Origin of the sequence: Streptomyces sp. LHD-70 (genome assembly GCF_031157275.1) — a bacterium.
Taxonomy (GTDB): Bacteria; Actinomycetota; Actinomycetes; order Streptomycetales; family Streptomycetaceae; genus Streptomyces.
In genome coordinates this window covers 1-57671 of the sequence record NZ_JAVIFW010000034.1, presented here as the reverse complement: position 1 = coordinate 57671, position 57671 = coordinate 1, and the positions used below count along the sequence as shown (strand labels likewise).

The 57671-nt window shown below is 71.2% G+C and carries 42 protein-coding genes, 1 tRNA gene and 3 pseudogenes (1 of these 46 running past the window's edge); 17 read left to right on the top strand and 29 right to left on the bottom strand.

Going from position 1 to position 57671, the window contains the following annotated elements:
* From RCO28_RS37215 to RCO28_RS37165, 11 genes and pseudogenes are all read right to left on the bottom strand, one after another.
* Positions 1-531: the 5' portion of a DUF4232 domain-containing protein gene (locus tag RCO28_RS37215; RefSeq protein ID WP_308945811.1), read on the bottom strand. The gene continues 120 nt to the left of window position 1, outside the view; only the first 531 of its 651 coding nucleotides appear in the window; its start codon is at positions 529-531; the stop codon falls past the left edge of the window.
* A gap of 68 nt (positions 532-599) precedes the next feature.
* Positions 600-2228 carry a hypothetical protein gene (locus tag RCO28_RS37210; protein ID WP_308945810.1) on the bottom strand — a complete coding sequence of 543 codons (1629 nt, stop codon included), beginning with the start codon at positions 2226-2228 and terminating at the stop codon, positions 600-602.
* A 207-nt stretch (positions 2229-2435) separates the two neighbouring features.
* A complete protein-coding gene (rph, locus tag RCO28_RS37205) occupies positions 2436-5081 on the bottom strand; it encodes a rifamycin-inactivating phosphotransferase (RefSeq protein ID WP_308945809.1) in 2646 nt (881 codons plus the stop codon).
* Between the two features lie 142 nt (positions 5082-5223).
* Positions 5224-5628: pseudogene (locus RCO28_RS37200) on the bottom strand (class I adenylate-forming enzyme family protein); the annotation flags it as partial.
* A 335-nt stretch (positions 5629-5963) separates the two neighbouring features.
* Positions 5964-7877, bottom strand: coding sequence for a right-handed parallel beta-helix repeat-containing protein (locus RCO28_RS37195; RefSeq protein ID WP_308945808.1), 1914 nt, complete (start codon positions 7875-7877; stop codon positions 5964-5966).
* 16 nt (positions 7878-7893) lie between these two features.
* A pseudogene (locus RCO28_RS37190) lies at positions 7894-9555 on the bottom strand (glycosyl hydrolase); the annotation flags it as partial.
* A gap of 823 nt (positions 9556-10378) precedes the next feature.
* A complete protein-coding gene (locus RCO28_RS37185; RefSeq protein WP_308945807.1) occupies positions 10379-11941 on the bottom strand; it encodes an alpha-amylase family glycosyl hydrolase in 1563 nt (520 codons plus the stop codon).
* A gap of 49 nt (positions 11942-11990) precedes the next feature.
* A complete protein-coding gene (locus RCO28_RS37180; RefSeq protein WP_308945806.1) occupies positions 11991-12872 on the bottom strand; it encodes a carbohydrate ABC transporter permease in 882 nt (293 codons plus the stop codon).
* A 4-nt stretch (positions 12873-12876) separates the two neighbouring features.
* Entirely contained in the window at positions 12877-13833 is a 957-nt protein-coding gene (locus RCO28_RS37175; RefSeq protein WP_308945805.1) for a sugar ABC transporter permease, read from the bottom strand.
* Entirely contained in the window at positions 13833-15245 is a 1413-nt protein-coding gene (locus tag RCO28_RS37170) for an extracellular solute-binding protein (RefSeq protein WP_308945804.1), read from the bottom strand. The genes RCO28_RS37175 and RCO28_RS37170 overlap by 1 nt, the downstream gene beginning before the upstream one ends.
* Positions 15246-15508: 263 nt before the next feature.
* A complete protein-coding gene (locus tag RCO28_RS37165) occupies positions 15509-15793 on the bottom strand; it encodes an FCD domain-containing protein (protein WP_308945803.1) in 285 nt (94 codons plus the stop codon).
* A 15-nt stretch (positions 15794-15808) separates the two neighbouring features.
* On the opposite strand from RCO28_RS37165, the gene RCO28_RS37160 reads away from it, so the two are divergent.
* Positions 15809-16282 carry a diadenosine tetraphosphate hydrolase gene (locus RCO28_RS37160; protein ID WP_308945820.1) on the top strand — a complete coding sequence of 158 codons (474 nt, stop codon included), beginning with the start codon at positions 15809-15811 and terminating at the stop codon, positions 16280-16282.
* Positions 16283-16378: 96 nt separating this feature from the next.
* Here RCO28_RS37160 and RCO28_RS37155 read toward each other — a convergent pair whose 3' ends face one another.
* From RCO28_RS37155 to RCO28_RS37130, 4 genes are all read right to left on the bottom strand, one after another.
* Positions 16379-17737 carry an MFS transporter gene (locus RCO28_RS37155; protein ID WP_308945802.1) on the bottom strand — a complete coding sequence of 453 codons (1359 nt, stop codon included), beginning with the start codon at positions 17735-17737 and terminating at the stop codon, positions 16379-16381.
* A gap of 91 nt (positions 17738-17828) precedes the next feature.
* A complete protein-coding gene (locus RCO28_RS37150) occupies positions 17829-19157 on the bottom strand; it encodes an enolase C-terminal domain-like protein (protein ID WP_308945801.1) in 1329 nt (442 codons plus the stop codon).
* A gap of 939 nt (positions 19158-20096) precedes the next feature.
* Positions 20097-20672, bottom strand: a complete 576-nt coding sequence (locus tag RCO28_RS37135) for a dihydrofolate reductase family protein (protein WP_308945800.1) — start codon at positions 20670-20672, stop codon at positions 20097-20099.
* 241 nt (positions 20673-20913) lie between these two features.
* Positions 20914-22191 carry an extracellular solute-binding protein gene (locus RCO28_RS37130; RefSeq protein WP_308945799.1) on the bottom strand — a complete coding sequence of 426 codons (1278 nt, stop codon included), beginning with the start codon at positions 22189-22191 and terminating at the stop codon, positions 20914-20916.
* A gap of 160 nt (positions 22192-22351) precedes the next feature.
* Between RCO28_RS37130 and RCO28_RS37125 the strand changes: the two genes are divergently transcribed.
* Together RCO28_RS37125 and RCO28_RS37120 are read left to right on the top strand one after the other, a co-directional pair.
* Positions 22352-23008: a TetR family transcriptional regulator gene (locus RCO28_RS37125; RefSeq protein WP_308945798.1), complete on the top strand. Its 657-nt coding sequence runs from the start codon at positions 22352-22354 to the stop codon at positions 23006-23008.
* A complete protein-coding gene (locus RCO28_RS37120; protein ID WP_308945797.1) occupies positions 23005-23769 on the top strand; it encodes a glucose 1-dehydrogenase in 765 nt (254 codons plus the stop codon). Before RCO28_RS37125 ends, RCO28_RS37120 begins: the two co-directional genes overlap by 4 nt.
* Before the next feature lie 105 nt (positions 23770-23874).
* Here RCO28_RS37120 and RCO28_RS37115 read toward each other — a convergent pair whose 3' ends face one another.
* From RCO28_RS37115 to RCO28_RS37105, 3 genes are all read right to left on the bottom strand, one after another.
* Positions 23875-24459 carry an SUKH-4 family immunity protein gene (locus RCO28_RS37115; RefSeq protein ID WP_308945796.1) on the bottom strand — a complete coding sequence of 195 codons (585 nt, stop codon included), beginning with the start codon at positions 24457-24459 and terminating at the stop codon, positions 23875-23877.
* Between the two features lie 118 nt (positions 24460-24577).
* Positions 24578-25057: a hypothetical protein gene (locus tag RCO28_RS37110; RefSeq protein ID WP_308945819.1), complete on the bottom strand. Its 480-nt coding sequence runs from the start codon at positions 25055-25057 to the stop codon at positions 24578-24580.
* Positions 25058-25367: 310 nt separating this feature from the next.
* Entirely contained in the window at positions 25368-26045 is a 678-nt protein-coding gene (locus RCO28_RS37105) for a GntR family transcriptional regulator (RefSeq protein ID WP_308945795.1), read from the bottom strand.
* A 171-nt stretch (positions 26046-26216) separates the two neighbouring features.
* Here RCO28_RS37105 and RCO28_RS37100 point away from each other — a divergent pair, with 171 nt between their 5' ends.
* The 4 genes from RCO28_RS37100 (at position 26217) to RCO28_RS37085 (ending at position 33167) form a co-directional block, all read left to right on the top strand.
* A complete protein-coding gene (locus RCO28_RS37100; protein ID WP_308945794.1) occupies positions 26217-29294 on the top strand; it encodes an AMP-binding protein in 3078 nt (1025 codons plus the stop codon).
* Positions 29295-29542: 248 nt separating this feature from the next.
* On the top strand, positions 29543-31039 hold the full coding sequence (locus RCO28_RS37095; protein ID WP_308945793.1) for a uracil-xanthine permease family protein: 1497 nt from the start codon (positions 29543-29545) through the stop codon (positions 31037-31039).
* A complete protein-coding gene (locus RCO28_RS37090) occupies positions 31036-32460 on the top strand; it encodes an amidohydrolase family protein (protein WP_308945792.1) in 1425 nt (474 codons plus the stop codon). Before RCO28_RS37095 ends, RCO28_RS37090 begins: the two co-directional genes overlap by 4 nt.
* Positions 32457-33167, top strand: coding sequence for a sulfite exporter TauE/SafE family protein (locus tag RCO28_RS37085; RefSeq protein WP_308945791.1), 711 nt, complete (start codon positions 32457-32459; stop codon positions 33165-33167). The genes RCO28_RS37090 and RCO28_RS37085 overlap by 4 nt, the downstream gene beginning before the upstream one ends.
* Positions 33168-33245: 78 nt before the next feature.
* On the opposite strand, the gene RCO28_RS37080 is transcribed toward RCO28_RS37085, so the two are convergent.
* Positions 33246-34292: a substrate-binding domain-containing protein gene (locus tag RCO28_RS37080; RefSeq protein ID WP_308945790.1), complete on the bottom strand. Its 1047-nt coding sequence runs from the start codon at positions 34290-34292 to the stop codon at positions 33246-33248.
* 100 nt (positions 34293-34392) lie between these two features.
* A tRNA-Ala gene (locus tag RCO28_RS37075) sits at positions 34393-34466 on the bottom strand.
* A 239-nt stretch (positions 34467-34705) separates the two neighbouring features.
* On the opposite strand from RCO28_RS37075, the gene RCO28_RS37070 reads away from it, so the two are divergent.
* From RCO28_RS37070 to dapE, 3 genes are all read left to right on the top strand, one after another.
* Entirely contained in the window at positions 34706-36220 is a 1515-nt protein-coding gene (locus RCO28_RS37070) for an FG-GAP repeat protein (protein ID WP_374991322.1), read from the top strand.
* Between the two features lie 179 nt (positions 36221-36399).
* Complete coding sequence (locus tag RCO28_RS37065; protein WP_308945789.1) at positions 36400-37866, top strand: APC family permease; 1467 nt, start codon at positions 36400-36402, stop codon at positions 37864-37866.
* Positions 37863-38936 (top strand): succinyl-diaminopimelate desuccinylase, encoded by a 1074-nt coding sequence (dapE, locus tag RCO28_RS37060; RefSeq protein WP_308945788.1) that lies wholly within the window; start codon positions 37863-37865, stop codon positions 38934-38936. Before RCO28_RS37065 ends, dapE begins: the two co-directional genes overlap by 4 nt.
* Positions 38937-38978: 42 nt before the next feature.
* On the opposite strand, the gene RCO28_RS37055 is transcribed toward dapE, so the two are convergent.
* Positions 38979-40574 carry a helix-turn-helix domain-containing protein gene (locus RCO28_RS37055; protein ID WP_308945787.1) on the bottom strand — a complete coding sequence of 532 codons (1596 nt, stop codon included), beginning with the start codon at positions 40572-40574 and terminating at the stop codon, positions 38979-38981.
* Positions 40575-40717: 143 nt separating this feature from the next.
* Between RCO28_RS37055 and RCO28_RS37050 the strand changes: the two genes are divergently transcribed.
* Together RCO28_RS37050 and menC are read left to right on the top strand one after the other, a co-directional pair.
* Positions 40718-41668: a chorismate synthase gene (locus tag RCO28_RS37050; protein ID WP_308945786.1), complete on the top strand. Its 951-nt coding sequence runs from the start codon at positions 40718-40720 to the stop codon at positions 41666-41668.
* Position 41669: 1 nt separating this feature from the next.
* Positions 41670-42773, top strand: a complete 1104-nt coding sequence (menC, locus tag RCO28_RS37045; RefSeq protein WP_308945785.1) for an o-succinylbenzoate synthase — start codon at positions 41670-41672, stop codon at positions 42771-42773.
* 37 nt (positions 42774-42810) lie between these two features.
* Here menC and RCO28_RS37040 read toward each other — a convergent pair whose 3' ends face one another.
* The 4 genes from RCO28_RS37040 to RCO28_RS37025 all read right to left on the bottom strand — a co-directional run bounded on the left by RCO28_RS37040 (position 42811) and on the right by RCO28_RS37025 (position 48188).
* Complete coding sequence (locus RCO28_RS37040; protein WP_308945784.1) at positions 42811-44196, bottom strand: NAD-binding protein; 1386 nt, start codon at positions 44194-44196, stop codon at positions 42811-42813.
* A 353-nt stretch (positions 44197-44549) separates the two neighbouring features.
* Complete coding sequence (locus tag RCO28_RS37035; RefSeq protein WP_308945783.1) at positions 44550-45986, bottom strand: MFS transporter; 1437 nt, start codon at positions 45984-45986, stop codon at positions 44550-44552.
* 56 nt (positions 45987-46042) lie between these two features.
* Entirely contained in the window at positions 46043-47047 is a 1005-nt protein-coding gene (locus RCO28_RS37030; RefSeq protein ID WP_308945782.1) for a 2-hydroxyacid dehydrogenase, read from the bottom strand.
* Between the two features lie 154 nt (positions 47048-47201).
* Positions 47202-48188, bottom strand: coding sequence for a LacI family DNA-binding transcriptional regulator (locus RCO28_RS37025; RefSeq protein WP_308945780.1), 987 nt, complete (start codon positions 48186-48188; stop codon positions 47202-47204).
* A gap of 246 nt (positions 48189-48434) precedes the next feature.
* Between RCO28_RS37025 and RCO28_RS37020 the strand changes: the two genes are divergently transcribed.
* Positions 48435-49277 carry a transporter substrate-binding domain-containing protein gene (locus RCO28_RS37020; RefSeq protein ID WP_308945779.1) on the top strand — a complete coding sequence of 281 codons (843 nt, stop codon included), beginning with the start codon at positions 48435-48437 and terminating at the stop codon, positions 49275-49277.
* Positions 49278-49324: 47 nt separating this feature from the next.
* Here the strand turns inward: RCO28_RS37020 and RCO28_RS37015 are convergent, their stop codons facing one another.
* Together RCO28_RS37015 and RCO28_RS37010 are read right to left on the bottom strand one after the other, a co-directional pair.
* Entirely contained in the window at positions 49325-50224 is a 900-nt protein-coding gene (locus tag RCO28_RS37015; RefSeq protein ID WP_308945778.1) for an MBL fold metallo-hydrolase, read from the bottom strand.
* 56 nt (positions 50225-50280) lie between these two features.
* Entirely contained in the window at positions 50281-50964 is a 684-nt protein-coding gene (locus RCO28_RS37010; protein ID WP_308945777.1) for a GntR family transcriptional regulator, read from the bottom strand.
* Positions 50965-51209: 245 nt separating this feature from the next.
* Between RCO28_RS37010 and RCO28_RS37005 the strand changes: the two genes are divergently transcribed.
* Genes RCO28_RS37005 through RCO28_RS36995 form a run of 3 tightly spaced genes read left to right on the top strand, consistent with a single transcriptional unit; the run spans position 51210 to position 54544 of the window.
* Positions 51210-52454, top strand: a complete 1245-nt coding sequence (locus RCO28_RS37005) for an MFS transporter (protein WP_308945776.1) — start codon at positions 51210-51212, stop codon at positions 52452-52454.
* Entirely contained in the window at positions 52451-53605 is a 1155-nt protein-coding gene (locus RCO28_RS37000; RefSeq protein WP_308945775.1) for a GAF domain-containing protein, read from the top strand. Before RCO28_RS37005 ends, RCO28_RS37000 begins: the two co-directional genes overlap by 4 nt.
* Before the next feature lie 33 nt (positions 53606-53638).
* Entirely contained in the window at positions 53639-54544 is a 906-nt protein-coding gene (locus RCO28_RS36995) for a polysaccharide deacetylase (protein ID WP_308945774.1), read from the top strand.
* A gap of 98 nt (positions 54545-54642) precedes the next feature.
* Here the strand turns inward: RCO28_RS36995 and RCO28_RS36990 are convergent, their stop codons facing one another.
* A complete protein-coding gene (locus tag RCO28_RS36990; RefSeq protein WP_308945773.1) occupies positions 54643-55377 on the bottom strand; it encodes a dienelactone hydrolase family protein in 735 nt (244 codons plus the stop codon).
* A 471-nt stretch (positions 55378-55848) separates the two neighbouring features.
* Positions 55849-56178 (bottom strand): annotated as a pseudogene (locus tag RCO28_RS36985) (zinc ribbon domain-containing protein); the annotation flags it as partial.
* A 154-nt stretch (positions 56179-56332) separates the two neighbouring features.
* Between RCO28_RS36985 and RCO28_RS36980 the strand changes: the two are divergent.
* Entirely contained in the window at positions 56333-57508 is a 1176-nt protein-coding gene (locus RCO28_RS36980) for a PQQ-dependent sugar dehydrogenase (protein WP_308945772.1), read from the top strand.
* Positions 57509-57671 lie beyond the last annotated feature (163 nt).

Sequence of the window (57671 nt, the reverse complement as noted above, 5' to 3'; positions counted from 1 at the left end):
GATGCTGGTGATGTGCACGCCCGAGCCGCCGGAGTCGTTGCGCGGGACGTGCAGGGTGAAGCGGCTCTCCTCGCCGGTCTCCACGACGACGGCCGGTACGGCGAGGCCGCTGCGCTCGGCGCTGATGGTGTCGGCGTCGTCGGTCTTGAGGTCGACGCCGGGGAAGCCCTTGAACCTGCAGGTGTCTCCGGTGTTCTTGAGGATCACCATGAGGTTTCCCTCGGCCATGCCGGGTGAGGTACGGAAGTCGAGGTTCGCGGTCTTGCAGGCGCCGGTGGTGGCGGGGCCGTCGCCGCTGCCGCTGCCGTCATCCGGGTTCTGGTCAGGGGTCTGCTCCGGGTTCTCGCCGGGTGAGTTGTCGTCGGAAGCGCCGTCGTCGCCCCTGGGGTCTTCCGCGGACGAGGAGTTGGCTCGGTCGTCGGCGCCGGTGGTGCCCTGGTTCTCCTGGCAGGCGGTGAGCGTCAGGCCTGCGGCGAGGGCAAGGGCTGCCAGCGTGAGCTTCTGGGTGCGCATCGCATCTTCCTCCGTCATCGGCGGGACGTACCGGGTTCCTCCCCGCTGGGGTGCTTGGACAGACCTGCACCGTCCAGGCCGGTCGTTCAGTCCGCGCGCCGGGCGGCGCTCGGGGTTGCCGTGGGTGAGAGGTGGGCGCGGTAGTCGGGCATGTGGGGGAAGTCGGGGAGCGGGACGGTGCGCCAGTCGCGGGCGTACGCCTGGGGGTGCTGGTCGCCGGACAGGAGGAGGACGACCGGCTGGTGGCGGGCCGCGGCGGCGAGTCCTGCGGGGGTGATGCTCTTGTCGTGGCCGCCGGGTTGGCGGGAGGAGCAGCCGACGCGGAACGCGACGCGGATGGACTCCATGCCGGTGATCACGCACGGCGGGCGTACGCCCTGGGCGCGTAGTTCGGCGGCGACGCGGGCGTACCGGGTGCTGTCGGCGCGGACGCGGTCGATCACTCCGTCGAGGACCCTGTACTGGATCGCCAGGTGTCCGGCGACCGCCACGCCCAACCCGGCGAACGCCACCCGGCACCAAGGCTTTCCGGCCCGTGCGGCCGCCCGTACGACGCGGACGAGGCACTGTGCGACCGGCAGGCTGAGCAGGGCGTACGCGGGGAGCAGGAAGCGTGGTGCCGCGTAGCCGATGGTGAACCAGTACGGGAAGGCGAGGGCGAGTCCGGTCGCGGTGGCGAGGACGATCGGCGCCCGGTACTGCGTGCGGGCCGCAGCCCATACGCCGCCCGCGACGAGGAGCGGCAGGGCGATCAGCCAGAGGCCGGTGGCCGGGTGGTTCCACGCCACGTCGCAGGGGCGGCACAGGGTGCGGCCGGACAGGGCGCGCACGTGGTCGTCGAATGCGAAGTAGGCGCCGAGGTGGCCCTGGATCTCGCTGGCCCGGTCGAGGCGTGCGGTCAGGCCGCCGTACCGCACGTACGCCTCGATGATCCACTCGGCCCAGCCCGCGACGAGGCCGGTGGCGAGCGTGAGGAGCAGCAGGAGGCGGCGGCGTGCCCGCATCAGGAGGGCCGCCGCGGCGAGGGGCAGGGCCAGCCAGGCCGCGTCGACGGGGCGCAGGACTGCGGCGAACGCCACCGCGGCGGTCACGCTCAGCAGCATGCGGGCATCGGGGCGGCGGACGGCGCGCAGGAAGCAGCCGGCAGCGATCAGAGCCGCGTACGCGACCCAGAGGTTGGGCATCACCTGCGCGCCGTAGAACGCCGTGACCCAGATGCCGGCGAACAGGGCTCCGGCGACGGCGAGTACGGGGGTGGGCAGGAGCCGGCGCCACACCCAGAGGGCGAGGAAAAGGCCGAGGCCGGAGAGCAGCGCCAGGTAGACGCGCAGGGCCATGACGGACGTGGTCAGTTCGGTGACGGGTGCCACGAGGAAGGTGATGCCGCGGGCGCGCGGTGCGCTGAAGAACGCGGCCGGGGCCTGGGGGCTGACCTGGCTGACGTAGACGGTCTCGTCCCAGCCGAGGCCGGTGCCGGGTACGACGAGGACGAGCTGGAAGAGGGTGCAGGCGGCGGCGAGGCCGGCCAGCCACGGCAGTGGGCGGGCCTGGGCCGCCGCGCCGGGTGGGGCGTTGTCCGGTGCGCGTCGGTCGGGGCCGGGGTCCGGGCCGTCCGGGCCGTACGCGCCTGCGCTCGCGCGCGGTTGTTGTGGCGCGTCGTCCGGCACGCCGCCGTGGAGCGGGCTGTGCCCTGGGACCAACTCCGGTTCTTGCACGGTCCCGGCCTCCTTCGGCTCCACGGCTCGTGTCCGCGGTTTCGCGTCCGTTGACTGAACGCTGCCGCCGGTCGCCGTGGCCCACCAGGCCGGTGAGGCACCCGGGCGAGCGGCTGTTCCCGAAGGGGTGAGAGGGAGGGGCGACCACGAAGGCGCCCCTCCCCTGAGGCCGGTTGCTCAGGTCAAGTCAGCTCAAGTCAAGTCAGGTCAGGTCAGGAACTCGACGTACCCGTCCGTTCCGTGTACGCGGATGCGCTGGCCGTCGCGGATGAGGCGGGTGGCCTGTTCCACGCCCACGACGGCCGGCAGGCCGTACTCGCGGGCGATGACGGCACCGTGTGTCATCAGTCCGCCGACCTCGGTCACCAGTCCGGCGATGCCGACGAACAGGGGCGACCAGCTGGGGTCGGTGAAGGGGGTGATCAGGATGTCGCCCGCTTCGAGGTCCGCGTCCGCCATGTCGAGGATGACGCGGGCTCGTCCCTCGACGGTCCCGGCGGAGACGGGGAGGCCGATGAGGGCGCCGTCCGGGACGTCGTCGCGCCGGTACGCCCCGGTGACGGCTTCGCCGTCCGAGGTGAGGACGCGGGGCGGGGTGAGGGCGTGGTACGAGCGGAAGGCGTCCTTGCGCTCCCGGATCAGCCGGGGGTCCGCCTCGTGCGAGCGCGCGGCTTCGTGGAGTTCCTGGAACGTGAGGTAGAAGGCGTCCTCCGGCTCGGGGAGCACGCCGGCCTGCACGAGGCGTCCGGCCTCCGCCAACAGGGCCTGCTTGTACAGGAAGTAGCGGCTGATGATCCCGTACTTGGGGTACTCCCGGTAGCCGATGAAGGTGCGGACGCGGTCGATCATCCGCTTGGTCTCGTCGGCCTTGCGGTGCCCGTCCGGCAGCGCCCGCAGGCGGGACAGCACGTCGTGTTCCTTCGCCTCGGCCCGCAGGCGCCCTTCCTCGAAGCGTCGTTCGGCGGCGCGCGGTGCGAAGTTCCTGACGTTGTCGAGGATCACGGGTACGAGCGTGCCGGGGCGTTCGCGCCAGCGTGGCCTGGTGATGTCGATCTCGCCGACGCAGCGCATGCCGTACCGGTCGAGGTAGGCGTCGATGGCGTCGCGCGCTTCGGTGCCGCCGGGGAGTTTCGACAGTTCGTCGAGGAAGTCGTCGCCCTCGACGCCCTGCAGGAACGCCACGAGCTCCGGGTGGGGGCGGACGACGTCGGCGACGTCGAGGAGCGCGAGGCCCATCTCCGAGGTGATGTTGTCGGGGGCGGACAGGGTGAGCGTGTCGGCGGCGTTCTTCTCGCCCAGCCACTCCCCCAGCTTGTCGTTGAGCCACCAGGTGGCCTCCATGCCCGCCATGATGGCCTGCATGCTCAGCGGGTCGCTGAGGACCTTCTTGTGCTCCGTGAACGCGTCGAGCAGGAACGCGAACAGTTCCGGTCCCGTCTTCGTCCGGATGTCGCGCTCCAGGGCGGCGACGGATGCCTCGCTGCGTTCGATCAGCTCGGTGACGAGGGCGGGATCGGTGTCGATCGGGGCGGGCGGACCACCCACGGGCGGACCCTCGGCGGCCGGACCGTCCGGGCTCGGGTTCGGGTTCGGGTTCGGGTTCGGGTTCGGAAGCGACGGTACGAGGAAGTCCTCGCGCCCTAGGACCGTCTCCAGCGCGTCCCTGGTCAGCGGATCGCCCCTGCCTACCAGGTCCAGGAAGGCGGCGCGGCTCGCGGGTTCGGCCAGGCGCCGGGTCGCGTCGACGAACAGCCTTCCGCCGGCCTCGAGCATCGGCGCCATCGCCGTCAGCCGCCAGAGGGAGAGGCCGAGGGGCTTCATGGGGTCGGTCATCATCTGCTGGTGGCCGACGGAGAGGTAGACGTGGTTCTCCTCGTCGCCGACCTCGGGGACGGGGAACAGCGTCGTGATGGGTCGGCTCTGCACGATCTCGAAGTCGTCGTCGGCCAGGCACCATTCGATGTCCTGAGGGCGGCCGAAGTGGGCTTCGATCCGCCGCCCGAGCCGGACGAGGCGTACGACTTGCTCATCGGTGAGAGCGGGCTGCCGCTGCCGCTGCGCGTCGACCGCGACTTCTCGCGTACCGCCGGTCGGCAAGGCGTCAACTGCCCGTTGTTTGGCGGCGATTGTGCGGGAGACGATCTCGCCGTCGCGCACCTTGAACACGTCCGGGTCGACCAGTCCGGACACCAGGGCCTCGCCGAGGCCGAAGCCCGCGTCCACGGTGGCGACCTTCCGGTGGCCCGTGACGGGGTCGGCGGTGAACAGGATGCCGGACGCCTGCGGGAGGACCATCCGCTGGACGACGACGGCCATGCGGACCGTGCGGTGGTCGATGCCGTTGCGCCGTCGGTAGGTCACGGCCCGCTCGGTGAACAGCGAGGCCCAGCAGCGGCGGACGTGCTGGAGGACCGCCGTCGGTCCCATGACGTTCAGGTACGTGTCCTGCTGGCCCGCGAACGACGCCGTCGGCAGGTCCTCCGCGGTCGCGCTGGACCGGACGGCGCAGGCGGTCTGTGCGCCGAGCCGGTCGAGGGCACGGGTGATCGCCGACGCGAGGTCCTCCGGGACGGCGGTGCCTTCGATGGTGCGGCGGATCTCCGCGCTGAGCGTGCGGATCGCGTCCCGGTCGTCCGCGTTCAGGTGGGACAGCTCGTCGAGCAGCGCGTCGATCGACGGGGCTTCCGCCATGATCCGGTGGAAGGCGTGCGTCGTCACACAGAAGCCGTCCGGCACGCGGATGCCGTCGATGCGGGAGAGCCCGCCGAGGTGTGCGGCCTTGCCGCCGACGACCGGAACCTGATCCCCGGCCCCGTCCAGGTCCCGGAGATCCAACACGTACCGCTCGCTCATGGTGGCGCCCTCATTTCCGCAGGTTGTGGCCTCGGCGGATGATTCTGCGCCGTGCCCTGGGCCTTGTGGCAAGCCCCCAGGTGAGCTATACGTTGAGAACGGCAAGGAAGAGTGTTCTTCCTTGCCGTTCTGTTTCAGCGCACTAGTTCTGCGGTTCCGTACGCTGCCGCAGCAGCTTCTTGTCGGGCTTGCCCGCGTCCGTCAGCGGCAGCGCGTCCAGGAACGTGATGTGGGCCGGTTCGTACATCGCGCCGCGCTGTTCGCGCACCGCCGCACGGAGCTCCTCGGCCTCCACCGGGGCGCCGGGTGCGGGCACGACCGCGGCGTGGACCTGTTCCATGCGGTCGACGTCCCGCACTCCGTAGACGGCGCTCTGCCGCACCTTCGGGTGGGAGTTGAGCAGATCCTCCAGCTCGGTGGTGTACACGTGCCCGCCGACGACCACGATCATGTCCTTGAGCCGGTCGACGACGGTGAGGTAGCCGTCGACGTCGAGGAAGCCGATGTCGCCGGTGTGCAGCCAGCCGTCGCGGAGGACATCGGCGGCGGTCCGGGGCCGTGGGCATGACGCCGCGCCCGGTGCGAGCTGGACCCGCCCCGGGTGGATTGATTGCCCCAGACAACCAATAGTCAGGCTAACGCGCCGCGGCTCCCACCCACGCCTCGGATTGAGCCACAGCGGCACACTTGACTCCCTCTTTTCCTTTGCCCTCCCTGCAGTTGACTCCCCGTTTCCACGGTGCGCGGCGACCGACGGGGAGGCGGCCGGACGCCGGATCCTGGACGCCGGCTGCGGCTCGGGCTGCTTCGCGGGCGAGCCGCCCGGCCCCTTGAGGCGGGGCCGGGCGGCCTGTCCGTGCGCATGGCGCGCGCCGTGTCGCGCTACTTCGTACAGCCCTCCCCGAGGACGAACTGCGAGCCCGGTTCGATCACCGTGTCGCCGTCCGCCGAGTCGGAGATCGTGACATTGCACAGGGCCGCGCTCCCCCGTGCCCCGCCGTGGGCGCGGATGCCCGCTCCGTTGTTGGACTTGGAGATCTTGACGTTGGTGAGCTTCACGTCGGGCGTGGCGCCGCCGCCGGACTTGAACTGGATACCGTCGTACGTCGAATCGTGGATCTCGGTGTCGCTGATGGTGACGCCGGGAATGTCCTGGCCCGCCGCGAAGAGCGTGATGGCGCCGAACTCCTGGGATTCGCCCCAGAATTTGCCGCCCGTGCGGTCCAGGCGGTTGTTGGTGATCCGGGTCGTTCCGGAGAACGGCAGCGGGTCGTGGTCCGTGGCGAGCATGATGCCGGGGTAGTTCATGGTGTCGGCGATCGTGTTGTTCTCGATGGTGTTGCCGTAGCCGCCGTAGACCGCAACTCCGTTGGCGCGCCAGGGCAGTTGGATCGTGTTGCCGGTGAAGGCGTTGTCGTGGCCGATGTCCGTCGCCGGGTCCTTGACGTACTTGTTGGCCCAGACGGCGAGGGCGTCGTCACCGGTGTTGCGGAGTGCGGAGTCGGTGACCGTCGAATTGCGGGTGCCGTTGGAGAAGTTGACGCCGTCGGCGTAGGTGTTGCGGATGCGCATGCCGCTGAACTCCAGGCCGTCGGCCGGGCCCCACAGTTCGGGGATGTTGCTGTAGTCGCGGCCGACCCAGGCACCCACGTTGGCGTGCTCGATCCAGACGTTCTTGATCTTGGTGTTCTTGCCGAAGCGGCCGTTGAGGCCGACGCCGCCCTCCTGTCCGCCGTCGCCGCCGCGGATCGTGCCCGAGCCGAAGATGGCAAGGTCGGAGATCTGGGTGTTGTCGTCGATGTCGAAGCCGAAGTTGCCCTCGTGCGGATGGTTGATGCCGCCCGCTTCGTGGGGCGGGGTGAGGCTGTAGAGCTGGGAGTGCCACATGCCCGCGCCGCGGACGGTGACGTCGCGGATGCCGACCTGGTTGTGCGGGTTGCCGGGGTACTTCGGGTCGACAGTCAGGATCTTCTGCTCCTGGCGCCACTGCCCGGCCGGGACCCACACGCAGTCGATCTCGCCCTTCTGGTCGGCGGTGACGGCCGCCTGGATCGCCTTGGTGTCGTCCTCACCGTCGTCCGGCTTCGCGCCGTACTCGGTGATCGACGTGCACTCGGCCGGCTTCTCCGCGGGCGGGGCGACCTGCTCCAGGTCGATGAGGTCGACGACGTAGAACTCGGCGTCGTCGTCCGCGTCGCGCTGCAGCCGGAACTCGGTGCCCTGCGGGTACGAGTCCTTGAGGAGGGCGTGGGACTCGTCGAAGAGGCGGCGTGCGTCGGCGCCCGGCCGGTTGGTCAGGCCCTCCGGGTCGTCGGTGTTCCCGTACAGCCAGCTGTGCTTGGAGGACAGCTTCAGCTTCTGCACGAACTGTCCGTCCGCGTACAGGCTGAGGGTCTTCTCCTGTCCCCCGCCGCCCGGCGCGTCGGGTATCGCGTTGCGTACGACGATGGAGTTCGTGGCGCTCTTCGACGTGAACTCCACATACTGGCCGGTGGAGTTGAGGCGTACCGACTTGCGGCCCGAGGACTCCGTGCCGAAGTTGGTGTGGCCGAAGGGGCGGTCGGGCTCTGCCTCCAGGAGGGTGCCCTCGTAGCTGCCGTCCTCCGCTTCGTACTCGACGTACGGGAGGTTCGCTCCGCGTTCGGCGGACGTGTGCCGAGGCTCCGGGGTGGCGTCGGGGGTGGTGGCGTTGGCCGCGAGGGGCAGGAGGCCCACCGTGGCGAGGCCGAAGGCGAGTGCGGTGGCGATGCGGCGCCTTCTGCGGGGTGTGCGTGGAGCGTCTGGGGTGTGGTCCATCGTGGGGTCCTCCGCCTCACTCGACGTTGATCTTGAAGGTGGACGTGGTGTTGTGGATGTCCTCGGCGTTGTCCTGCAGCGTGAGCCCCTTGAACGTGGCCTCGCCGACGGCCGGGCCCTGGCCCGCTTCGGGCAGCTCGTTGGCCCAGATGCCGAATCCGGACTTGTGGTCGTACTCGTCGCCGGATTTCTGCGCGCCGGAGATCGTGACGTTCGACAACACCGTGTCCTGGACCGGGTTCTGGGGCTGTCCGCCCACGTAGTTGGTCTGGAACATCACGCCGTGGTACGTCGGGTCGGTGATGGTCACGTCGTCGACGCGGATCGCGCGGAACGGCTTCGAGGCGGAGAACATCCAGATGCCGGGGAAGGTCTGCCCGTTCCAGAAGTGGCCGCCGGCGCGCTCGATGGTGAGGCCGGAGAACTGCGTCGGGTCGGGGCCGAAGCCGTTCATCGGGTAGCCGAAGTCGAGGGACGAGACGGTGACGCCGGAGTAGACCAGGGTGTCGGCGATGTGGATGTCGCGGAACGTGTTGCGCTGGCCGCCGTAGACCGCCAGGCCCGCCGCACGCCAGGTCAGCCTGCTGGTGAGCTTCTCGTAGACGTTGCCCGTCTGGTCGCCGCCGCCCCCGTCGGTCGCGGAGAACAGCGCGAACGAGTCGTCGCCGGTCGCGCGGGTCTCGGTGTTGGTCACCAGGTTGTCGCTGGAGCCGTTGGTCATGTTGAGGCCGTCGGCGAAGGTGTTGCGGATGCGGTTGTCCCGCAGGGTCATCTTGTCGGTGTTGGCGCCCCAGTAGAGGCACACCATGTGCTCGGCCCAGATGTTCTCGATGGTCATGCCGGAGACGTGTCGGAAGTCGAAGACCTTGCCGGGACCGTCGATACGGGACGTGTAGTTGCCGAAGTACGCGAAGCCGGAGAAGACCGAGCCGTTGGCGCCCTGGTCGGCGCGGAAGCCGATGTCGGTGTTCTCCTGGCCCCGTGGCGCGTGGAAGCGCGTGAACCAGGGGCCCGCGCCGATCACCTTGACCGGCTTGCCGTAGACCTGGAACTTGCTCGACGTCTCGTAGTCACCGGCCGGCAGGTAGACGCCCTTGATCGTGCCGGTGGTGTCCATGCGCGCCTTGTCGAGGGCGTCCTGCACGGCCTGGTGCCCGGTGCCGGACGGCTCCACGTACGCGGCCGGGTCCGGGTTGGGGGCGGCCTCGACCTGCTCGAAGTCGGCGAAGTCGATCTCGTACGTGGAGGAGTTGTCGGCGTCCTTCTGCAGCCTGATCTTTGCGCCCGCCGGAACGGTGCGGCCCAGGTTCACCTGCGCCTCGTCGTAGATGTGCCGGGGCGGGCCCGCGCCGGGGTCGTTGCCGGGTGAGGCCTCGGGGCCGTACAGCCAGGCGTACTTGGAGGTCAGGTCGAGCGGCTTGGTTTTCTCGCCGTCCACGTAGACGTTGAGGGTGGTGTTCGTGCCGTCGGGGACGGAGAACCGGGTGACGAGGGTGTTGGTCGCGACCGGGGTGGTGAACTCCACGTACTGGCCAGTGTCTTCGAGGGTCACCGCCTTGCGTCCGGACGCCTCTCCGGCCAGGTCGCCGATCTTCCGGTTGGGTCCGACGACCTGCGCCCCGCCGCCCGGTTCTGCGGCCTCGGCCTCGACGGTGGCGTACGGCAGGTTGGCACCACCCGCGGCCTTGGCGGGGTTCCGCTTCGCGAGGGACGCGCCGCTGCGGGGCGGGGTGAACGCGGCCTCCCCACGGGCCGGTTGGCCCGCACGGACGGTACGGGTGGCGGTGTCGCTGTCCGGGGACTGGTTGCCGGCGGCGTCCCGGGCCCGTACCGCATAGGTGACCTTCCGCGCGTCGGCCGCCGGTGCGGTCGTGTCCCGCCAGTGCCGGGTCTTCGCGGGGAGGCTGGCGCGCAACTCGCCGTCGGCGTACACGTCGTACGCGGTGGCGCCCTCGGCCCGGTCCCAGCTGAGCCTGTCGCCGTCGAGGGATGCGCCGGTCGGTGCCTTCGGGGGTGCGGTGTCGCCGGAGCGTGCCGCGTACGCCGCGATCTCGCCGACCTTCTTGGCGCCGGTGACGCGCAAGTGCCGGACGGCGGCGCCGTTCAGGTCGAAGGTGACCTTGCCCTTGCGGGCCTTGAGGTCGGACAGTTCGCTGAAGTCCCGGCCGTTGGCGGAACCTTCGAGGCGGACGTTCCGTGCCGTGTCGGGCACGTGCACCTCGACCCGGTCCAGGCGGCGGGTCGCACCCAGGTCGGCGGTGGTCCAGCCGTTGCTCTTGCCCTGCTGCATCGCGAGCGGGCCTTCGTCCGGGGCCTGTGGTGCGGGGGGTGCCGCGCTCGCCTGCCATCCGGCCAGCAGCAGGCCGGTGGCGAGGGTGGCGGCCAGGGCCGGGCGCACAGCCCGGCCTCGACCGCGGTGCCGTTCGGTGGTGCCCATGACATTCCCTTCGGTGTGGGGGACGTACGGGGATGTGGAGCGGGTGCGGTCCGGCCGCGGGCGTTCAGGCCCGCAGCCAGACCGCGGTGTCCTGCGGCAGCCGCCCCCGCGGGGACAAGGGGCCGCTGGCCAGCAGGAGTTCGGTGTCGGCGGGCAGCACCACGTCGTCCGGGCCGAAGTTGACCAGACAGATCCAGGTGGCGCCGTCCCGCGCGGAAGTGCGGGCGAACGAGAGCACCCGCGGTTCCTCGGGACGCAGGCGTCGCAGCGGGCCGGCGTCACCGAGGGTGCGCCGCAGGTGCAGTGCCGTGCGGTAGAGGGAGAGCATCGAGTCCGGGTCGTCGGCCTGGCGCTCGGCGGCGTACGCGACCCAGTCCGGGGGTGCCGGGAGCCAGCCGTCCCGTGGGGTGTCGTCCCAGGGGAGCGGCACCCGGCAGCCGTCCCGGCCCGGGTCCGCTCCCCCGGAGCGCGCGTGCATCGGGTCCTGGATCAGGTGCCGGGGTATCTCCACCTCGGGCAGGCCCAACTCCTCGCCCTGGTACAGGTATACGGAGCCGGGCAGGGCCAGGGTGAGGAGGGCGGCGGCGCGGGCGCGGCGGGTGCCGAGGTCCAGGTCGGTGGGGACGCCGAAGCGCTTGCGGTCGAAGGCGAAGCCGGTGTCGTCGGCCCGTCCGTAGCGGGTGACGGTGCGGGTCACGTCGTGGTTGGCGAGGACCCAGGTGGCGGGCGCGCCGACCGGGGCGTGACCGGACAGGGTCAGCTCGATGGACTCCCACAGCTCCGCAGGGTCCCAGGGGCGGGTCAGGAAGTCGAAGTTGAAGGCGGTGTGCAGCTCGTCCGGGCGCAGGTAGCGGGTGAAGCGTTCCTCGTCCGGCAGCCACACCTCGCCGATGAGGATCGCGTCGTACTCCTCGGCCGTCTTGCGCCAGGAGCGGTAGATGTCGTGCACTTCCGGCTGGTCGTGGAAGGGGTGCGGGCGGGCCGGGTCCATGGCGGGCAGGCCGTCGGCCTTGGCGAGCAGGGCGGCGGAGTCGATGCGCACTCCGGCCGCGCCGCGCTCGAACCAGAACCACAGGACGTCCTCGTGCTCCTGACGGACCGTCGGGTGGGCCCAGTTGAGGTCGGGCTGTTCGGGCGCGAAGAGGTGGAGGTACCACTCGCCGTCGTCGGTACGGGACCAGGGCACTCCGCCGAACTCGCCCACCCAGTCGTTGGGGGGCTGAGGGGAGTGCGGGCGGAAGTGGAACAGTTCCCGCTCGGGTGCGCCGGGTCCGGCCGCGAGGGCCGCCTTGAACCAGGGATGCTGGTCCGATACGTGGTTGGGGACGATGTCGACGATGCAGCGCAGGCCGAGTGCGCGGGCCTCGGCGATGAGCTGTTCGGCCTCGGCGAGGGTGCCGAACGCCGGGTCGATGGTGCGGTAGTCGGCGACGTCGTAGCCGCCGTCCGCGAGGGGCGAGAGATACCAGGGCGTGAACCACAGGGCGTCCACGCCCAGCTCCGCGAGGTAGGGCAGCCGGGCACGGACTCCGGCCAGATCGCCGGTGCCGTCGCCGTTGCCGTCCGCGAAGGAGCGTACGTACACCTGGTAGATGGCAGCACTGCGCCACCACTCCGTGCTGGTCAAGGGAGTTCCTTTCAGAACTGGCTGCGGGAGAAAGGGAGTTGAAGGCGTGTCAGCCCTTGAGGCTGCCCGCGGCGAGGCCCGAGATGATCTGGCGCTGGAAGACCAGGAAGAGCGCGATCAGGGGCAGCGAGGCCATGACGAGTCCGGCGACGAGGCTGTTCAGCGGGGTGTCCTGGGCGACGCGTTGGAGGAACACGCTCAGGGGTTGCGCCGCCGGGTCGGGCAGGACGAGCAGCGGCCAGAGGAAGTCCTTCCAGGCCGTGACGACGGAGAGGATGGAGACCACGGCGAGGATCGGCCGGGCCAGCGGGAGCACCACGCGCCACATCGTGGTGAGCGGGCCTGCGCCGTCCATCTTGGCGGCGTCGAGGAGTTCGTCGGGGATCCGGTCGAAGAAGTTCTTCAGGATGTAGATGTTGAAGGCGTTGGCGGCGGCGGGCAGCCAGACCGCACTGGGGCTGTTGATGAGGTTGCGGTTGAAGACCGGCACGTCGACGACGGTGAGGTAGACGGGCACCAGCAGTGCGGTGGCGGGCATCATCAGGGTGACGAGCATCAGGCCGAGCACCAGGTTCCCGAACCGTGGCCGGAGTTTGGACAGGGCGTAAGCGGCCGGTACTTGTACGGCGAGTTGCACCAGCCAGGCGCCACCGGCGAGGACGACGGTGTTGAGGAAGTAGCGGGCCAGGTCCATCTCCTGCCACGCCTTGGCGTAGTTCTCGGGGTGCCAGGTCTGAGGGATGTACGTGGGCGGGTTCTGCGCCAGTTCGGTCGGCGACTTCATGGCGCCGGTCGCGGCCCAGTAGAGCGGCACGATGAAGGCGAGGGTGAAGAGGAGCAGGGCGGCGGTGAGCGTCGACCAGTAGATCAGCCGGCCTTTGCGGGTCTTCAGGACGGCGGGGCGTACGAGGGTGCGCGTCGAGGCGGACACCGGCTCACTCCTTTCCGGCGCGGGTGACCCGCAGATAGAGCGCGGAGAACACGCCGAGGACGAGCAGGAGCAGCAGGCTCAGGGCACTGGCGGTGCCGAAGTCGTTGTAGACGAAGGCGTACCGGTAGACGAGGAACATCACGGTCACCGTGGAGTCCTCGGGGCCGCCGCCGGTCATCACGTACGGCTCGGTGAAGACCTGCATCGTCGCGACGATCTGCAGGAGCAGCAGGACGAGGAGGACGAAGCGGGTCTGCGGGACGGTGACGTGGCGGAGCCGCTGCCAGAGGCCCGCGCCGTCCAGTTCGGCGGCTTCGTAGAGCTCGCCGGGGATGGTCTGGAGGGCGGCCAGGTAGATCAGGGTGGTGGTGCCCATGTTGGCCCAAGTGGACACGATGACAAGGGAGATGAGGGAGGTGGCCGAGGAGTCCAGCCAGTTGGAGGTGGGCAGGCCGAGGCTGCGGAGGATCTCGTTGAAGAGGCCGGGGCCCGGGTCGTAGAACCACTTCCACATCAGGGCGACGACGACCGGGGGAAGCATCACGGGCAGGTAGACGAGGACGCGGAAGTAGGCGCGTGCGTACCGGAACTCGTTGAGGAGCACGGCGGTCAGGAACGGCACGGCGAAGCCGAGGACCAGGGCGTACAGGGTGAACAGACCGGTGTTCCTCCAGGCGGTGAGGAAGAGCGGGTCGTCGAGGAGTCTCTGGAAGTTGGCGAGTCCGACCCAGGTGTTGCCGGTGGCGAAGTTGACCTGCTGGAAGCCGAGGAGGGTGTTGCGGACGATCGGCCACCAGGAGAACAGGGCGAAGACGACGAGTGCGGCGCAGAGGAATCCGTACGCGGTGAGGTGCTCGCGGAGGTTGCGGCGGCGACGGGTCGTGGTCCGCGGGCGTGGGGTGCGGGCCTCGGGGGGTGAACCCGCGTGCCGGGGCGGGGTCTTGATACCGGTCGCGGCCATCAGGCGGCGTCATAGATCGCGTCGACCTTCTTCTCCGCGTCGGCCAGAAGGGCGTCGATGTCGGCGTTCTTCTTGGTGAGCACGGCCTGCATCACGGAGTCGAGGACGGCGTAGACCTGTTGGGCCTTGGGCGGTTCGATGACGCCGGGGATGTTCGGCGCGGAGTCCATGAAGGCCTGGTAGTTGGCGACGGGCATGTTGGCGTTGTCCTTCTTGACCTTCTCGATGCGGTCGCGGACCTCGCCCTTGAAGATGTCGGGGACGGTGGGCATCGGGATGCCGACGGGGAGCTCTGCCTCCGCGTAGTCGGCGACGTTCTTCTCGATGAGGTCGGGGTTCTGGTAGCGCCACCCGATCCACTCGACGCCGGCCTTGATCTTCTCCGGGGAGGCCTTGGGGTTGAGCATGTAGCCCTCGCCGCCGAGCAGGGTGGCCTTCGCGTCGGGTACGGGGGCGAGGGCGTAGTCGGCGTACGTGCCGCCGAACTGCTTGGCGACGACGGTGATGTTGTCGGCGGCGGCGACGTACATGCCGAGTTTGCCGGAGCCCATCATGCGCTGGACGTCCTCGACCTGGAGCAGTTGCTTGCTGCCCATCGAGTTGTCCTTCCAGCGCATGTCGTAGAGGTCCTGGAGGGTGGCCTTGCCCTCGGGGGTGTTGAACGCGGCTCTCCACTCGCCGTCGCGTTCCTCTGCGACCCTGCCGCCGCGGGAGTACAGCTCGGCGGTGAAGTGCCAGCCGCCCTGGTTGTTCTTGGAGAAGTCGGCGTAGCCCACGGTGTTGTCGCCGAGCCCGGCGATCTTCTTGGCGGCCTTGCGGACGTCCGCCCAGGTCTTCGGCGGCTGGTCGGGGTCGAGTCCAGCCCTCTTGAAGAGGGCGCGGTTGTAGAGCAGGCCCATCGAGTAGTTGGACGTGGGCAGGCCGTACTGTCTGCCCTGCTCGTCCTGGAAGATCTTCATCAACGGGTCCTGGATGTCCCCGAGTCGGGGCATGTCCTTGACGGCGTCCGTGATGTCCGCGGCCTGTCTCTTCTCGATGAGGGACCGGGTGTCGGTGAAGTAGACGTAGAAGACGTCCTCCAGCTTGCCGCCCGCGAGTTTCGCGTTGAAGGTCTTCGGGTCCATGAAGCCCTCGTGGGGCACGATGTCGATGTCCGGGTGGGCCTTCTCGAACTGCCTGACGTGCTTGTCGAAGAGCTTCCGTTCAAAGGCCTGGGTCTTGGGCGGCTGCCCGTTGACATCGAGCCGCACCGTGCCGCCGGACTCCGGGTCCGCCGCGTCGCTGCTGGTACCGCAGGCGGAGAGCGTGACCAGGGCGAGTGCGGTGGTGGTGGCGGCTGCGGCGAGCGTGAGCCTTCGACTGGTCGAGCTGGTCGAGCCGTTCGTGCCGTTCGAGCTGTCCGTGCATGTCATCTGGGACCCCCTCCGGGTACGTGCCGGCGACAGGCCGGGCGCGGCGCACACTCAACCACCGTCGACATGAGCACGCAATAAGTCGCGCAAAGATTGCAAAAACTGAACTGCACGACGCTTACATGAAGGCATGCGCAGCCTGCGAGAGCGCATGACTGGGCTTACGCAGACTTACGTAACCGACAGGCCCGGCGGCGTGGGAGAACCGCAATCCTCGCCACAGAGAACGCAAATGGCTTGCGTGATTTACGTGAACTTGCGGCTCAGCCTCGCCGCCCGGGATGCTCCTGCCGCCGCATCGGCGTCTCCGGCTCGGCGTCCGGGCCGGTGAAGAGTTCCGGGCGGTCGGCCTGGATCGTGTCGAGGTCGGCGAGGACGCCCTGGAGGTGGCCGCGCAGGGCCTGTTCCGCGGCGTCGACGTCGCGGCGCTCCAACGCGTCGACCACGGAGCCATGCTCACCGATGAGCGTCTCGATGCGGCGCGGCAGCGGCAGGCTCAGCCGCCGCGTCCGGTCGAGGTGGCCTTGGCCGTGGCGAGCGTGCGCCACAGCGTGCGGTCGCCGCTGGCCTCCATCGGCGACGCCACCCTCAACGGCCGCGAGCTGGCCGTCGCCTCGTACCGGCGCCTGGACGCCAAGTTCGCGGTGATCGGGGATGTGCAGTTCCTGCCGGGGTACTCGGTGCTGCTGGCCGACGATCCGCGGGTCGAGCGGTTGTCGGACCTGTCCCGGCCGAAGCGGTTGGCCTTCCTGGCCGATATGGACCGGCTCGGGGAGGCGGTCGAGCGGGTGTGCGGGCGTGCGGATCCGGCTTTCCGGCGGGTCAACCTGGAGATCCTGGGCAATACCGACGGGTTCCTGCACGCGCATGTGTGGCCCCGCTTCTCGTGGGAGCCCACCGACCTCGTGGGCCTGCCGGTGTGGCTCTATCCCCGCGCCAGGTGGTCCGACGCACGGTTCGCGCTCGGTCCGCGGCACGATCCGCTGCGCGAGGCGATCGGGGACGAGTTGGACCGGCTGCGGCGCTCGAGCGGCTGACGTGCCCTGGTGGCGCGGAGGGGGGAGCGGCGGCGGGGATCGACCGGCCGAGTGGGCCCGTGAGGGTGGGCCTCTCGGCCGGTCGATGTGTTGCTGCTACGACGTCGCCGGAGCCGGGGTCGCGCCGGTGGGTGCGGGGTGCTTTCGTGGCTCGCCCCCGTCCCGTAGGAGCAGCACGCTCACCGCGGCCAGGACCGAGCAGGCGGTCAGGCCCCACAGGCCCATCTCCGTGGAGCCGGTGGTGGCCTCCAGGAGGCCGAAGACGGTCGGGGCGACGAAACCGCCCAGGTTTCCCAGGGAGTTGATGAGGGCGATGGCGGGGGCGGAGATGCGGGCGTCGAGGTAGTGCTGCGGAATGGACCAGAACAGCGGCGAGGCGCTCTTGAAGCCCATCGCGCCGACGCAGAGCGCCGCGAGGGCGAACCACGGGCTGCCGAAGGTGGCGAGGCCCGTGCCCAGGGCGGCCGTCAGCAGGGAGGCGACCAGCCAGGGCTTGCGCCTGCCGCTACGGTCGGAGAGCCGGCCGCTGACGTACATCGCGCCGATCGCGAACACCCAGGGAACGGCGGAGAGGAGGCCGATCTCGAAGTCGTTCAGGCCGCCGATCCTGCCGACGATCTTCGGCAGCCAGAACGTGGCGGCGTAGATGGAGAGCGCGATGGCGAAGAAGATCCAGCAGAACACGAGGATCTTCGGGTCGAGCAGCAGCTTCCAGCGGGAGACCGCCCCGCCCGTCTCGCGGCGCTGCTCGCGCTCCGCCTGTTCGGCGTCGATGGTCGTGGCCAGCGCCCGCTTCTCGTCCGCGGTGAGCCAGGTGGCGTCGTCGATGCTGTGGTCCATGAGGCGCCAGGCGATGAAGCCGATGACCACCGAGAGCAGGCCCTCGATCAGGAACATGGACTGCCAGCCGGTCATGCCGAGGAAGCCGTCCAGCTGAAGCAGCGCACCGGACAGCGGGCCCGCGATGATGGTCGCGATGGAGGATCCGGAGATGAAGATGGCCGAGGCGCGGGCGCGGTGGCCGGAGGGCAGCCACCGGCTGAAGTAGTAGATGATCGCGGGGAAGAAGCCCGCCTCGGCGATGCCGAGCAGGAAGCGCAGCACGTAGAACGACGTGGTGCCCTGGACGAAGGCCATCCCGGCCGACACCAGACCCCAGGTGATCATGATCCGGGTGAGCCAGATCTTCGGCCCGAACTTCTCCAGCATCATGTTGCTGGGCACTTCGAAGATCGCGTAGGCGACGAAGAAGAGACCGGCGCCGAGTCCGTACGCGGCTACGCCGATGCCCAGGTCGGCTTCCAACTGCCGTTCGGCGAAGGCGATGTTGCCGCGGTCGATCTGGTTGGCGATCAGCATGATCGTGAACAGCGGGACGATCCGGCGGAAGATCTTGCGGACGGCCGAGCCGAGTGCGGGCGGTGGGGCCGCCTCCGGGCTTGTGGTGGTGGTCATGTGCGGCTCCGTTGCGGAAGAGGAGTACGCGGAAGAGGAGTACGCGAGAGAGGAGTGCGCGGAAGAGAGGTACGCGAGAGGAGTAAGTCGCTTACCAGCGCGGGGAGTTGTGCGGCGTCCAGGTGGGGTCGGCGAGGCGCATGCCGGCCTCGTCGTCGCGGTCCCGCATACCGGGCATGCGCTGCCAGCGCTCGTGCAGGGCGGCGAGGGCGGTCCGGTCGAGTTCGACACCGAGGCCGGGGGCGTCGGACACCTCGACGCGGCCGTCGCGGAAGACGTGCGGCTCGGTGATGACGTCGTCGGTCTGCCAGGGGCGGTGGGTGTCGCAGGCGTAGTCGAGGCTCGGGACGGTCGCGGCCACGTGGGTCATGGCGGCGAGGCTGATGCCGAGGTGGGTGTTGGAGTGCATGGAGACGCCGACGCCGAACGTGGCGCAGATGGCGGCGAGTTCCTTGGTGGCGCGCAGGCCGCCCCAGTAGTGGTGGTCGGAGAGCACGACCTGCACGGCGCCCCGGGTGAAGGCCTCGGGGATCTCGCCGAGCCGGGTCACGCACATGTTGGTGGCGAGCGGCATGCCGGTGCCCGCGGCGACCTCCGCCATGCCGGGTGTACCGGCGGTGGGGTCCTCCAAGTACTCCAGTACGTCGGCGAGTTGGGCCGCGACCTTGAGGCTGGTCCCGACGCTCCAGCCGCCGTTGGGGTCGAGCCGCAGCGGGCTGTCGGGGAAGGCCTCGGCGAGGGCGCGGATCGCGGCGGCCTCCTGGTCGGGCGGGAAGACACCGCCCTTGAGCTTGAAGGACGTGAAGCCGTGGTCGCGGCGCATACGGCGGGCCTGCTCGACGATTCCGGCGGGGTCGAGGGCCGCGCCCCAGTCGTCGCGCGGGGCGTCTTCGGGCGCGCCGGCGCCCTGGGGGTGTTCGGCCCAGCGGTAGAAGAGGTAGCCGCTGTACTCGACGGTGTCCCGCACCTTGCCGCCGAGCAGGGCGTGCACGGGCAGGCCGGTGACCTTCCCGAGGGCGTCGAGCATGGCCACCTCGAACGCGGAGATCACGCTCAGGCGCAGCTTGTCGGCGGTCTGGGTGCCGCGCATTCCGGCGATGTCGGTGGGCGAGCTGAGCGCGCCCAGGTCGACCTCGGCACCACCGGCGGCGAGCGCGGGAAGCAGGTTCGTCTCAGTGGTGCGGCGGCCCTTCACCAGGGGGGCCAACTGTCGTGCGATGTCCAGGTAGTTGGTGTCCCCCAGGGTCTCGCCGACGCCGACGACACCGCCCTCGGTGACCACCTCGACGATCAGGCGTGGCACGTACGGCTGATGCACGCCCTGCACGTTCAGGAGCGGCGGATCGGCGATGAGGACGGGGGTGAGGCGTACGTCGGCGATGCGGACGTCAGCGGTGGCACTCTCGGGCGCGGCGGGCATGTGTACGTCTCCATATGTGAACGCTGGTTATGTATGCGCTCAGGCGCGATCCGAACGGTAGAGAGCTGGTGATCAAAACGTCAACGGTTGGAGCGGTTCGAGCAGACCGGATCCAGGCGGGGCACCACCATGGGAAACCTCGGAGGACTGCGCGCCGTAGTCTCGGATGTGAACGAAGGGGCGGATCAGTGGAGATCACGGTGCAGTGGGTCAGGACGTCGTGGACGAAGGAGTCCCGTGGCGGGGAGGCCGCCGCCCGGAGGAACGCCGTGCCGTCGGGCTTCCCCCTGCCCCAACTCCCCGCAGAATCCGCCCACTTCGTGCACCTGTCCGAGCGTGACGGCTTCGCGCCACGGTCCAGCCGCAAGGACCTGCGCGAGGTCGGCGTCAGCCTGCGGGACGAAGGTGCGCGGGCTACGGGCTCGTCTCGTACTGGACCGCCTACCTCAAGGCCAACTACCCGGCCGAGTACACAGCCGCTCTGCTCACCTCGGTCGGCGACGACAAGGACAAGGCCGCCGTCTATCTCGCCGATGCCCGCAAGAACGGCATGCGCATCCTTCAGCCCGATGTGAACGAGTCCGTCGCCGAGTTCACGGCCGTCGGCGACGACGGGGTCGAGGACCGCGACGGAACCCTGAACGTCTTCGGCAGGGAACTCACGGCACTGGACGTGTCGTCGGCCGAGCACGGCGGTCGGTCTCCCGTGCGCCTCGCTCTCCCCGCGCACCCGGATCACCGGGCAGTCGGTCGCCGAGCTCAAGCGGATCCTCGCCGCCCACCCCGGCGACAGCCCCGTCCACCTCAGCGTGCGCGGCGCACGGACGACCACCGTCTACGCCCTGGAGGCCACCGTCGACCCCGCGACGCTCGCCTCCGACGTCAAGGGAGCGTTCGGGGCCGACGCCTGGACCGGACTGGTGTGAGGAGCCGCCCGGGTCAGTGGAGCGTGGGCCGGTAGACCAGCTCCTGGATGTGGCCGTCGAGGGTGCGCCGCTCGACCAGTTCCAGGTCGAAGTCGGACGCGCCACGGAAGACCGGGTCGAGCCCGGACGCGCCCGTGACGACCGGGAAGAGCGTCACCTGGAGGCGGTCGACCAGGCCCGCGGCGAGGAGCGCGCGGTTCATCGACAGGCTGCCGTGCGAGCGCAGCGGGACGTCGGACTCCTTCTTCAGGCGGGCGACGACATCGACGGCGTCACCGCTCTCGACGGTCGCGTCCGGCCAGTCGAGGGTCCCTTCCAGGGTGGTCGACACGACCGTCGCCGGGAGGTTCCGCATGCGCGTGACCCACGGGTCGCGTACGTCGGAGTCCTCGGTGCTGTCGGCCAGCATCCGCGTGAACAGGCGGTACGTGTGCGCCCCGAAGACCATGCGCTGCTCCTGGTCGTAGAGGGCGAGGCGGTGGTCGAGGAGTTCGGGGCCCTGTTTGCCCCAGTAGCCGGTCCAGTCGCCGCCTGCGGCCCCGTAGCCGTCGAGGCTGGAGAAGACGTCGAAGGTGTAGGTGGCGGTCATGGCGAGCTCCTCGGGGGGGGTGGCGCGGCGGGCAGGCGTGGCTCTCTGCGGCCCTCACACCTGTAGACCCGGTCCGCGCCCCGAACTCATCGGCCCGAACCCATCGGCCCGACCTCCTCGGCCCGACCTCCTCGGCCCGAGCTCATCTCCCCTGCGGTAGCGGAGCGTCCCGCCGGACCGACCGCCACAGCTCGTCCGCTCCGCCGGGCTGTCCGGGACGACGGGGTTGGGGCCCGGCGCCTCACGAACCGGCCGTGGCCTCGCTTCTGGTCGCGCCTGCCTGGAGGGAGCGGAGGATCGTGTCCGGGTCGCCGTCCCGGCGGACGGCGCGGCCGATCTCGGTGCGGATCTCCTGGCGGACCTCGGGCCAGGAGTGCATCGCGGTCGGCTGGAAGCGGGCCCGGGGGAGCTGGTCGATGAACTTGCCGAGCCGGTTGCCCTTGGCGGCCACCACGTCCGCGCCGGATTCGGTGACCGGGAGGGCCGCCGCCCGGCCGCCGCCGTAGCTCGCCGCGGACTCCCTGCCGTAGACGAAGCCGAGGAACGCGGCGCAGGCGGCGCGGCGGCCGTTCTGGCGGAAGGCGAGGAGCCAGTCGTTGATGCCGACGGGTATGGCCGCGCCGCCGCGCCGGGCGGGGAACGCGGCGTGGGCGTACGGGAGTTTCACGGAGTCGGCGGCGTCCATCAGCACCGGGTGGGCGAGCATCATGCCGATGCGGCCGCCGAGGAACTGCTCGTAGGCGTCGGTGCGGTTGAGCTTGGCGGGGTTCTGGCCTGCGAGGCCGCGGGTGACGAGGTTGTCGCGGAGCCAGGTGAGGGTGTCGACGTTCGTGTCGGAGTAGAAGTCGTACCCGCTGGAGGTGGCGTAGTCGCCCTCCCCGGCGAGGAGCCACGCGTACAGCTCGTCCTCGGCGGCCTCGGGGCCGAACTGCAGCCCGTACGGGGTCGGTACGCCGCTCGTCCGCAGCGCCTGGGCCGTGTCGCGCAGCTCGTTCCACGTGCGGGGCGGTGCGTCGATGCCCGCCTGGTCGAAGAGTGCCTTGTTGTAGAAGAGGCGTGGCGTGCTGGCCATCAGCGGGATGCCGTACTGGACGCGTCGGAACCGGCCCGCCTGTGCGAGGGACAGGGTGAAGTCGGACTCGGTGGCGATGTCGAAGAGGTCCGACGCGGCGTACAGGAGCTGCTTCTCGGCGAAGCTCGCGAACAGGTTGGACTGGGCGATGTCGGGCGCCTTGCCCTGTTCGACGCGGCGGGCGAGTGTGGCGTCAAGGCTCCCGAACGGCACGCGCTCGACGGTGACTTGGATGCTCGGGTGCTTCTTCTCGAAGGCCTTGACCAGGTCGTCCCACTGGTCGCCGATGGAGGCGCCGACGCTCTCGTCGTAGCTGGCCACCAGCACGCGCAGGGGCGTGTCGGTCTCGTCCGCGCCGCAGCCGGAGAGGCCGAGTGCCGCTCCCGAGGCGAGGAAGGCCGTCTGCTGGAGGAATCGCCGTCGCCGCACTTGGTCTTGCCGTCCCATCGTTCGTTCGCCTGGATCGTCCGCGGAGTCGCTCGCCGGAGCGCTGGTAGGCCGCAGCGCCGGAGCGCCGGTACGCCGCAGCGGGTGAGCGCCTGTACGCGGGTGACTGCCCCGGATCGCGCCGGTGGCAGATTCTGCCACACAGGCATAGCATGCAGTCATGCCCGGGAGCTCACTGAACGAGCGGCGCAAGGCCGCCACTCGTAGGGACATCGCCCACACCGCTGCCGCACTCTTCGTGGAGCACGGACTGCGTGCCACCCGCGCCGAGGACATCGCCCGCGCCGCGGGTGTCTCGCCGCGTACGTTCTTCCGCTACTTCGCGACGAAGGAGGAGTCCGTCGCCCCTCTCTTCACCGAGGGCACCCAGCGCTGGGTCGACTGCGTACGCGCCGCGCCGGACGGCCTGTCCGTGGCGGACGCGCTGATCAAGGCCGCGGACGACGCGCTCGACCCGGCCGCCGCGGGTGACGCCGAAGGCGGTGTGGCGAACGCGGAGTCCCTGGAGTGGGTGCGCGCCCTGCTGCGGATGGCTGAGGAGGCTCCGGCGCTCCGCTCCGTCTGGAACGACGCGTGCTTCGCCGCCGAGACGGCCCTCCTCGCCGTGCTCGCCGAACGCAACGGCGTGCGCGATGCCGAGGAGGCGCAGGCCTCCCGGGGTCTGCGTCTCGCGGCTGCCGTCGCCAGTACGGCGATCCGGGTGTCCGTCGAGTGCTGGGCCGCCACCGACGCACCGGCCGACGGCCGGCAGGGCCCCGGCGCCCTCGCGGCCCGTAGTTTCGAATCCCTCCGTGATTTTCCTTGGAGCGCCTCATGAGCGATCTCAGCAACAAGACAGTGGTCATCACCGGCGGCGCCCGCGGCATCGGCGCCGAGGTGGCCCGCAAGGCCGTCGCCGGTGGCGCCCACGTGGTCGTCGCCGACCTCCTGGAGACCGACGGCCAGGAGCTCGTGAAGGAGCTCGGCGAGCGGGCCCGTTTCATCCGCCTCGACGTGACGTCGGAGGACGAGTGGCAGCGGGCCGCCGAGTTCGCCGTGGCCGAGTTCGGGCGGATCGACGGGCTGGTGAACAACGCCGGGATCTCGACCGGCCAGCCCCTGGAGACCGAGACGGTGGAGCACTTCCGTCAGGTTCTCGACATCAACCTCACCGGTGTCTTCATCGGCATGAAGACCGTGATCCCCGGCATGAAGGCGAACGGCGGCGGCTCGATCGTCAACATCTCCTCCGCCGCCGGTCTGATGGGGCTCGCGCTGACCTCGTCGTACGGGGCGTCGAAGTGGGGCGTGCGCGGCCTGAGCAAGATCGGCGCGGTGGAGCTGGGCACGTCCGGGATCAGGGTCAACTCCGTGCACCCGGGCATGACTTACACCCCGATGACCGCGCAGGTCGGCATCAAGCAGGGCGAGGGCAACTACCCGAACACTCCGATGGGCCGGGTCGGCGAGGCCCCGGAGATCGCGGACGCGGTGGTGTACCTCCTGTCGGACGCGGCGTCCTACGTCACGGGTGCGGAGCTGGCGGTCGACGGCGGCTGGACGACGGGGCCGACCGTGAAGTACGTGATGGGCCAGTAGGCCTCGTCACCGGGGATTCCAGGGCCCGGCCTTCTCGTGGAGCTGGGCCCGGCCTTCTCGCGGTCCAGCCCGGCCTTCTCGCGGAGGCCGGGCTGGACCGCCGCCTTACTCCAGCGCCTCGAACAACTCGTCCCAGAACTTCGAGTCCACGTCCACGTCATGGGCGATCATGCGCTCCCGCACCGTCGTGGCGGCGGCTCTGCGCCGCTCGTCGTCCGTCGAGTCCAGTTCCTCGCCCGCCTCCGCCAGCAGGCCGAGGAGCACTGCAAGGGACGGCAGAGAGGCGGCGGCCGGGCCCTGCCAACCTGCCGCGTGGTCCCAACCGTTGGGGTCGTAGTGGGTGATGCCGCCGCCCGCGGCTTCGAGCATCAGATGCTGGTCGGAGCAGAGCGCCATGGTGAAGCAGAAGTTCTCCGGCGGGGAGTCGTCGTCGGGGTAGCGCTCGCCGTACAGCTCGTCGGCGTCGAAGGGGTGCAGGGCGTCCTGGCCCCGCAGATGCGTCGTGTCGATGTCCACGGCGGCCAGCCTGACCGCGGGGAAGCCGACGGTGAGCAGGAATTCCCTGGACTCCCTGTCCGTCAACTCGGCCGGCAGATCGGCCTCTTGAGGGCGCCAGAGGCAGCCCGCGCCAAGGCGCTGCTCCAGCCAGGCGGCGTCCGGTACCTGTGGAAGGTCGTGGTCGATCTGCACTGTTCGGCCCCCGTCGATCTCTCTGCCATCGGCCTCACGGCCCCGGTTCGTTTCGCTGGGTACCAGTCAAGCGCACGCCACTGACAATCGGACCCTGCTCCCGTCCCCTCTTCGGCCGTCAGTCCTCCTCCACCCCGGTCAGGGCCTCGCTGATCAGGCGGGTGGCGAATTCGGGGTCGTCGGTGACGCGGTTGATGTGGTCCGCGAGCAGGAACGCCGTCGCCTCCAGGGGGTTCATCTCGTCCTTGGTCCAGTAGCCGTACTGCTTGCGCCACAGGCTCGGGCTCAGGCCCGTACCCGCGGCGACGAGCAGACCGGCCATGGTCGGGACGGCCTCCGGGCGGACGCTCCTGGGCATCATGCGCAGGGAGGCCACGATGTTGGGCACCACTCCCGCGACGACGTCCTCGTCGTGCTCCTCGTAGACCCTGCACAGCCACTGCATGTACATGTAGATGAGCGTGCAGGCGCCGTCCAGGAGGTCGTCGACCCCTTGTCGCCCCAGGGAGGCGGCGAACTGCTCGGTCAGGACCTGCTGTTCGCTGTTCGGCTCGGTCCGGCCTCCGTGGATCTGCTTGAGCCGGGAGTCGATCAGCATCAGCGCCGTACCCACATCGCCCGCGGGGGCGTCCTGGGGGTCGCAGGGTGAAGGTGACGGCACGGAATTCCTCCTCGTACGACCGCAGTTGGCGACGCGGTGTGTGCGGACGGCTACGCATCCGTACGGTAGACCGCCGGGGTGACACCGGTCCGGCGAATCCGGTGGATTCGCCGATCGCGGGCGCGGCTGCGGCGGCAATCGGTCACGGCAGTACGCGGTACGTCACATGCGTGGCCCCGGTCGCGGACCGGGACTTCATCTGCTCCAGCATGGGCCCATTGCCCTCGCCGGGCCCGGCCCCCGGGCCTCATCCGCCCTGCCGCACCGGCTCCCGCACCTGGTTCCACGCCCGTACGAGATGGCTGAACTCCTTGACCTGGACGAGCACATGGTCACGGGCGGCGTTCTCCGCGGCCTCCTCGTCGCCGTCGGTGATGGCCGCGGCGATCACGCGGTGTTCGGCCAGGGAGCGCCGCATCCGGTCGGGGACGTGCAGCTGCAGGCGCCGGTAGGGCTGCAGGGCACGCTGGAGCGTGTGCGCCTGCTGCCGCAGGTAGGCGTTGCCGCAGGCGCCGTAGATGGTGTCGTGGAAGCGGGCATTGGCGTAGTAGTAGCGGTCCGCGTCACCGGCGCTCGCGTGGGTCTCGCAGTCGCGGAGGGCTTCCTCCAGCTCGTCGAGGGTGCGGCGCTCGATGCGGCGCGTGGAGAGCCGCGCGGCCATGCCTTCGAGTTCGGCCATCACTTCGAAGCGCTCCGCGAGTTCGGGAACGCTCAACTCCGTGACGTATGTGCCCTGTTTGGGGCGGATCTGTACGAGTCCCGAGCGCTGCAGGTCCTGGAGGGCCTCGCGGACCGGCGTGCGGGAGCAGCCGAACTCCCGCTCCAGCTCGGCGGGGTCGAGGCGTTCGCCGGGGCGGTAGCGGCCGTCGACGACGGCGTTCTCGAGCGCGTCCCGTACGCGCTGTGATTCCGGGACTCGAGCCATGGGCACCTCCGAGCGCTCACGTTGTCGGGCTGCCCTAGGGGTAGCGGATCCGGTTCATGTGTCCTACGGTTCCCACGTTATATACATCAGAGTACGCGATGTATATGGAGGCCGCCGCTTTGTTACGTACGTACGTAGACGGCCCCGCCCGGACACCTGGAGGGAACTCGGATGGATCGCCATGACGGCTGGCTGCTGACCGACCTGTTCCGGGCGCTGGGGCGGCCCGGCCGCGACGCCGCCTCCGCCGCCGGAGCGGCGCCCGGCTCCCCGCTCGACCACCTCCTCGTCGCCTGCGAGATCCTGATGAGCGACGTGGGCGAGGCCTCCCTGCGCGCCGTCGCGGGCCGCGCCCTGGCCGCGTACGCCGAACTCGACGACCACGACAAGCGGACGTTCTTCACCCACGTCACCCGCACCTACGACGTCGACCCCTACCAGGTCCGCGCCGCCTTCCACCGCTGGGACGACGCCCGCAACTCCGGCGCCCGCGGCGAGCGGGAGCTGGTGCGCCTCTTCGACGTGGTCGAGCCGGCCCGCCAGCAGCTGCTCCGCCGGATGAACCACGCGCCCGACGCCACCCTCGCCCTCGTCGGGATGCGTGCCGACCTGCGCCGCCTGATGCCGGACCAGCCGGAACTGCAGGCCCTCGACCACGACTTCCACCACCTGCTCACCTCCTGGTTCAACCGCGGCTTCCTGCGCATGGCCGAGGTGACCTGGGACGCGCCCGCCGAGCTGCACGACCGTCTGGTACGGGGCGAGAAGGTCCACCCGATGGCGGGCCGGGACGAGCTGCGCCGCCGCGTACAGCCCGCGGACCGTCGCGTGTACGCGTTCTTCCACCCGGCGACCGGCGACGTACCGCTGATCTTCGTGGAGGTCGCCCTGGTGCGCGGCATGCCGGACAGGATCGCCCCGCTCCTCGATCCCGGGCCTGCGCTCGACCCGCTGGAGGCGGACACGGCGGCGCTGTACTCCATCAACAACGCGCTCGACGGGCTCGCCGGGGTGTCCTTCGGGAGCTTCCTCATCAAGCAGGTGATCGAGGACGTCGGGGAGCAGCTCCCGCATCTGACGCAGTTCGCGACGCTCTCCCCCGTCCCCGGGTTCCGCCGCTGGCTCGACGAGCAGCGGGCGGACGCCGAACTTGCCGCGCTCGCCGAGGAGTTGGCGACCGTGGAGCGCCTGGCCGACCTGAGCGCGGCGGACCTCGTGCGGCTACGGCCCCGGCTTCTGCCCGCTGTCGCCCGGTACGTCACGGTCGAGCGGCGGGCCGACGGATGTCCGCTCGACCCGGTCGCCCGCTTCCACCTGGGCAATGGGGCGGCCGCCTGGCAGATCGACTGGCCCGCGAACCACTCCACCGAGGCGTGGGAGCAGTCGTACGGCGTGATGATCAACTACCGCTACGAACCGGGGGAGTTGGAGCGCCGACACGAGGACTATGTCCGCCGCCGCACCGTGGCGGTCGGCGGGCCGCTGCGCGACGTCCTGCGGGATGCCCCACGGGATGTCCCACGGGATGTCCCACGGGACGTCCTGCCGGACGCGGCGGCGGCGAACCACGGGCGGATCATCAACGCAACCGACACCACCGAAACCACCACAGCAAGCGCCTCCCCCGCCGACGCCTCCGCCGCCACCACCCACGAAGCCTCCGGTGCCCTCCCCACCGCCACGGAGAACGAGAAAGGAACACCCTCGATGTCGTCCGTGCCCACCCTGGCCCCCTTCACCGCCATCCACCAGTCCTTCGCCGAGCAGGCCCGACTGCGGCCCGACAAGGTGCTCTTCGAGCTGCCCGACGGGCGGTGTCTCACGTACCGCGAGACCGAGGAGACCGTGCAGCGCATCGCGGCCCGTCTCGTCACGGACGGGGTCACGTCGGGCGACCGCGTGGCCATGCAGGTGGAGAAGTCCCCGGAGGCGGTCGCGCTGTATCTGGCGACGCTGCGGGTGGGCGGGGTGTTCCTGCCTCTGAACACCGCGTACACCGACACGGAGACGGCGTACTTCATCGGGGACGCCCGGCCCCGCGTACTCGTCCGCTCCCCCGAGCGTGCGGCGGGCGGCGACCAGGGCGCGCTCGACGGGATGGTGGTCGAGACCCTCGGGGCATCCGGTGAGGGCACACTCCTCGACGGCGACGCCCGCCACGAGGCCGTGTTCGACGCCTCGCCCGGCGATCCGGCCGCGATCCTCTACACCTCCGGCACGACCGGCCGGTCCAAGGGCGCGGTGCTCTCGCACGGCAACCTCGCCTCCAACTGCTCCGCCCTGCTCGACTCCTGGCAGTTCACCGCCGACGACCAGCTGATCCACGCCCTGCCGATCTTCCACATCCACGGCCTCTTCGTCGCCGCGAACATGACCCTCGCCGCCGGGGCCTCGATGTACTTCCTGCCCAAGTTCGACGCCGACGCGATCGTGGGCCTGCTCCCCCGGGCCACGGTCCTCATGGGCGTACCGACCTTCTACACCCGACTGCTGCAGCACGACCGCCTCACCCCGGAGACCTGCGCCCCGATGCGGCTCTTCGTCTCCGGCTCGGCCCCACTGCTCGCCGCCGACCACCAGGCGTTCGAGGCCCGCACCGGCCACGCCATCCTGGAGCGCTACGGCATGACCGAGACCGGCATGAACACCAGCAACCCGTACGAGGGCGGGCCCCGCAAGCCCGGAACGGTCGGCACACCCCTGCCGGGAACCGAGATCCGGGTGGTGGACGAGAGGACCGGCGAGGCGCTGCCGGACGGCGAGGTCGGCAGCATCGAGGTCCGCGGCCCCAACGTCTTCACCGGCTACTGGCAGATGCCCGAGAAGACCGCCTCCGAGTTCCGCGCAGACGGCTTCTTCATCACCGGCGACCTGGGCCGCATCGACGAGGACGGCTATCTCTGCATCGTCGGCCGCGGCAAGGACCTGGTGATCTCCGGGGGCTACAACATCTACCCCAAGGAGATCGAGGAGCTCATCGACGCCCACCCCGACGTCCTCGAATCAGCGGTGATCGGCGTGCCCCACCCGGACTTCGGGGAGACGGTCGTGGCCGTCGTCGTACCGGCTCCTGGCGCGCACCCGCAGGCCGACGAGCTGCTCGCCTTCATCGCCGGCGACCTCGCCCGCTTCAAGCACCCGCGTGCCGTACGCGTCGTGGAAGCACTCCCCCGCAACGTCATGGGCAAGGTACAGAAGGCCGAACTCCGCAGGCGGTACGCCGAGTTGTTCGCCGACGCGGGGGCGTGAACGGTCGCGTACCGCTCCGTCTCCGAGGCGGCGGGACAACGCGCTCCGTGCGTGCGGCCCGCCGCCCCCCTTGACTCTCCCCCACCCCGCTCCCTCATACTGGCGGCCAAATCGATTTGGCCAAATCGATTTGGCTCTCCGTCCAGGGCCGGATCGCGGCTGAAGAACCCGAGCGTGCCGTATCCCCGAAACGGAGCCCGAACGTGTTCAGTCCCCGTCAGAGTCGGCCCGGACCAGCGGAACCACCCGTGTCCGGACCCGCCCCCACCCCCGCCCCCGACGCCGGTCCCGTGGCGTCCGCGCCCCACCCCGTCGATGAATCCCGCCCCCTCGGCCGGATCCTGCTCTTCGGGATCCAGCACGTCCTCGTCATGGCGGCCACGCCGATCTCGGCGATCTTCCTGATGAGCGCCACGCTCGGCCTCGACGCCGATCTCACCGTCGACCTGCTCTCCGCGGCCTTCGTGCTGTCCGGCGTCGGGTCGCTGATCCAGTCGCTCGGGCCCTGGAAGTTCGGGCCGCGGCTGCCGTTCGTGATGCTGCCGGGCGGGGCGCCGCTCATCCTGTTCCTCGCGATCGCCGAGCAGCACGGGCTGCGCACCGCCACCGGTGCGGTCGTCCTGACGGCACTCTTCTGCTTCGTCGTCCTGCCGGTGTTCTCGCGGCTGCTCAGGTTCTTCCCCGCCCTGGTCATCGGCACGATGATCGTGATCGTCGGCGTGAACCTGGTGAAGGTGGGCGCGGTCCTCGTCACCGGCCGCCCCGGCACTCCCGGCTTCGCCGACCCGCTCAACCTCGGCCTTGGCATGGCGACGATCGGCTTCACGGTCGCCTGCTACCTCCTGTTCAACGGTGTCGTACGCCAACTCGCTGTGATGCTGGGCCTGTTGGCGGGTACGGCGCTCGCGGCCGCCATCGGCGCGGTCGACTTCGGGCAGGCGTCGGGCGGCGGCCTGGTCAACCTCCCGCAGCTGATGCCGTTCGGCTCACCGCAGTTCAACCTCGTCGCCGCGCTGCCGCTGATGCTCTACAGCCTGGCGTCGATGGCCGAGGCGACCGGGCAGACGGTCATCAACGCCGAGGCCGTCGGCAAGGAGATCGATCAGCGGACCGACGTCCCGAAGACGGTCCGCGGCGACGCGCTCACCTCCCTCTTCGGCGGCTTCTTCGGGCTCCCCCTCATCGTCACCAGCGGCGAGAACATCGGCATCGTCCGCGTCACGGGCGTCCGCAGCCGCTTCGTCACCGCGGCCGCCGGCGTGGTGCTCATCGTCATCGGCTTCCTGGCGCCGGTGACCCGTGCGATCAGCGTGATCCCGTCGGCGGTCGTCGGCGGCACCGCCATGGTCGTGTTCGCCGTCATCACCGTGCTCGGCATCCAGATGCTCGGCCGCAGCGACCTCGACCGGCACACCAGCACGTTCATCTGCGCCGTCGCGCTCGCCCTCGGCCTGCTGCCGATCCTCGTGCCCGGGGTGTACGGGGGCTTCCCGCCGAACCTCCGCATCCTCCTGGAGAGCGGCGTCGCCGTCGGCGCGTTCACCGCGGCCGTCCTCAACGTCCTCTTCCACCACGTCAGACCGGGCATCGCCGCCCGCCTGTCGCCCGTACGCACAGAAACCACGCCCCAACGCACCGAATCCCCGCCCGTACGCGCAGAAGCCCCCACCGCAAGCCCGGAAGCCTCAGCCGTACGCACAGAGGTCACAGAGGCCTCCACCGCAAGCACAGAAAGCGACCGATGAACCAGCCCGACCGCACGCTCCTCTCCTCCCCCGGCCCGCTCCTCCTCGCCCCCGGCGCGGTGCTGCTGCCCGAAGGGCCCGTCGACGGCCTCGCGGTGCTCGTGGTCGACGGCCGCTTCGAAGCCGTCGCTCCCGCCGAGGAGTTGGAGCGTACGCACCCTGAGCTCCAGGCCGTCCGGATGCCGGGCCATCTGCTGATGCCCGGGTTCGTGGACGCGCACCACCACCTCACGCAGAGCTTCGGCTCCGCGCTCGCCTTCGGGGAGCCCTCGGAGATCTTCCGCCGGGTCTGGGTGCCGCTCGAAGGCGCGCTCGACGAGGAATCGGCCTATACGGCGGCCAAGTTGGCGGCGTACGAGGCGCTGCGCGGCGGGTTCACGACCGTCGCGGACGCCGGTACGCGGGCCGATGTGGACGTGGAGGTCGTCGCCTCGGCCGCGCGGGACGCCGGTCTGCGCTGCGTGCTCGGCCTGGTCTGCAACGACGTGGACAACCCGGGTGGTTCCGCCCTCGACGACGCCGAGAAGCATCTCGCCCGCTACGCCGACGACCCGCTCGTCCACGCGTCCCTGGCCGTCTCCATCCCCGAGGCCGCCACCGAGGCGACGCTGCGGGGCACGGCCCGGCTCGCGGCGGAGGCCGGGGCCGTCGTGCAGATCCATGTCAACGAGCACCTGGCGGGCGTCGAGCGCTCCCTCGTGCGGCACGGGCTGCGGCCCCTGGAGTACCTGCACAGCATCGGTGCCCTGGGCCCTCAACTCCTGGGCGCGCACGCCACGTTGCTGACGCCGCGCGAGCTGACGCTGCTCGCCGACACCGGCACGGCGGTGAGCTACAACCCCGTCGCCAGCGCCTGGAAGGGCAACGCGGTCGCTCCCGCCACCGCCATGGCCGAGCGCGGGATCCGGTTCGGTCTCGGCACGGACGGCACGCGCGGCGACGGCTTCCGGCTCGCGGAGGCCGCCGAGTTCGCGCAGCGGCTCGCGTACGGCCTGGCCACCGGCGACTCGTCCTGCGGCGCGGGCTGGACGTGGCTGGAGCACGCGAGCCGGGGCGGCGCGGACGCCGTCGGCCTCGGCGCGCGTACGGGCACGGTCGCCGCGGGCCTCGCGGCCGACTTCCTCCTGGTCGACGTCGAGACGCCGGAGCTGGCGTTCTCCTGGGACCTGCCGTGGGAGCTGGTGCGGCGCGGCAACCGGGACCAGATCAGCGCCGTGTTCGTCGACGGCCTGCTGCGGATGTGGCACGGCCTGCCGACGGACTGGGACGGCCCCGCGCTCGTACGGCGGGCCGCGGAGCTGGCGCGTTCGGCCGTGGGGCGGGCGGAGATCACCCGGGCGCATCCGACGTCCATGACGGCGCGGGAGGTGGTCCGTGCGCGGGAGGCCGCCCGCGTACGGGAGCGGGGTACGGCGCAGTGAGCGTCATGACGTTGGCGGTGCTCGCCGTCACGGTGGCGGTCGCCGCGTTCGTCCAGGGCAGCAGCGGTCTCGGCTTCGCGCTGATCGTGGCGCCGGTGGCCGGGATCGTGGACCCGGGCCTGGTCCCGGTCTTCGTGCTCGCCTCTATGATCCCGCTCAATCTGTACGTGGCGTGGCGTGAACGGGCCTCGCTCGATCTGCGCGGCGCGGGCTGGATCACGGGCGCGCGGCTCGCGGCGACCCCGGCGGGGCTCGCGCTGCTGTGGCTGATCCCGGAGCGCAGCCTCGGCCTGTTCGTGGGCATCGCGACGGTGCTCGCGGCTGTGGTGAGTCTGGCGGCGCCCGCGTTCGAGCCCGGCCGGGGCGCGTATCTCGGTGCGGGTGCGGTGACCGGTCTGACGGAGACGGCGACGGGGGTGGGCGGTCCGCCGCTGGCCCTGGTGTACCAGCACCGCCCGCCCGCGGAGCTCCGCTCCACGGTGGCCACATGCTTCCTCGTGGGCGAAGTGGCGTCCCTGATCCTGCTGTTCGCGACGGGCAAGGCCCAGGTCGCGGAGCTCGGCGACGCGGTGGTGCTGCTACCGGCGATCGCGGCGGGCGCGTGGCTGAGCCGCCTCGTGCACCATCGCCTGGACGCCCGCAGGATGCGGTTGTTCGTGCTTGTCTTCGCGTTGGTGTCGGGGGTGGTGCTGATGCTCGGCGTGTGAGCGCGGGGTCGTTGCTAGGCCGTGTCCGTAAAGTCCCGTCGTCCGCCCGGCGGGCAGGCGGGACTTTACGGACACGGCCTACGGGGTTCGAGGGTTGCCGCGTACCGACGACTGCCGGGCGATCAGGCGGGGCTCCGGGGCGGTCGCGGTGGCGGACACCTCGGTGTCGCCGCGCAGCCGCGCGAGGAGCAACTCCACTGCGTCCGCGGCGACTTGGTCGAGGTGCAGGTCGACCGCGGTGAGGGGCGGTTCGCAGGTGCGGGCGCGGAGTCCGTCGTACCGGGTGACGACCATGACGTCGTCGGGCACGCTGCGCCCGCTGTCCCGGATCGCCCGGACCGCGCCCACCGCGAAGGCGTCCACGAGGGCGCAGACCGCGTCGGTCTCGGGGTGGTCGGCGAGCAGCGCGGCGCACTGCTCGTACCCCGCCTGCTCGCCGCCGGACTCCGGGACCCTGGCCACGATCGGGTCCCAGCCGTGCTCGGCGGCGAGGCGCTCGTACGCGGCGAGTGCGTCGACGGTCGAGTGCCGGGACCCGGCGCCGACGATCAACGCCGGGTGGGCGGCGCCCTGTTCGCGCAGATGGCCGAGGAGCAGCTCGGCGACGAGGCCGCCGTGCAGGTCGACGTACGGGGCGTCCTCGTCGGGCGCCACGGGCCGGCCGAGCGCCACGTACGGAAGCCCGCGCGCCCGCAGCTGCGCGGCGGCGGCGTCCTGGACGTCCGGCTCGACGACGATGGCTCCGTCGATGTCGACGGAGTACAGCGCGGATCCGGACTGCACGGGCGGTACGAGCACGAGCGCGTAGTCGTGCAGCAGCGCGCTCTCCGCGGCGGCGGCGGCGACCTCCATGTAGAACCCGAGCCGAGAGGGCCCGCCCGCGACGGCGAACGGCATGGAGGAGGCGAGCGCGATGGCCTTCGCCTGGCCCCGCCGCAGCCGCTGGGCGCGGAGGTTGGGCCGGTACCCGAGCTCGGCCGCGACCTTCTTGATCCGCTCCCGCGTCCGCGGGTCGACCTTGCCGAGCCCGTTGAGCGCGTGCGACACGGTCGTACGCGAAACCCCGGCGACCCGCGCCACATCGGCGATCGTCGGCGGCCTCGGGGTGGAGGCGGAACTGGCCATGTGCGCGCGTGCTCCTCGCTGGCGGAACGGGTGGACACGACCATTTTCGCCGATCGGCGCGCCGACCGGAGGCGGGGCCCCGGGACGGGACGGGATGGGATGGGGCCGGCCGGATTCGAACCGGCGTCCTCCCACATGCGGTGAAGGCGCGACAACCCCTGCGCTACGGGCCCCATCCCTTCGGGGATCTTACGGGGCGGGCCGTCACCGTGCCGCGACTCCCCCTGACTTGCCCGGCCGCACCCGCTCGTCGGCCGCCGGCCAAAGCTCGTACAACCCTTGATCCCCTCCAGCGGTCTCCTGATCGCCAACCGCCCGGTGACGTACGGGAGAACACCCGGCGAACCGGGGCGGTCGGCGTTCGTCGGAGGGGTGGCCGGTCCGGCCTCCCCTATGCCGTAGGAGAGAACCGCATGCCCAAGCACCGCATGTCCAAGCACAGACCCGGCACGCCCGCGCAGCGGCCCGGACGGATGGGGATGGCCGCCGCCACCGCCGTGGTGGTCGCGTTGAGCGGAGGGGTCGTCGCGACCGCCACCGGGACCGCCGCGGCCGTCGAGGCACCGGACCCGGCCGCCGCCGACCGGGCCGACCGGGCCGACTTCAACAACGACGGGTACGCGGACACCGCCGTGTCCGCCGCCGGCGCGCACGTGGCCGGGCAGGCGGAGGCCGGGCAGGTCACCGCGCTCTACGGGCAGCCGGGTGGCCCCCGTTCCGTCACGTTCAGCCAGAACTCGGCCGGGGTGCCCGGCGCCGCCGAGAAGGACGACCTGTTCGGCTCCGACAGCGCGCACGGCGACTTCGACGGCGACGGCTACGACGACCTGGCCGTGGGCACCGTCCGCGAGGATGTCGGCAGCGACGTCGACGGCGGCAGCGTCACCGTCCTGTGGGGGTCCGCCAGCGGACTGTCCACGGGGACGACGGTGAAGGACCCGCGGCCCACCCAGCACGACACCTTCGGCGGCACCCTGGAGGCCGGCGACTTCGACGGGGACGGGCGGGACGACCTGGTCGTGGGCGCGCGCTCCGGCGCGGCGACGCTCGACGTGTTCTCCGGGGGCATCTCGCGCACCGGCGCGGTCGGCCGCCACTACACCGTGGTGCCGCCCGTGCTGAACGAAGCGGGCACCGGGCCGCTCAACCTGCACTCGGGCGATGTGAACGCGGACGGCCGGGAGGACTTGATCGTCGACGGCTTCGACAAGTCCGACACGTACAACGCCAACTTCTGGCTGCCGGGCAGTGCGGCCGGTGTCACGGCGAGCGGGGCGCAGCGGCTGCCCGGCGGGCACATCACGGACGTGGGTGACACCGACAGCGACGGGTACGGCGACATCGTCATCGGCATGCTGTGGGACGAGGGCATAGCCGGGGCCCGCAAGGGCGGAGCCGTGCACGTGGTGCGCGGTGCGGCGAGCGGGCCCGACGGCGGCACCGACACGTTCAGCCAGGACACGGCGGGCGTGCCGGGCGGCGGTGAGCAGAACGACGTGTTCGGCGCCGAGCTCGAGCTCGGCGACGTGAACGGGGACGGCCGGCTCGACCTGGTCGTCGGCGCTCCCGGCGAGGACCTGGACGGCGTCCTCGATGCGGGCGCGGTGACCGTGCTGTACGGGGCGGCGGACGGGTCCGGCATCACCGGTGAGGGTGCGCGCTTCCTGGAGCAGAACACGCCCGGAGTGCCCAACTCCGGTGAGACCGACGACTTCTTCGGCTCGGACGTGCACCTCGACGACCTGAACGGCGACGGCCGCGACGACGTCGTCATCGGGGCCTACGGCGAGAACGGCGGCAACGGCGCCGTGCACGTCCTGGACTCGGGCGCCGACGGCTCGCTCACCTCCCCCGGCGGCATCTACGCCTCGGACGTGGGCATCTCCACCGCGGGAACGCCGCGCCTCGGCAGCAACTTCACCGACTGAGCCGCGCGGGCGCACCGGGCGCGGCCGGTGACTGTCGCATCGGCCCATGACTGTCGTATCGGCCAATGACGGTGGCCCCGGTTGTGCGGATCCACCGTTGTCCGGCCCGTGGCGTTCCCGGAAGATCCCCCGCATCCCTGGCTGCAGCCGGGGGTGCGAGGGGATCTCCAGGAGGACTCATGGGCAGATGGGCCGGCCGGCTGTGCCGCCGCAAACCGCTGGATTCGATGATCGAGGAGGCCGGCGCCGAGGGGTCGGGCGGACTGCAACGCACCATGGGGCTCGGCCAGTTGACGCTGATCGGCATCAGCTCCGTCATCGGCACCGGCATCTTCTTCGTCCTCGGCACGGGCGTGCCGAAGGCCGGGCCCGCGGTGATCCTGGCGTTCGTCCTGGCGGCCGTCGTCGCGGGCCTCGGTGCGCTCTGCTACGTCGAGCTGGCGGGTGCGGTGCCGGTGGCGGGGAGCACGTACTCCTACGCGTACGCCTCCCTTGGCGAGGGGGCCGCGTATCTCGTGGCCTGGTGTCTGGTCCTCGAGTACGGGGTGGCCGCGTCGACCGTGGCGGTGAGCTGGGGGCAGTATCTGAACGAGGTCACCGGCACGCTGTTCGGCTTCACGCTGCCGGACGCGATCAGTCAACCGCCGGGCGCCGGTGGCCTGGTGAACGTGCCGGCGCTGGTCGTGGTGCTGCTCTGCTCCCTGCTGCTCGCGCGGGGCACGCGCGAGTCGGCGGCCGTGAACGCGGTGATGGTGACCGTGAAGATCCTGGTGCTGCTGTTCTTCGCCGCCGTGGCGTTCACCGCCTTCGACAGCGGCAACTTCGCGGACTTCGCCCCGCACGGCATGACGGGTGTGGGTCTTGCCGCGTCCGGGGTGTTCTTCACGTACGTGGGCTTCGACACCGTGGCGACCGCGAGCGAGGAGGTGCGCGATCCGCGGCGCACCATTCCGCTCGCGCTGATGCTGACGCTCGCCACGGTCACCGCGCTCTACATCCTCGTGTCGGTGGCGGCGCTCGGCGCCCAGCCGGCCGCGCGGTTCGGCGAGCAGGCGGACGCGGGTGAGGCCGTGCTCGCGCAGATCCTGCGGGACGTGACGGGCGCGAGCTGGCCCGCGTTGGTCCTCTCGGCCGGTGTCGTCGTCTCCATCTTCAGCGTCGTGCTGGTCACGCTGTACGGGCAGACGCGCATCGTGTTCTCGATGGCGCGGGACGGACTGGTTCCGCAGGTGTTCCGCCGGGTCGACCGGAAGCGGCACACGCCCGTGCGGAACACCTGGTTCGTGGGCTCGCTCGTCGGTGGCCTCGCGGCGTTCGTGCCGCTGCAGTACCTGGCCGACCTGACGAGCATGGGCACACTGATCGCGTTCGTGGCGGTGGCGGCCGCGGTGGTGGTGCTGCGCCGGATCGCGCCGGACGCGCCGCGCTCGTACCGGGTGCCGCTGTACCCGGTCGTGCCGATCCTGTCGGCGGTGTCCTGCCTGTATCTCGCCTGGCTGCTGCCCGGGGTGACCTGGACGCTCTTCGGCTGCTGGCTGGCGCTCGCCGCGGTGCTCTACCTGTGCTTCGGCCACCGGCACTCGGCGCTGCGGGAGCCGGACGGACACGTCGAGGCGGCGAAGGCGGATGTGGAGGCGGGGGCATGACGTACGACGAGGTCGTTCTTCAACCGGCGGCGGATCTGGTCGAGTTGACGCGCGCGTTGGTCGACGTGCCGTCTCAGAGCGGAGCGGAGGAGGTGCTCGCGGACGCGGTGGAGTGTGCGCTGCGGGCCGCGCCGCATCTGGAGGTCGAGCGGATCGGGCATTCGGTCGTCGCCCGTACCGATCTCGGCCGGGCGGAGCGGGTCGTGATCGCCGGGCACCTGGACACCGTTCCGGCCTGCGACAACCTGCCCTCGCAGCTCGTGGACGGGCGGGTGTACGGGCTCGGGGCCTGCGACATGAAGGGCGGTGTGGCCGTCGCCCTGCACACCGCGGTGACCGTCCCGGCGCCGACACGGGACGTGACGTACGTGTTCTACGAGTGCGAGGAGGCGCACATCGAACGCAACGGTCTCGGCCGAATCGCCGCCGAGCGGCCCGAGCTGCTCGCGGGTGATCTGGCGATCCTGATGGAACCGTCGGGCGGCCTGGTGGAGGGCGGCTGCCAGGGCTTCCTCACGGCGGACGTTGTCGTACGGGGCGCCCGCGCGCACACCGCCCGCCCCTGGCAGGGTGTGAACGCGGCCCACCGCGCGGCCGAGGTCCTGCGCCGCCTCGACGAGCGGGACGTACGGGACGTGGTGATCGACGGTCTGGTGTACCGGGAGGCGTTGAGCGCGGTGGCGGTACGGGCGGGGGTGGCGAGCAATGTCGTACCCGACGCGTGCGTGGTCACCGTCAACCTCCGCTTCGCGCCGAGCCGTTCACCGAAGGAGGCGGAGGCGCTGGTGCGTGCGCTGTTCCCGGAGTACGAGGTGCGGGTGACCGAGGTCGTCGCGGGCGCGCTGCCGGGTCTCGCCCGCCCCGCGGCCGCCTCGCTCCTGGCCCGCCTGGGGACAGAGCCGCGGGCCAAGCTCGGCTGGACGGACGTGTCCCGCTTCGCGGCCGCGGGCGTCCCGGCGCTGAACTTCGGGCCGGGCGACCCGTCCCTCGCGCACACACCCGGGGAGTACGTGCCGGTGGCCGAACTGCGGGCGGTGCGGGCGGCGTTGGGCGACTGGCTGATGGCGTGAGCGGTGCGGGCGGACTTGGGCGGGCCGAGCAGGCCGGAGTGCTCAGGCCCGCCCGGGCGCCCGCAGCCGCGCGAGGATCCGCAGGTGCAACCAGAGGACGAGCCGTTCGTCCGGGTCGCCGAGATCGATGTCCAGGTGTTCCCTGATCTGCTTCAGGCGGTAGCGGCACGTGTTGGGGTGGACGGCGAGGAGCCGGGCGGCGCCCGCCATGTCGCAGCCCGCGTCGAAGTACGCGATGAGGGTGCCCGCGTAGTCGGTGCCGTGCTGCTCGTCGTACGCGAGGACGCCCTGCCACGGGCCGGTCGACAGGTCCGTGCGGTGGGCGAGGATCTCGCCGAGGCGCAGCAGGGTGACGCGGGGGCGTACGTCCTCGATGGCGGCGACGCCGCGGTCGTCCTCCAGGACGGTGAGGACGCGGTCGGCGTCGTCGCGGGAGCGGGCGACGTCGGCGAGGCCCGCGACCGTGCCGCCGAGTCCGGCGCGCACGGGGATGCGCAGCGCGCGGGTGGCCTGCCCGGCGATGTCCTCGATGAGGCGGCGCTGGCGGCCGCCGTCCTGGCCCGCGTCGGGCAGCAGTGCGTACACCACGTGGTCGATGACGACGCAGGCGTGCCGGCCGTAGCGGGCCCCGCACTGGAGGCGGACGTGGTCGAGGAGGCGCAGGGTGGCCTGCGCGCTGTCGGCGGGGGCGGCGGGTTCGTCGCCGGGGGCGGCGTCGAGGACGAACGCGACGACCCGGACGGGGCTGTCCTCGGCGAAGCCGAGCCTGCGGGCCGCGGTCGCGGGAGCCGCGGTGCCGTTCAGGAGGCGGTGCAGGAGGTCCCCGTACTGGTGGCGGGTGAGGTCCTCGGCGGCGCGGGCGCGCAGCAGGTGGAAGGCGGCGGTGGAGGCGCCCTGGGCGAGGATCTCCTCGGCGTCGGGTGCGAGCCGGCCGCTGTCGATCATCCAGAGGGAGCCGAGGATCTCGCCGCCCGCGCGGATGGCGACGGCGAGCCGTTCGATCTCGCCGGGCTCGGTGCCGGGGAGCCGCAACGGGTGGGCCGCGGCGTGGAGTCGGCGGTACTGCTCGGTGTTCTCGCGGCTGCCGGGCACTTGGCGGCCGAGGATGCCCTGGCGGCGGCTGTCGTCGATGACCTGCCCGTCGATGGTGGAGTAGGCGAGGATGCGCTGGCGCGGGTCCTCGACGGTGGTGGCGCCGCCGCCGGCCGCGGCGATCGCGTTGGCCAGGGCGAACAGGTCGCCGAGCGCGGAGGCGCCGGTGCCCTGCGCGACGGGCGCGGGTCCGGCCTCGACGGCCGAGGCGATCAGCAGGTGCACACGGTGCCAGGACACGTCCTCGTCGACGGCGAGCAGCGCCACCCCGTGGGTGCGGGCGGCTTCGGCGGGCCCGCCCTCGCCCCGGACGACGAGCCCGGTCAGGCCTGCCTCGGCGACGGCCGGTACGAGCTCGGCGGCGGCGTCGGCGCGCAGGCCGACCGCGAGGAGGAGTCCGCCCGGTGTGTACGGCACGGGCGTCCCGAGGTCGTGGAGGAGGACCTCCGTGACGGGGACCGCGGTGCCCGCGGGCGCGGTGACCAGGCGGAGCGCCGGCTGCCCGAGGGTGTCGAGCAGGGCCTCCAGGGTGCAGTCGCCTTCCATGTGTTCCTCCCGTACGGCTGCGTCGCAGGGCGATTCTCGCGTCCGGTGCGGACCTGCCGCTTGGCGGATCGCATCACGGGACGGGGTGAGCCTTGCACGAACGCGCAAAGACGGCCGCCGTTCCGGTGCCCAGACTGGCAGCCATGATCAGTGCTACGACAGCAAGTGGTGCGGCGCCGCCCGGTGCGGGGAGCGGGAGCGGTGCCCTGGAGCGGGCGGCGCACGGGAGCGATGCCTTGGAGCGGGCGGCGCGTGCGGCGGCCGACGCGGCGACCGCCGCCGGTGTCACGGTCCGGACCGTCGGCGATCTGGCCGGTGTCCTTGCCGTGACGGACTTCCTCGCCGAGACCTGGGGCACCCCGCCGGGTGCGCCGCCGCTGCCCGCCGACGTCTTGATCAGCGCGGTGCACGCGGGCGGCGCGGTGCATGCCGCGTACGCCGGGGACCGGCTCGTCGGAGCGGCCGTGCTGGTGTTCAAGCCGCCGGCGGAGCGGGCCGTGTACTCCCTGGTGGCTGCGGCGGCCACGTCCGACCGGGGTGTGGGCCTCGCCGTGAAGCAGGCCCAGCGGCTGTGGTCCCTTGAGCGGGGCGCCGAACGCATGCAGTGGACGTTCGACCCGCTGCTCGGCCGGAACGCGCGCTTCAACCTGGTGAAGCTGGGCGGGCTCGGCACGGAGTACGTCGTCGACTTCTACGGCCGGCTCGACGACGGGTTCAACGGCGGCGACGAGAGCGACCGGCTCACCGTCACCTGGGACCTGTGCGCCCCCCGCCACGACGTCGACGACGGCACGGCCGGGCGGGCCGGGGCCGAGGTGGTCCGCCGGGCCCCGGACGGGGCGCCGCTCGCGCTGCGGTCCGGGGAGCGGTGGTGGTGCCGGGTGCCCGGGGACGTGCTCGCGCTGCGGGCGAAGGACATGCCCCTGGCGCTGCGCTGGCGGCACGCGGTGCGCGAGGTGTTCACCGAGGCGTTCGCCGACGGGTACGAGGCGTCGGCCTTCTCGCGCGACGGCTGGTATCTGCTGACCCGCTCCCGTTCCGCGAGCGGCACCCCCACACCCACCCCCACCCCGACGACCGCCCAGGAGGGCTGAGATGAAGATCGAGCGTGTCGAACTAGTGCACATCGCGGTGCCGTTGGTGAAGCCGTTCCGTACCTCCTTCGGCACGATGACCAGTAAGGACACGTTCCTGCTGAGGGTCGAGACGGACGCGGCCGAGGGCTGGGCGGAGTTCGGCGGCGACCCGGACCCGCTGTACAGCTCGGAGTTCACGGCCGGCGCGGAACTCGTGCTGCGCGACTTCCTGGTGCCGCGGGTCGCCGCCGTACGGGATCTGACCACGGCGAAGGCCGGGCCCGCGATGGCGGCGGTCAAGGGCCACTACATGGCGAAGGCGGCCCTGGAGACGGCGCTGCTCGACGCCGAACTGCGCGCGGCCGGAATGTCGTTCGCGACGTTCCTGGGCGCGGTGCACGACCGGGTGCCGTCGGGCGTCTCGGTCGGCATCAAGCCGTCGATCCCGGAGCTCCTCGACGACGTGCAGCAGTACCTGGACGAGGGGTACGTCCGGATCAAGCTGAAGATAGAGCCGGGGTGGGACCTGGAGCCCGTGCGCGCGGTGCGTGAGCGGTTCGGGGACGAGCTGCCGCTGCAGGTCGACGCCAACACGGCGTACGGCCTCGAGGACGCCGAACACCTGCGGAAACTGGACGAGTTCGGGCTGCTGCTCATCGAGGAGCCGCTGGACGAGGACAACCTGTTCCAGCACGCGCGGTTGCAGCAGCGGCTCGCGACGCCGGTCTGCCTGGACGAGTCGATCCACTCGGCGCGGGACGCGGCCGCGGCGATCGCGATGGAGGCGTGCCGGGTCGTCAACATCAAGCCGGCGCGGGTGGGCGGCTATCTGGAGGCCCGCCGGATCCACGATCTGTCGCGGGCGGCGGGGGTGCCAGTGTGGTGCGGCGGCATGCTGGAGACGGGCGTCGGCCGCGCCCCGAACCTGGCGCTGGCCGCGCTGCCCGGGTTCACGTTGCCCGGCGACACGTCGGCGTCGTCGCGGTACTTCGCGGAGGATCTGACGGAGCCGTTCGTCCTTCAGGACGGGTATCTGGCGGTGCCGCAGGGGCCTGGGATCGGGATCGAACCGATCCCGGAGGTGTTGGGGAGGTTCACTGTGGGGCGGCGGGTGGTGGGGTAGCTGAATTTCAGCCCCGTCAGGGGCGCGGGGGGCGCGCTCAGGACTCCGCGTCCCACGTCCCCAGGTCCACCACCCGGTCGTCCGCGAACAGCGCACACGTACGGCCGTCCGCCACGAACACACTCCGCAGCTCCGCATCGAGAACCGTCGCGGCGACGAACGTGCTGACGATCAGCGGGAAGTCGCAGACCGCGCCGATCCGGAACAGGGACTGCGACTCCGTCGTGACCGCGTCGCCCCCCGCGCGCAGCACGATGCGCTGGTCCCCCGCGACCGCCCGCGTGGCGACCGCGACCGCGATGTTCTCCAGGCCGTCCGAGGCGACCGCGGCGAGCGCGCGGGCCCGCCGGGCCGAGAGGCGTTCCAGGAGGAACCGGTCGCCGCCGCGGCCGATGACGACGGGGATGTCGAGGGAGCGGGCCAGCGGGAGGCAGGCGGCCTGCCGGTTCCGTTCGACGGCGACGACCTTCACGCCGAGGTCCCGCAGCCGCGCCGAGAGGCGCAGGCCGACCTGGCCGAGGCCGACGACGATGACGTGGTTGCGGCGCGGGATGGAGCGGGCGCCGAGAATGCTGGTCATCCGGTGCCCGGTGAACCGGTCGACGACACCGGCGGTGAACACGGCGGCCAGGACGAGCACGCCGATCATCGAGGCGGCGGAGACCACCTTGTACCAGCCGGGCCCGTGCTCGGCGGCGTGCGAGGAGCCGATCGTGGTGAGCGTACGGGCCGCGTTCCACACCGCCTCGGTCCAGTGCTCGTGCAGGACGAGCACGCCGAGCGCGACATCCACGGAGTAGGCGAGAAGCAGCGCGATCAGGCTGCAGACCAGCGCCTTCGCGGACGTGCCGAGGGAGCGGAACCAGGCCGCTACGGAGCTGCGCGGATGCGGCTCGAACCCGGTGGCGAGGGCCCGGCGCGGCAGGTGCTCCACGTTCATGGCCAGGCCTTCCCGCCGTACGCCCACGAGGTCGTCGCCGACGGGCTGGAGCATCGCGTACCGGGGAGCGAGGCAGCTCGCCAGGAGGCTGGGCAGGATCGCGTCGGTCATGCTCAGGGCCGTGCAGTTGGGGACGGTCCGGGAGACCTCCTCGGCGACGGTGCGGTCGAAGATGGTCACGACCAGGCGGACGCCGGGCTTGAGGTGTTCGGCGAGCAGGGCGTAGCGCAGGGCGACCATGTCGTCGCGGGACACGATGGCGATGCTGTCGACGGGGCCGCTCAGCTGCCGTCGCAGCGCGTCGTCGTCGGGTCGGGGCAGGCGGTGGGCGGTGCTCCCCCAGCGTTCGATGCAGGCGGCGGCGGAGCGGCCGAGGGTCTCGTCGTCCTCGATGATCACGACGTCCCGGCCGGTGGCGGGGACGTGCGAACCCGGTTCGGGGGCACGGCGCTCGCGCGGGTCTCTGGTTATCTGCGGGCTCAAGCTGTCGGCCTCTCTACGACAACGGGGGCCGGGGAAACGTCCCTGGCACCCCTTGATCCGGAAGGCGCGGCAGTGCCTGATCGAGGCTGGCGCATCCGCTTCGGCGCCGCCCGGTTCGTCCGGGTGCGCGCGCCCCGGTGGCTCGCGCTCACGGGGTGAGGAGCGCGGCGGTCGGAGCGGGGGTGAAGCGGGCTTCTTTGTAACAGCCGCCGGGGGCGGTGGTGAAGCGAGTTTCTTTCTAGCAGCAGGCCCCGGGGTTCCGATTCATCAGCGTGTACAAAAGCGAGCGGCCGACTACGTGCATCTGTCGAATGCGCGCAGTCGGCTCGGTCTCGTACGGGAACGGGGTCGGTTCAGGCTTGAGTGCGGGGTTCGGGGGCGGTTTTGGTGCCCGGTCCCGGCTGGGTGGGGATGCCGTCGGCGGTGGTCTGCCGGGGTGCGCGGATCGCGTCCGGGGTGGCGGTGGCGGTGGCGTCGCGCGGGTCGGTCAGGTCGCGGTCGAGGGTCTCCGGGGCCTTCACCGTGGCCCAGGTGCTGATCGCGGCGACGAGCATCATGTACGCGGCGATGGGGATCCACGAGCCGCCGAACGCGGTCTGCAGTCCCGCGGCGACGAGCGGGGCGATGCCGCCGCCGAGCACGGCGGAGATCTCGCGGCCCATGGTCACTCCGGCGTACCGGTAGCGGCTGCCGAAGAGTTCCGGGAACCAGCTGGTCTGCACGCCGACCGCGCCGTACGCCGGGAGCACGAAGCCCAGGCAGATCACGAGCGTGATGGCCACCGCGGAGCCGGTGTTGAGGGCGAGGAACGCGGGCACGGGCAGCACGACGAGGGAGACCATGATCGCCCCGTACACCGGTCGTCGCCCGAGCCGGTCGGAGAGCACACCGAAACCGAAGGCAGCGGCGGAGCCGCAGAGCGCGCCGAGCAGTAGCGCCTTGGGCGGGAAGTCCTCGGCGACGCCGACCGTGGTGATCAGGTAGGACGCCATGAAGACCTGGAAGGTGTACGACTGGGCGTTGGAGCCGACGTTCATGAGGATGACCAGGAGGAGCGGACGGCGCCCGCGGGTGAAGACCTCCTTGACGGGGGCGGGCGGCGGCCCCTGCTCTTGCCCCTGTTCTTCCTTGATCTCCTCGAAGACGGGGCTCTCCTGGAGTTTGCGGCGCAGGATCAGCGCGGTGACGGTGACAAGCAGGCTGCTGGCGAAGACCAGGCGCCAGCCCCAGCTCATCAGCGCGTCGTGCGGCAGGAGTTGGACGAGGATCCAGGCGAGCGCGCCGAGTGCGGTGCCGAGCGCCGCCCCCGACATCACCAGGGAGGCCGTGCGCCCGCGGCGTCCGGGCCGCGCGGTCTCGGTCAGCAGGGTGGCGCCGCCGGACTGTTCGGCCCCGGCGCCGAGCCCCTGGGCCATGCGGCACACGAGCAGCAGGATCGGGGCGAGGATGCCGACGTGTCCGTACGTGGGCAGGAAGCCGATGGCGAGGGTGGAGCCGCCCATGAGGAGCAGCGTCATCACCAGGACCCACTTGCGGCCGAGGCGGTCGCCGTAGCGGGAGAAGAACAGCCCGCCGAGGGGGCGCGCGGCGAAGCCGACGGCGTACGTGGAGAAGCTGGCGAGGATGCCGACGGCGGGCGAGACGTTGGGGAAGAAGAGCTTACTGAAGACCAGCGCCGACGCGGTGCCGTAGATGACGAAGTCGTACTGCTCCAGGGCGGTGCCGATGAATCCGGCCCAGGCGGCTCTGCGGGGTGAAGGGGCGGTGCGGGAGGGGGAGTTGGTGGTCACGGTCCACACTTCCTCGGGTGGGTGACGGGGACGGGTAGGAGCGCGGCGGGGGATGGTCAGGCGGGGGTGACCGTGACCACGCGCTGGAGTTGCTCACCGGCGGCGAGGCGGCGGATGTTGGCCGCGATGTCGTCGGCGCGGCGCTGGAACGTCTGCCGGGTGAGGGCCGACGAGTGCGGGGTCATGAGGAGGTTGTCGAGCTCGTGGAAGGGGTGTGCGGCGGGGGCGCCGTGGTGGCCGGAGGCCGGGTACTGGTACCAGACGTCGATCGCGGCGGCGCCGATGGTGCGGTCGCGCAGGGCGTCGTACAGGGCGTCCTGGGCGACGACGGGGCCGCGGCCGACGTTCACGAGGACGGCGGTGGACTTCATGCGGGCGAGTTCGGCGGCGCCGATGAGGCCGGTGGTCGCGGGGGTGTGCGGGGCGGAGACGACGACGGTGTCCGCCTCGTCGAGGAGGGTGGCCAGGCCGGTGTCGGTGCGGCCCGCCCAGGCGAGACCCTCGGCGGCGGCGTCGGTCGAGCCGCTGCCGGTGACGGCGATGCCGCGGGTGCCGAACGCGGCGAAGCGCTGCCAGGCGGTCCGGCCGATGTGCCCGAAGCCGACGAAGCCGACGGTGGAGCCGGCCAGGGAGTCCCGCCAGGTGGCGGCGGGGTCGTAGGCGGGGGTGTCCCAGGTGCCGCGGCGCAGGGCGGCGTCCTGGGTGAGGAAGCCGCGGTGCAGGAGGACGGCGGAGGCGACGGCGTACTCGGCGATGGACTCCTCGTGGTGGTGCGTGTGGGCGACGACCGTGCGGGGCGGCAGGGCAGAGGTGTCGATCCGGTCGGTGCCCGCACCGGCGGCGTGCACCAGGCGCAGCCGCTTGCCCGCGCGGGCGATCGGTGCGGGGCAGAGCCCGGAGACCAGTACGTCGGCGTCGGCGACGGCCGACTCCACGGCGGCCGGGTCGCGCGGGTCGGGCCAGTCGGTGACGGTGCCTTCGGGGAGGTGCGCTTCGAGGCGTTCGCGCTGGGGCTTGATGCTGGAGTCGGCTATGACGACGCGCAGGGCAGGGGTGTTCACGGGTGCGGCCCTTCTGAGCTGAACATCAGGTGTTTGTGCGGCAGTTGACGGCTGTTGTGGCAGCTATTGACGGCCAGTGATGGCCGGTGACGGCTATAGCCGACGCTTGTCGCTACTTGCCGACGCTTGCCGCTGCGTGCCGCTGCTTGCCGGGTCAGGCGTGGGGCGCGGGCCCGGTCGTCTCGCGTACGACGAGCTGGGTCGGGAGGGTGACGGTGCGCGGCGTGGAGGGGGCCGCGCCGAGGGCAGTTTCGAGGAGGTCGAGCGCCGCGCCGCCCGCCTCGCGCATGGGCACGGCGACGGTGGTCAGCGCGGGCCTGGCCTGTTCGGCGAAGGGGGTGCCGTCCACGCCGACGACGCTGAGGTCTTCGGGTACGCGCGCGCCCAGCGCGTGGGCACCCGCGACGACGCCGAGCGCCATCGGGTCGTTGTGGGTGAGCACCGCGGTCGCCCCGGTGGCGAGCACCCCGGCCGCGGCCGCCTTGCCGCCCTCGTACGTCTGGGCCTGCCAGCCGAGCGGGAGCAGGTCGAGTTCGGCGTCCTTCGCGGCGGTGCGGGCCTGTTCCACCCGCTCCCGGTTGAGGCGGGAGCGGCGCTCGCCCTGGACGTAGGCGAGCCGGCGGTGGCCGAGGGCGGCGAGGTGTTCGCAGGCCTGCCGGATTCCGTCCGCGGTGTCGGTGAGCACGCAGGCCGTGCCCGGTGCCTCCCGGTTGACGAGGACGACCGGGGTGGCTCCGCACAGGTCGAGGAGCTCGTCGGTCTCCAGCCAGGGGGTGCAGAGCAGCAACCCGTCGGCCCGGTCGCGGAGTTGGGCGATGACCTCGCGCTCGCGCTCGGGCCGGAAGTCGGTGTCGGCGAGGACCACGGTCGTACGGCGGCCTCGGCCCGCCGCCTGGGCGGCCTTGACGAAGATGCCGAAGAGCGGGTGCGCGATGTCGGGGACGACGACGGCGACGGTGGCGCCCTGCGGTTCCGTCGCCGCCGGGCGGACCGCGGGCGGTGCGTAGCCGAGCTCCTGCGCGGCGGTCAGCACCTTGCGCAGGGTGGTGGGGCCGAGCCGGCCCGGGTCGCTGTAGGCGCGGGACGCGGTCGACAGGGCGACCCCGGCGCGCTTGGCCACATCGGTGAGCGTTGCCGCCAACGGTCCACCCCCAGAGTGCGGTTGACCCGGCGGACAGCCGGGCCGCGACCGGTCGTCGGTGACCGGTGGCGCTCATCCTGCGAAGGCTTGCGCAAGGTTGTCAATGCTTGCCGCACAGGTTTCCGAGGGCGGGCCGCACGGTGAACTCCCCTGCGTTCAAAGGGTGAGCAGGGGCTTCACCCGCGCGAACCGTTCTGCGATGGTGTTCCGGCCCCGTCGGCCCACACTCGTAGAGGAGTCGTCGTCATGAAGCGCGCCGCCACTCTGTCCGTCCTGGTCTGTCTCCTCGCCGCGACGGCGGCCGCGCCCGCGTCGCCGAACGCGGGCGAAGGCTCGGGCGCAAGCTCGGGTGCCCAGAAGTCCAGGCACGGCAGCCTGCTGGACTCCGTGCCGCGTTCCGGTGTCCTGAAGGTGTGCACGACGGGCGACTACCGCCCCTTCACCCACCTGGATCCGGCCGACGGCAGCTACAGCGGCATCGACATCAAGATGGCCGAGGACCTCGCCGACAGCCTCGACGCCAAACCGAAGTACGTGGCCACGACCTGGGCGAACCTCACCAAGGACGTCGCGGCCGGGCGGTGCGACATCGGCGTCGGCGGTGTCTCCGTCACTCTGCCGCGGGCCCGCCAGGTGTACTTCGGCGAGCCGACCCGTACGGACGGCAAGACGCCGATCGTGCGCTGCGCCGACAAGGACCGCTTCGGCGAAGGCACGCTCGCCGACATCGACAAGCCCGGCACGACCGTCATCGTCAACCCCGGTGGTACGAACGAGGAGTTCGCGCGGGAGAACATCAAGCAGGCGACCATCAAGCTCCACCCGGAGAACACCACGATCTTCCAGGAGATCGTCGCGGGCCGTGCCGACGTGATGATGACGGACGCGAGCGAGACCCTGTACCAGTCCAAGATCAATCCGGAGTTGTGCGCCCTGCACCCCGAGAAGCCGTTCACGTTCTCCGAGAAGGCGTACGCGCTGCCACGCGGGGACGAGCAGTTCAAGGAGTACGTCGACCAGTTCACGCATCTCGCGACGCACGACGGGACGTACGCGGCGTACGAGAAGGAGTGGATGGGCACGTCCTGACGCGGCCGGACCGCGCGGGCCGGGACTGGTCCTAGAGGGCGTCTCACCTAGGCCGCGCGGAAGCGGCCCGGCTCGCCCTCCTCGACCCGTCCCGCGGCGCTCAGCCGGTCCAGGTGCTGCAGGGCGGTCCTGCGCTCCACCGGTCGTACGTGCGGCCCTTCGACGTGCGGCCGGTAGACCAGGCGGTGGTCCACGATCTCGTCCAGGGTGCGCGGCTCGGCGAGGAACGCGAGCAGGGCCGCGTCCCTGCGCTCCACGACTCCGGCGAAGGCGGCGAGCCGTCGGCGGAACTCCTCGGGCCCTTCGATCACGCCCTTCTGGTGGGACGTGCCGTACCAACGGGCGTCGATCTCCCGGCACTTCCGCAGGGACGCCTCGAACGCGCCGAGGTCGCTGCCGAGGTCGCCGTAGTACGGGCCGAACGACGTCAGGTCGATGTCGGCGACGAACAGGAATCCGTCCGGCTCGACCAGGAAACCGCAGTGCCCGACGGTGTGGCCGGGCAGGTGCACGACCGTGACGGTCCGGCCGCCGAGGTCGAACACGGCCCCGTCGTCGAACCCCTGGGCGTCCGGCCGCCCCTGTACGTGGAAGTCCTCCCGCATCGACTTGTCGACCTCGACGACCGCCTCCGGCGACAGCCCCAGCCCGGCGACCAGCGTCGCGCGGGAGCGCAGCGCGCCGAGGTCCGCCGCGTGCACCTGCACCGGCACGTCGCTGTAGCTGCCGAGACCCGCCATGTGGTCCTCGTGCGCATGGCTCACCAGGACCACGTCCGCGGGCGGCCCGCCCGCCACGAGCGACAGCGACGGGTCGACGACGAGTGCGGATGTCGACCCGCGCACGAGCAGCGAGTTGCCGTACGGGTAGGCGCCGCGCCGGGCACCGACGAGCACGTCGACCCCGCCGTACGCGACCGTCGTGTATTCCGGGGTACGCGAAGACATGGGGACAGTTGATCGCACGGGGGCGGTCGGTGGCGACCCCGGTACGCGCGGCGCCGCTACTCCCCCGCGTCGGGCTCCTCGAACAGCATCCGCAGCGCCACCTCGCGGTAGTGGCGTACGTGGTGCAGTGACGCCTGCGCGGAAGCGTCCGCGTCGCCCGAAGCGATCGCCTGGTAGAGGGAGTTGTGCTCCTCCCAGAGCGTGCCGGGCTCGTCGACCTGCTGGAAGAGCCAGCGCAGGCGTCCCTCCAGGGGTTCGACGGTGGAGGCGAGGAGTTCGTTGTCGGCGAGTTCCATGATCTGGTGGTGGAAGGCCGCGTTCGCGCGGGAGATGCGGTCGGGTCTGCCGGCGAGGGTGGCGCGGCGGGCGTTCTCCAACAGCCGCTTCAGGGTGGCGAGTCCGCGGGCGTCGCTGCGCTCGGCGGCGCGGCGGACGGCCATCACCTCCAGAGCCTCGCGGAGGTCGAAGAGGTTCTCCACGTCCTTGCGGTCGTACCCCTTGACGACGATGCGGCGCGGTGACGCGGCGGTGAGGAAGCCCTCGGCGATCAGGATGCGGATCGCCTCGCGCACGGGGACTCGGGAGACGCTGAACTCCTCGGCGAGATCACGCTCCACGAGCCGGTCGCCGGGGCCGAGCCGGCCGGTGATGATGCGGTCGCGCAGTTCCTCGCAGACCTGGTCGCGCAGCCAGGCCGTCCTGGTGAGGGATGCGGCCGGCTGCGGTCCGTTCTGAGTCACGTTTCCTCCCCGTAAAGATCTCCACTTACGGTATACCAAACCCTTGACGCCCCTCCGGAGCGCCTCCATCATTTGGTATGCCATAGCGGGAAACACCCAGGTCAATGGCGCGCCACCCCTGCCTGAAGTGCTGCATCCCGCCCTGCCCGAATTGAGGGTATGCCATGAGTTCATCGACGGCTTCACAGTCCACAAGCTCCAGCAGACGGGCCCCGAAAGACCGGCCGAGCCGGGTCCGTTGGAAGATGTTCGTCCTGTTGCTCGGCGTGGTCGCGCTCAACTACATCGACCGCGGCTCGGTGTCCGTGGCCCTGCCCCTGATCACCGAGGATCTGGGGCTCAGCAAGGAGACCACCGGCTTTGTGCTGAGCGCGTTCTTCTGGTCGTACGCGCTGATGCAGATCCCCGGGGGCTGGCTCATCGACCGGTTCGGTCCGCGCCTGATGGCCTCCGGCGCCTGCGTGGGCTGGGGCGTCGCCCAGGGCGTCACCGCTGCCGCGACCGGCGTCGGTTCCCTGCTCGGCTACCGGCTGCTGCTCGGCGCCGTGGAGGCACCCGTGATGCCGGCGGGCGGGAAGCTCAACGCCCAGTGGCTGCCCGCGAAGGAGCGCGGCCGCGGTGCCGTCCTCCTCGACGGCGGCGCGCCGTTGGGCGCGGCGCTCGGCGGCGTCATCATCTCCGGCCTGATCGCCTGGACGGGAAGCTGGCGCACCAGCTTTGTGATCGCGGGCGTCGCCACGGTCGTGGTGGGTCTGCTCGCCTACTGGTACATCCGCGACACCCCACGCGAGCACCCCGGCGTCAACGAGGCGGAGGCCGCGTACATCGAGCGCGCGCACGCCGAGGAGGACGCCGCCGCGGACGGCGGCGACCAGCGCACCGGCCTGCGCCCGTACCTCAAGTACCGCTCGTTCTGGGCGATGTGCCTGGGCTGGATGGGCTTCAACGGGGTCTTCTACGGGCTCCTCACCTGGGGCCCGCTCTACCTCTCCGAGACCAAGGGCTTCGACCTCACCACCATCGGCTGGTCGACGCTCGTCATCTTCGGCGCGGGCTTCATCGGCGAACTCATCGGCGGATGGCTCGCCGACCACTGGCGCTCCCGGGGCGCGGGCGCCAACAAGGTCATGCGGACGCTGATGGGCATCGCGGGCGCGGCCGTCGTCGCCGGTCTGCTCGGCGTGGTCCTGGTGCCGGACGCGCTGACCGCCGTACTGCTGCTCTCCGGCGTGCTGTTCTTCCTGCGCTGGGCCGGTCTGTACTGGTCGCTGCCGTCGCTGCTCGGCGGGCGGGCCAACGCCGGTGTGATGGGCGGCGCGATGAATCTCGCCGGGAACATCGCGGGCATCGTCACGCCGATCGCGGTCGGTTTCATCGTCGGCGGCACCGGCTCGTACACCTGGGCGCTGCTCTACTTCGTCGGCGCCGGCCTCGTCTTCACCGCCTCGTCCCTCGTCCTCGACTACAGCAGGAGGCTGTCCGTCCGATGAGCCCTGTCCGTATCGGCATGCTCACCCCGTCCTCCAACACCTGTCTGGAGCCGGTCACTTACGACCTGCTGCACGGCACCGGCGCCGCCACCGCGCACTTCGCCCGGGTGCCGGTCACCCGGATCGCGCTCGACTCGGGGGCCGACGCGCAGTTCGACCCGGCGCCGATGCTCGCGGCGGCCCTGCAGCTCGCCGACGCGAAGGTCGACGTCATCGCCTGGAACGGCACGTCCGGCTCGTGGCTCGGCGTGGACCGCGACCGCGCGCTCTGCGAGTCGATCACCGCCGAGACCGGCATCCCCGCCACCACCTCCACGCTCGCGCTCCTCGACGCCTGCGCCGCGTACGGGGTGACCCGCCTCGGGCTCGCCGTGCCGTACACCCGGGACGTCGCCGAGCGGATCGTGCAGGCGTACGCGAAGGAGGGACTGGCCTGCACGCTCGCCGAGCCGCTCGGCATCAGCGAGAACGAGGCCTTCGCCCGCGTCCCGGAGGCGGACGTCGCCCGGCAGGTCGAGGCGGCCGCCGAGGACACGCACGCGGTGGCCGTCGTATGCACCAACGTGTACGGGGCCCGGCCCGCCGCCGACCTCGAACCGGCCCTGGACATCCCGGTGTTCGACTCGGTGGCCGCCACCCTCTGGAAGGCCCTCGACCTGGCGGGCGCCCATCCGGCGCTGCGCGGCCACGGCGGCCTGCTGCGCTCCGGCAGCCTGCGGGCCCGCGTCCAGGAGGCCCTGGCCACGCTGCGCACGGCGACCGGCGCGGACCGCACCACGTTCCGTGTCGACCTGCCGGAGCACGGCCTCGCGGTGGACCTCACCGCCGGGGAGGCGCTCGGCGACGGCATCCGCTCCATCCGCCGCGACGCCTCCCTCGACCAGCGCCGACTCAACACCGTGCGGTGGCTGGAGCAGCACCGCAGGCCCCTCGTACAGCCGCACTTCCGCGGCGACCCGCAGCCGCCGCAGGCCCTCGTCGACGTGTACGGCGTCAACGCGCAGCTGCTCGCGCCGGTGGAGCGCGACGGCGCGATGGCGGGCTGGATCTCGGTGCACAGCATGACCGAACGCGACTGGAGCGACCGGGACTCCACGGCCGTGGCGGACGCGGTCGCCCGCATCCGGGCGGCACTCGACGCGGCCCACTGACATCCCCACCTCCGCACAGACAAGGACCCGCACATGCCCAAGGACATCAAGATCGCGCTCGGTGTGGACGTCGACGCCGTCGCCGGCTGGCTCGGCTCGTACGGCGGCGAGGACTCGCCCAACGACATCCAGCGCGGTGTCTTCGCCGGTGAGGTCGGCACCCCGCGCCTGCTGAAGCTGTTCGAGCGCTACGGAATCCGCACCTCCTGGTTCATCCCCGGCCACTCCATCGAGACCTTCCCGGCGCAGACCGAGAGGGTGATCGAGGCCGGTCACGAGATCGGCGCGCACGGCTACTCGCACGAGAACCCGATCGCCATGACCCCGCGGCAGGAGGAGGACGTCCTCGCCCGCAGCGTCGAGCTGATCGAGTCGTTCGCGGGCCGCAAGCCGCGCGGCTACGTCGCCCCCTGGTGGGAGATGTCCGCCCAGACGGCCGCGCTGCTCCACAAGTACGGCTTCTCCTACGACCACTCGCAGAACTACCGGGACTTCACCCCGTTCTACGCCCGCGTCGGCGACAGCTGGACCAAAATCGACTACACCAAGGACGCCGCGGACTGGATGAAGCCCCTGATCCACGGCCACGAGGTGGACCTCGTGGAGTTCTGCGGCAACTGGTACGTGGACGACCTGCCGCCCATGATGTTCAACAAGCACTCCCACAACAGCCACGGCTACGTCAGCCCGCGCGCCCTGGAACAGGACTGGAAGGACCAGTTCGACTGGGTGCACCGGGAGTTGGACTACGCCGTCATCCCGGTCACGCTCCACCCGGACGTCAGCGGTCGCCCGCAGGTCCTGCTGATGCTGGAGCGGTTCATCGAGTACGTCTCCGGCCACGAGGGCGTGAGCTTCTGCACCCTTGAGGACGCGGCGGACGACTTCAGGCAGCGGTTCCCGTTCGCGGGCAAGGAGCGGCCCGCCGACATGCGCTGAGCGTGACGGTGCGCCACCCGTAGACCACGCTTGCGCCGTCGGCACGCACAGGAGCGTGCCGACGGCGCAGCGCCTTCTCAACTCCCCGTCGGGAACGGTCACTTGATCGTCGGTGCGCCCTCCAGGAGGGCGAGCAGGCGGTCCCAGTGGCGTTCCAGGCCGGACGGGCTGAACGCGTCGGTGTCGGCCATGGTGAAGCCGTGGGCGGTGCCGGGGTAGATCTCGGAGGTGTGGTCAACGCCTGCCGCGTCCAGGCTCCGGTTGAGCTCGGCGAGGCCCTCGGGCGTGAGGTCGCCCTCGGCGTGGCCGAGGTGGACCTGGGCGGTGAGCTCGGCGAAGAGGCCCGGCCCGTCGGCGCCCACGGGCGCGTGGAAGGCGGCGACGGCGGCCACCCGGCCGGGGTGCGCCGCGGCGGTGCGCATCGCCAGGAGGCCGCCGATGCAGTAGCCCGTCACCGCGACCGGACCGGCGCCCACCTCCGGCTGGTCGGTGAGGAACTTCAGGTAGGCGTCGGCGTCGCTCAGGACCCGTTCGACGGTGTGCGCCTCGATCAACGGCATGAGGTCGGCCATGACCCGCGCCCGGTCCTCCTCCCCTATGTACTCGGGGAGTTCGATCACCGGCGTCGGACCGTGCCGGTAGAAGAAGTTGGGGACGAGCACGTAGTAACCGTGCCGCGCCAGCTCGTCGGCCATCTCCCGCAGCACCGGCCGGATACCGAAGCCGTCCGGGTACATCAGCACCCCTGGGTGCCGCTCGCCGTCGTCGGGGCAAGCGGCGAACCCGTCGGCCTGACCGTCAGCGGTGGGAATCTGCAACGTCTTGATGGGCATGAGGTGTCTCTCCTGTCGTGGTCGATGTGTGAAACGTCGATCAGAACGACGGAGGCGGAGCCCGCGCGGCAGCGCCAGTTCCTTGGTCGACCAGCGGGCCCATGCCGGCCCGTACGGCGCTCAGAAGGGCACCGGGTCACCGATCTGTGTGTGGCGCGAGGCCGTCCCGGGAGTCATCGCCGCGCAGCATAACCGTCCGGCTCGACCCGCCGCCAGCGGATAAGTCCGGCGCTGCGCGAAGGGTGAACTCCTCGGCGGGCGTGCGAGGTTGACGAAGTTGCCGAGGTTGACGCCGATCGGGCTAGGCATGCCGTTTCCCGGCGGCAATGGTCTATGCCAAGCGCCTGCGTCTCCGTATCCTCATCCGTAGCCATTGAAGGCTCCCCTGCCTGAAGGCGGGGGATTCCCGCCCGGCCTGGCGGCCGGGCGCCGCTTGCGCGGCACCTTCGGGCGTGTGTGGGGATTCACGGCTCAGGCCGCCTCCGGGAGCAGCGCTCCCGCAGGTCTTGTGCCCTCAGCACCATCCGGGTTCCAACCTGCCCGGACCAGCATCACGCGCGCGGAGTTCTTGTCCCTGGGCGAGACGGCTCCGCACACAGAGCAGGCGTAGGTTCTTTCGGAAAGGGGGAGTGCGTGCTTGGTTCTCGCTCCGCACTGTGCGCAGTCCATCGTGGTATGCGCGGGATGCACCAGGGCGATGTTCCACCCGTGCTTGCGGCCCATCTCGATCAGCGCCTTCTTGGTGGCGCCGATCGCGGCGTCGGCGGCCTTGCGGGCCATGGTGGTCTTCGCGAGGAACTTCAAGGAGGGAGCATCCTCGGAGTAACCCGGTGACACACCATCCCTACCCCATTCCACCACCCAGGTTGCGTGTCGCCGCGGGCACTTTGTCGCGGTCTCGGGCTCTGCCACGGCAGCCGCGCGACCTCTCCTTCGCCGCCCGTAGGAGGGCCACGTGAACGTTCGCACCCGAAGCTCGACGATCATCGGCACCGCCTGCCTCGTCGCCTCCCTCGCCCTGGCCACGGCTTCCGCCGGGGAGCCCGACGGCCTGCGCGACTCCCCCGAGCAGGCCGCCGAACAGGCCGCCGTGCACGCCGCAGCCCAGGTCACGCTCAAGGAAGTGGCCACCGCCAAGAACCCGTCCGCCGGAGCGGCCGGCCCCGGCAACACCGTCTGGATCGCCGAACGCGCGGGAACCGTACGGGTCCTGGGCGACCAAGGTCTCGGCGAGCCCGTCCTCGACATCTCCGGCGAGACGACGACCGACGGCGAACGCGGCCTCCTCGGCATCGCCTTCGACCAGGACTTCAGCCACTTCTACCTCTCGTTCACCGACCGCGAAGGCACCAGCACCGTCGACGAGTTCGCCGTCAAGGACGGCAAGCTGCAGCCCGACACCCGGCGCACCGTCCTCACCCAGACCCAGCCGTACGCGAACCACAACGGCGGCGACATCAAGTTCGGCCCGGACGGCTATCTCTACATCGCACTGGGCGACGGCGGCTCCGGCGGGGACCCGCACGGCAACGGCCAGAACCTCGACACGCTCCTGGGCAAGCTGCTGCGGATCGACCCGAGCGGCGGGGATCCGTACGCCGTGCCCGCGGACAACCCGTTCGTCGACGACCCGAAGGCCAAGGACGAGATCTGGGCGTACGGGCTGCGCAATCCATGGAAGTTCTCCTTCGACTCGGGTACCGGTGATCTGCTGATCGGTGATGTCGGCCAGAGCGCCTGGGAGGAGATCGACTGGGCTCCGGCCGACAGCAAGGGCGGCGAGAACTACGGCTGGTCCGCGATGGAGGGCAACCATCCCTTCCGGGGCGGCACCGAGCCCGCGAACCACGTCCCGCCGGTCCACGAGTACGACCGCAACGGCCTCGGCTGCTCGGTGACCGGCGGCTTCGTCTACCGCGGCGACAAGGTCCCGGGGCTTCAGGGCCAGTACGTGTTCAGCGACTACTGCGACGGCACGCTGCGCTCGCTGCAGATCGAGAACGGCAAGGTGACCGGCGAGCACGACCTCGGGGTCAACGGCGGCGAGGTCGTCTCGTTCGTCCAGGGCGGCAACGGTGAGCTGTACGTCCTCGACCTCGGCGGCAGCGTGTCCCGGATCGACCCCGCCTGACCGGTCCCCTAGGGTCCGTCTCCCCGATCTTTGCGGGCCCTAGCTGTATTGATCACGAGCGTTGTTAACGCTGGTGGGCTTGATCATGGCGAAGGCCCCCGTGTGTGGTGGAGGTGTCGAATCTTCACCGCACGGAGGCCTTCGTGTCCCACCGTAATGCCCG

Excerpts from the sequence above, each read along its gene's own strand:
- RCO28_RS37005 (WP_308945776.1), top strand. The coding sequence starts at position 51,210 with ATGTTCGTCCTGTTGCTCGGCGTGGTCGCGCTCAACTACATCGACCGC.
- RCO28_RS36995 (WP_308945774.1), top strand. The coding sequence starts at position 53,639 with ATGCCCAAGGACATCAAGATCGCGCTCGGTGTGGACGTCGACGCCGTC.
- RCO28_RS37020 (WP_308945779.1), top strand. The coding sequence starts at position 48,435 with ATGAAGCGCGCCGCCACTCTGTCCGTCCTGGTCTGTCTCCTCGCCGCG.
- RCO28_RS37090 (WP_308945792.1), top strand. The coding sequence starts at position 31,036 with ATGAACCAGCCCGACCGCACGCTCCTCTCCTCCCCCGGCCCGCTCCTC.
- RCO28_RS37130 (WP_308945799.1), bottom strand. The coding sequence starts at position 22,191 with ATGGGACGGCAAGACCAAGTGCGGCGACGGCGATTCCTCCAGCAGACG.
- RCO28_RS37050 (WP_308945786.1), top strand. The coding sequence starts at position 40,718 with ATGATCAGTGCTACGACAGCAAGTGGTGCGGCGCCGCCCGGTGCGGGG.
- RCO28_RS37170 (WP_308945804.1), bottom strand. The coding sequence starts at position 15,245 with ATGACATGCACGGACAGCTCGAACGGCACGAACGGCTCGACCAGCTCG.
- RCO28_RS37155 (WP_308945802.1), bottom strand. The coding sequence starts at position 17,737 with ATGACCACCACCACAAGCCCGGAGGCGGCCCCACCGCCCGCACTCGGC.
- RCO28_RS37150 (WP_308945801.1), bottom strand. The coding sequence starts at position 19,157 with ATGCCCGCCGCGCCCGAGAGTGCCACCGCTGACGTCCGCATCGCCGAC.
- RCO28_RS37125 (WP_308945798.1), top strand. The coding sequence starts at position 22,352 with ATGCCCGGGAGCTCACTGAACGAGCGGCGCAAGGCCGCCACTCGTAGG.
- RCO28_RS37110 (WP_308945819.1), bottom strand. The coding sequence starts at position 25,057 with ATGCTGATCGACTCCCGGCTCAAGCAGATCCACGGAGGCCGGACCGAG.
- RCO28_RS37135 (WP_308945800.1), bottom strand. The coding sequence starts at position 20,672 with ATGACCGCCACCTACACCTTCGACGTCTTCTCCAGCCTCGACGGCTAC.
- RCO28_RS37065 (WP_308945789.1), top strand. The coding sequence starts at position 36,400 with ATGGGCAGATGGGCCGGCCGGCTGTGCCGCCGCAAACCGCTGGATTCG.
- RCO28_RS37195 (WP_308945808.1), bottom strand. The coding sequence starts at position 7,877 with ATGGACCACACCCCAGACGCTCCACGCACACCCCGCAGAAGGCGCCGC.
- RCO28_RS37175 (WP_308945805.1), bottom strand. The coding sequence starts at position 13,833 with ATGGCCGCGACCGGTATCAAGACCCCGCCCCGGCACGCGGGTTCACCC.
- RCO28_RS37100 (WP_308945794.1), top strand. The coding sequence starts at position 26,217 with ATGGATCGCCATGACGGCTGGCTGCTGACCGACCTGTTCCGGGCGCTG.
- RCO28_RS37120 (WP_308945797.1), top strand. The coding sequence starts at position 23,005 with ATGAGCGATCTCAGCAACAAGACAGTGGTCATCACCGGCGGCGCCCGC.
- menC (WP_308945785.1), top strand. The coding sequence starts at position 41,670 with ATGAAGATCGAGCGTGTCGAACTAGTGCACATCGCGGTGCCGTTGGTG.
- rph (WP_308945809.1), bottom strand. The coding sequence starts at position 5,081 with ATGAGCGAGCGGTACGTGTTGGATCTCCGGGACCTGGACGGGGCCGGG.
- RCO28_RS37000 (WP_308945775.1), top strand. The coding sequence starts at position 52,451 with ATGAGCCCTGTCCGTATCGGCATGCTCACCCCGTCCTCCAACACCTGT.
- RCO28_RS37070 (WP_374991322.1), top strand. The coding sequence starts at position 34,706 with ATGCCCAAGCACCGCATGTCCAAGCACAGACCCGGCACGCCCGCGCAG.
- RCO28_RS37105 (WP_308945795.1), bottom strand. The coding sequence starts at position 26,045 with ATGGCTCGAGTCCCGGAATCACAGCGCGTACGGGACGCGCTCGAGAAC.
- dapE (WP_308945788.1), top strand. The coding sequence starts at position 37,863 with ATGACGTACGACGAGGTCGTTCTTCAACCGGCGGCGGATCTGGTCGAG.
- RCO28_RS37080 (WP_308945790.1), bottom strand. The coding sequence starts at position 34,292 with ATGGCCAGTTCCGCCTCCACCCCGAGGCCGCCGACGATCGCCGATGTG.
- RCO28_RS36990 (WP_308945773.1), bottom strand. The coding sequence starts at position 55,377 with ATGCCCATCAAGACGTTGCAGATTCCCACCGCTGACGGTCAGGCCGAC.
- RCO28_RS37015 (WP_308945778.1), bottom strand. The coding sequence starts at position 50,224 with ATGTCTTCGCGTACCCCGGAATACACGACGGTCGCGTACGGCGGGGTC.
- RCO28_RS37055 (WP_308945787.1), bottom strand. The coding sequence starts at position 40,574 with ATGGAAGGCGACTGCACCCTGGAGGCCCTGCTCGACACCCTCGGGCAG.